The sequence below is a fragment of the Endozoicomonas sp. ALC013 genome, from assembly GCF_049310205.1.
GTDB lineage: Bacteria > Pseudomonadota > Gammaproteobacteria > Pseudomonadales > Endozoicomonadaceae > Endozoicomonas.
The window spans coordinates 1-47,130 of the sequence record NZ_JBLYNS010000021.1; the positions used below are offsets into that span (position 1 = coordinate 1).

Below are 47,130 nucleotides of genomic sequence, written 5' to 3' on the forward strand. Positions count from 1 at the left end.
ACTTTACTCAGACTATCTGTTGTCGTCTTCTGGCAAGAGCACAGCTACCAGCCAAACAGCTTCAGGTCTTTGGCAGGACGAAAATTGGTTGAAAGAACGGCATGTTGATTCGGGTTGTATCTGGTCTCGGCATGCAGTTTCTGGTCAAGAAGCAGGGCCGGAATATTTCTCACAGGTTGGAATGAACGGTATTTTTTGCCGCGTTAGCGGCTTGGTTCAACAACGTACATAACAACGTGGTGAGGAACTAATCTGACCGCACAGTGTCAAAAACAGTACGGACGAACTGTTCGGGTCTTTGACCTGACAGGTCTACATACGATCAGTGCTGTTCACTCAGCCTGCTTGATATAAATTCAGGATATCACTGGCTTTTCTAGCTTGCGTGTAGCTTATGGAAACTGGTTGTCCCTATTAACTAACAGGTGTTTCTATGATTCTTCCAGCTACCCACACAACCCGGGCCATTTTGGCTCATCCTGTCCATCAGCTTCTGACAACGCAGTCAACAAACCAGTACACGACTGAAAGTTTTGGTAATCAGCCGGGGGCGGAGGTCCTGGCCAACCGGCTTAATCAATTGGGTGAAAACCTGAAACAGGTTCCTGCACATGTACTCGCGCACATCTGCCATAACTTCACCACTGCCTTTAATCTGCATTCAATCCTGATTGCAGAATCCAGCCAGTTGAACGCCATAAAAATCCTGCTGGCCGCTAACAACTGCATGGATCAGGAATCAATTGAGTTATTTGCCAAGAAATTCCATGACATTCCAGACTCCGATCCCAGCGCGACTTTAAGAAACAAAGCGGCGGAAGACAATCAGCTGGTAATTACCCAGCCCGAGGTACATCAGGGTCAACCAACGACATTCAACTATCGACAACCATTATTGGAGCACTTTATTGTCTGCGCATTCCCGGAGCCAGAATTTACTTTGCAACAGCAGACGCAGCTGAAAGATGCATTAACCCTGGCAGGCAGGCAGATTACCGGCAATTGGGGCTTCGGATGTCTGGATGAGCCAGTACCCTATGGCAACTTTAACCGGGAAACCGTCGCCCGCCTCTCTGCCTGTCTGAGCTACCCCAGGCAGCCTGAATGTGCCGAAAAGCTGGCTCAGATATACATGGGACTTCAGGAGGCGTTGTTCAATCCGGAGTCAGATTTGATCCAGCTGCTGAAGGACAACCAGAAGGGGGAACTGGTAACACTGCTGGCGAAGGAAAGCGACAATCCGGCCACCCTGAGCAATGAAGCAGCCTTGATGTTATCACTGGCAGTCAGTGAGAATCATTCGGATGCTGAGAGATTGGCAGAAGAAGGAGAAATTGAGAGATTGACGGAAGAAATTGGTATTTTTTCAATAGATCTGGGCCGTTTTGCCGACGCAAATCTCGTGTTGAATTTCGCCGGGGCTGCCAGCAAAACCCAACTTGCTAATGACGACATCAGGGCAGCAGAGGTAGCAGTTATCCGCTTCGCTTATGAACTTCTGGGTGTGAAAATTCCCTTGGAGTCACTGCATACATAATAGTTGCCACTTCTCCCGAGTCTGGAAACCTGAACGAGGTCGGTCAGTGAGTAATTCATAGCCCACTCATTTTTCAAAAGAACCAGCAACGTTTTTTGGGGGAGTAGAACGAGCCTCAAAATTAAGATCGATCTCTCGATATTCTTCGCGATCCCTGGTCAACATAATCACGGCTCCATCAATAAGACTGGTGCAGGCATCATGTACATGAGCACTGTCATTCATCAAAGAACTGGCCATAAATGAGTCAACCTGATTGGAGCGAATGAGTTCATTCAGTTTTCTGTGCATCTGCTCATCCTGCTCGCTCAGCTCCTGCTTTAACTGTTCCGCATGCTGACGAATATGATCATAATTGCGTCGGACTCCCAATACATCAATAAGCTTCAGGACAGAGGCAAGGCACAGTCTGAGCTGGTTGTATTGGTGGCGTATCTGCTCATTATCCGAATGCAGGTAATGCCCCATATTTTTATAGATATGCTTGACATGTTTGATGGCCTGGACAAAATCACGACAGGCAACTTTAAGTGCAAATAACTCCTGCACCTGCGCTCTGGGAAGATTCCCTTCTATGGCTCCTGAATAGTGAATAATGTCCGCATAGATACCTTTGATATGTCGGATATACAGCTCTTTTATGGTCCATGGCTGATCATCGCGCATCCAGCTGTTCACCAGATCCGTCAGACTGTCCGACTCCCTCAGCTTGTCGCCGGTAAGATATATTCCATAACAGATCAGTTCGAGTGTATTTCTGTATAAATGGTCGCACTCCCGGGTCAGGGCTCTTAGCGCCGTATCCGGATAATTCAGTGTTGCCGGGGTTAAGTAGCGCGCCCGGTGAATGGCAGGATTATCCTCAGTGGCAAGATTCAGATGAGACTGCCTGTCAGGATCGACAAAGAGCGTCTCCAGCCAACGGATAAGCAGCTGGAAAAAAGGAAGTTGAACCACTATTCCCATGACATTAAAGAGACTGTGGAACAGCGCAAGCTTCAGAGTGTAGTCGTCTGCCCCGATTGGAAAGAGTCCGGCAGTAAAATCCACAAGCACTTTTAACTGGGGCAACAAAAGGATAGCCAGAGCAGCGGTGGCCACATTAAACGTAATATGTGCCACAGCCAATCGCTTCCCTGCTGCATTTGCCCCCATCGCTCCCAGCACTGCCGTTATGGTTGTACCGATATTTGAACCGATAGCCAGTGCTAACGCATTATCGTAAGTCAACTGCCCCGCTGCCAGGGCTGAAAAGGTGAGCACCAATACCGCATTGGTGGACTGCATGATGATGGTGGCCAGAACACCAAAGAGTGTGAAGACCAGAATGCCCTGCATTCCTTCCATTGAGAAGCTGCTGAAATCAATCACAGTCTGGAATGCTTCAAAACCCTCTTTCATGTAATGAATACCAAGAAAGAGAAAGCCTATACCCAGCAAAATACAGCCGAAGCCGCTGAATGTTTTCTCCCGCTGGCTCCTCAAAATCAAACCGAAAACGAGTAATGGCATGGCATAGGAAATCAGCTTTAACTTCATACCATACAAGGCAACTAACCATGCACCGACAGTACTGCCCAAATTTGCCCCAAAAATGATGCCAACGCCGGCAGCCAGGCCAATCAGGCCGGCACTGAGAAATGAAATAACAATGACGGAAACCAGCGAACTGGACTGCAGGACTGCGGTCGTGGTGATACCAAAGGCCAGACTTTTCCAGAGACTGTCAGTGGTTTTCTGCAGGAACGCCTCAAGCAGCCCCCCCGTAAAGACCTTAAACCCTTTTTCCAGATAAACCATGCCCAGCAGAAAAATAACCACACCTGCCGTGATCACCTGAAGCTCTGAGCTAACCCAAAAGCCGTAAGTCAATAGCAGCAGTGCTGTTGGAAGAACTACGCGTCCGAGCATATTTAGTCACTTATCCAGGCCAACCGGTAACCCCCAATCGCCATGAGCAGAAAATACGGGGCTATAGCGTCTGTTATCGACGGGTAAACAGGATCCCTCCAATGTATCTGTTCTTCAATTAATCACCATCGGGAAGACGGTTCAGCCCTGGCTGAAAAACGACGGGGCGCAAGCAAGGGTCTGGTCAAATATTGCAACATGGATGACAACAAAAAGCCGCATTGAGCAAGGGCTACGGCCCTGACTTACGCAATACAATCCAGCAAAGTATCTGAATAAAACATGTGCCTTATAACTTGATAAATAGAGGGCAGTAACCGACTGTTAACAGGGGTAACCAGTAAAATGAAGAGCAGCATTTTATAAGGGTCAAACTCACCATTTTCTTGCCAATCAAACAAAATACATTACTTTTATTCATATCGAACGAGTAATAAGCAGAACCATTCTGTGAATTACCCCATACCTGCGTAACTGACAGGTAACCGTTCCAGTCTTGCGTTACAGATATTTGTCGACTTTCTTAATGTCCGTGTTGATGCATTATTTATTGCCTCATACGGTCAAAGGCTCCAGTAGATTGAGGGTATACAATGAAATTACTGGATGAGTTACATCATCGGCTAGGTAGTAAATCCCGGATTCGCTCGCTATTCAAAGATGTCAGTGTTCAGGAGCTGGAAAAAATTCTGGACCGCCTGAAAGGGGTACATAAGGAAAAATTGCAATCCAGGGTTAAAGAGGATGCAAAACGACAGAAAAAGATGAAAGACATTGTCGCTATACACAAAGAAATGGCGGAACTTGGTATTACGCTCTCAGATCTGGACAACATTAACGACCCGGGCAAAACGGGCAAACGCCGACGAACTGTCGCAAAGCATACCTTTCAATATGAAAATCCAGCCGGACAAACTGTGTACTGGGAAGGCTCAACCACTGGAAGACTACCAAAAGACTTTCAGGAGTACCTGGAAAAAACTCAGAAAAAGCGGGCAGAGTGCATTATCAAGTAAAGTCAGGATTCTGTAAAAATCCCGCTTCTCATCTCACCGACATTGATCAGTTACAGCTGTTGCATGTGGATGACCATTGAGCGAATCCAGAGCGTCAGGTCATCCATATCTTCAAGGGACAGTAGTAAAAGGGCCATATCAAGTGGGTCCAACTCGCCTTCATGTTGGAAGACTTCACCTTTGCAGGCTGAAATCATATTCCGCAGTTCATCCACAGCCATCTTTACTTCCTGATTAACCTCCAGCAAAGCCCGGGATTGTTGTTTTCTAAATCCTGCGATGCCCAGGCGGTCCTGTTTTGCAACGTCCGACTTCAAGCTATAAACAACGCTGGCAAAGTGTTGATTCAACTGTTCAACAGAACGCTGCAAGTCTTCGGTAAGCCTGGGAGGTCGGTACGTTAATCGCTCAGCCAGTCGGCAGATCAGGTGTGCCAGGTTATTCTGAGTCTGTAAGAGGGAGAGCACCAGCCCCTTGGGCTGCGCGGTCAATGTTGGCTGGTTGAGCCTGGCCAGAATTTCCTGCTCCAGTTTTTCCACGGCGGGCAGAAAATCAACAAGCCATTTCGCCCGTTCATGCCACTGGTCATCGGCAGTTAACCGGCTCTGCAACTGCCTGTTCAATAGCACCAGGGCATCCAGGATCACCTGTCGATGCTGGCTTAACGGCTTATAGGCAGAGCTGGAAAAAATACTGGTAAAGGTCGTAAGATCCATAACGATCTTATCGACTCAGAGTATCACCGGATTAGGGCAGATTACGCACCAGCAGTGAGTGGGCATTTGGCAACACACCGTCAGGCTTTGGTATTTTTACCAGGTGGCCCGATCCGGGAGCTACATCAATACGTTCACCACGGCGATTTTCCAAATGCTCCAGATTAAACACATAGTTGCCTTTGGGGGTCATCAGCTCCAGGGTATCCCCCAACTCAAAGCGGTTTTTCACATCCACCGTCAGCTGCTGATCGTCAAACTCAACAATTTCACCGACAAACTGCTGCTTGCTTTCCCGTGAGTTACCGGTTTCATAATTCTGATACTCATCGTGCACATGGCGACGATAAAAGCCTTCGGTATAACCTCTGTTGGCCAGATTTTCCAGAGTGTCCATCATGCCCATATCAAATGGATTCCCCGCTACGGCATCATCAATGGCTTGACGGTATACCTGGGCGGTTCTGGCAACATAATAAAAAGACTTGGTGCGCCCTTCGATCTTGAGGGAGTGAATGCCCATCTCCGTCAAGCGACGAACATGCTGGACAGCCCTGAGATCCCGGGAGTTCATAATATAAGTGCCATGCTCATCTTCAAAAGCAGGCATATACTGGTCCGGACGCCCCCTTTCCTGCAACAGGAAAATAGAGTCAGATGTTTCGCCAGTCCCCAGGGTTGGAGTAACCATTTCCGGGCTGCTACTGACCGGAATCACATCACCGCTCTCAGTCTCTTTCGCCTCATGGGCCTGATACTGCCAGCGACAGGCATTGGTGCAGGTTCCCTGGTTTGGGTCTCTTTTGTTGATATAACCGGAGAGCAGACAGCGGCCCGAGTAAGCGATACAGAGCGAACCATGAACAAAGACCTCAATCTCGGTATCAGGGCACTCTTCCCGGATCTCCTGAATCTCCTCCAGGGATAACTCACGGGACAGAATAATCCGCTCAACCCCCTGCCTGGCCCAGAATTTTACCGTGGCAAAGTTCACTGCGTTCGCCTGAACCGAGAGGTGGACTGGCATATCCGGCCAGGTTTCACGCACCATCATAATCAAACCCGGATCGGACATGATCAGTGCATCAGGCCCCATGGCAATAACCGGCTCCATATCCCGGAGATAGGTTTTCACCTTACTGTTATGGGCCGCAATATTACTGGCCAGATACAGTTTTTTGCCCAGGGCGTGAGCCTCATCGATGCCTTTTTTCAGATTATCCAGTTTAAAGTCGTTATTGCGGACTCTCAGACTATAGCGGGGCTGGCCAGCATAAACAGCATCTGCACCATAAGCAAAAGCAAAGTGCATATTCTTCAGTGTTCCGGCTGGCGAAAGGAGTTCCGGTTTCATCATGACCTACAGCTGATGTTCTTGAATGGCGCGCATTATAACAGTGCAACCACAATGCAACAGTAGTGAGAGCACACAGTTACTAAGTGCAAAGCAGGGGATGGCAGGTTTTGATCCTGAGCAGGAATATTAACAGAGGGGGGAAAGCGCAACAGAAGTGAGTGGCGGTCCGTATCAGTTTGCCTGATACGGACCAGAGCAAAGCAAACAAGATTTACTTGATCTTGTATTCCTTGTACTCAACGTGCTTGCGAACAACCGGGTCATACTTCTTGAACACCAGCTTGTCAGGCGTATTACGCTTGTTCTTGGTGGTGGTGTAGTAATGACCAGTGCCTGCGCTGGAAACCAGCTTGATTTTCTCACGAATACCTTTAGCCATGATTTATGCTCCTGCTAAGTTAGCTATCTCGACTTAAAAAGATTGACCGCTGGCGCGCAGATCAGCCAGAACGGCATCAATGCCTTTCTTGTCGATAATACGCATGCCTTTTGCAGAAACACGCAGGCGCACAAAGCGCTTTTCACTTTCAACCCAGAAGCGCTTGTGGTGCAGGTTAGGCACGAAGCGACGACGGGTTTTATTCTGAGCGTGGGAAACATTGTTCCCGGTAACCGGGCGCTTGCCGGTAACCTGACAAACCTTGGACATGTGGATGGCCTCTCAAACCGTCTCTTAAACCAAAATCACCAGCCATGAGGCCGGAAAACTTAACTGAATTCCAGTGTCTGCTTCGGGCAGATCTGCCCATGGTTACAGAGTCAAGAGACCTTCAAGACTCATCAGCAGCTACCCTCATACAAAGATCGGGCTTTATACCAGAATTGGACGCCGCTTGCAAATTCCATCAGGACTACGGATTATGCTTAGCCCCCGCAAAATCAGCAATCCCAAGGCATTTTAGCTATTTCTCGACTATCTTGACGAGAGGCTTGACGAGCAGCTTGACAGAAAAGCTCAACAAGAAGGCTGTCAGCAAAGCCAGGCTGACATTGTTAACGCAACCAGACACTGTTTAATCGGCTCATTGCCAATAGAGCAAACGCAACTTTATACAGCGGTATTGATCGATGTCACCCAAAAGTTGTCACTGCGGAAAACCAATGATAGTAGGTCGTGGTGATCAATTTATTCTGGCCCATAAGCATTGACAGTTATGGTAAGTAGTTGGCCAAATTGAATCGTATATTTCTGGCTAAGTGGGCAGTTGCTATGCAAGGCGCAACGTAGGGAGCATAGCCGTAGCTATGTGACCGGAGTTGCAACGGCGCAGAGTGACTGACAACTTAGTCAGAAATATATGATTTCATTTGGTTAACTACTTATAACCCGGCAAATCAGGTGGGACAGTTTGCCGTACTCAATTCCAGTGACAGAGGAATATCATGGACCGCTTTACCGATTTTCGAGCCATCATCGTTAATCAGGTTCAATCGCTTCTGGCAAAGCGCATGTCAACCAAAGAATATGAGCAAATACAGGCGCTTGCTGATGCCTATTACCGGGGAGTTGCCAGCAAAGACCTGACCCGGATCAATACCGATGACTGCTATGGCGCACTCCTCTGCCTGTGGCAGTTTCTACAGGCCCGGCAGCCGGAACAAATCAAGATCCGCGTCTACAACCCGGAACCGGAAACCCACCACTGGCACTCCACACACAGCATTGTTGAAATTATCACGGATGATATGCCCTTTCTGGTGTCTTCTGTGTTGATGGAGCTTGATCGTCAGAAAATAAAAGTTTACAGCCTGAATCACCCCACCCTTCGATTAGAAAGAGACAGCACAGGTCAGCTGCAAGGCATCAGCACGCTACAGGCAGAAATAACCGAGGCCGTTATTCGGGTTGAAATAGACCGCCAACCGGAACAACTGGATTTAGAAAAAGTCGCTGCCGGTATCCGGGATATCGTTGCGGATGTTCATAAAGTGGTTTCTGACTGGGAGGCAATGCAAACCAGGCTGGATGACGCCATTCAATGGTGTCAAAGCCACCCTGTTCCATTACCGGATGTTGAACAGAAAGAAGCGCTTGCTTTTATGAAGTGGCTGAAAAAAGACAATTTTCTGTTCATCGGCTTTCGCTATTACGAGATCATCCATGGGTCAAACACACTAAGACTACGCGCCAACAGCAAAACCGGTCTGGGGACATTTCGGGAGGGCCCCCATCAGCATCCGGTAGAGCAAGAGCTGTCCCCCTATATTGCCTCACAAATTCAGGCACCTGAGTTACTGGTTATCACCAAATCCATCAGCCGCTCAACGGTTCATCGACCCGCACACCTGGACTATATCGGGATAAAACAATTTAACGATGCCGGTGTAGTCACCGGGGAATGGCGTTTTTTCGGACTGTTTTCGTCAACCGCCTACAACGTCCCGCTGGATGACATCCCGCTGATACGAAAGAAAGTGGCCAGGCTTTTAAAAAGCAACAGTTGCCCGATAAACAGCCATCGGGGTAATGCCCTTCGCCACATTATTCATAACTATCCAAGGGACGAGCTCCTGCAGGCAAGTTTTAAACAACTTAAGACCGTCATTAACGGGATTCTTGACTGCCATGAATTGCGGCAGTTGAAAGTATTCCTTCGTCCCGACCCCTATGACCGCTTTATTACGGTGCTTATTTACGTATCCAGAGATAATTTCAACACAGAACTTCGCTTACAGATGCAACAGATCCTGCTCAGTGAGTTGAGTGGCAACAGTATTGATTTCAATGTTCAGCTATCGGAAAACCCAATGGCGCAATTGCAATTTACCGTGCATTGTCGTCATGCCAGCCAGCAGGATATCGATGTTGAACGGCTGGAAGCCATGATTCACGAAGCGATGCTGAACTGGACAGATTACCTGCAACAGGCGTTAAAAGAGGCATTTGGCGAGGCTTCGGGTAACCGGCTGGCACAATGTTATCTGCAGGCATTTCCCGCCGCGTACCGGGAGGATGTTACCCCCCGACAGGCAGTAGCAGACATTCAACGTCTGGAATCGATAAAAGACAGTCATCAGATAAAAACCAGTCTCTACCGTCCGGTTACCGACCATTATCGGTGGCACTTCCGGGTGCTGGGTAAAGGGCCTCTCCTGGCACTCTCAGATGTACTTCCCATTCTTGAGCAAATGGGCGTCCGGGTTCGCAGCGCAAGGCCTTACGCCATCAGCCCCTACCGTCAGGAAAATGCCTGGGTGCTTGATTTCAGTATCGAGCCTGATGGCCATGATAACGCTCTGACAGCCAAAATAAACCCGCCGGACGTTGACAACTCAAACCAGACCAACCTTGAAGATACCCATCTGCGGGAGCAGTTCCGGGAGGTGTTTAATCGCACCTGGAAGGGGGATATGGAGAATGACGGTTTCAACGGCCTGGTGGTTTCAGCCGGTTTGAACTGTGAGCAGGTTGTGCTCATCAGGGCTCTGTCCAAATACCTGATGCAACTGCCAGTGCCCTTCAGCCAGAGCTATATGCAGAAAGTGCTGAACAGTAACCCATCGGTGGTGCGTGAAATCGTAGACCTGTTCAGCATCCGTTTTTATCCGGATTTCCGTGGTGATCGCCTTAACATGGCCAATGCCTGCTCTAACAGGATTTACCAATTGCTGGACAGTGTCGCCAACCTTGATGAAGACCGGATCCTGCGTCACTTTCTCAGTGTTATCGAGGCCATGTTGAGAACCAGCGCCTATCAGAAACAGGGGGAGCCAAAAGGTTATCTGTCGTTCAAACTGCAACCGGAAAAGATTCCAACCTCACCTCAGCCAAGGCCCATGTTTGAAATATTTGTCTACTCGCCTCGCTTTGAAGGCATCCATATGCGCTGTGGGAAGATTGCCAGGGGAGGATTACGATGGTCAGACCGGATGGAGGATTTCCGCACCGAGATTCTGGGGCTGGTCAAAGCCCAGATGATCAAAAATGCCATTATTGTTCCCCACGGGGCCAAAGGGGGCTTTGTCACCAAAAATCTCCCGGCCAATGGCTCCAGGGAGGAAATACAGGCGGAAGGGATTGCATGTTATCGAGCATTTATCTCCGGACTTCTGGATCTGACCGATAACCTGCAGGGCGGAAACATCATCCCTCCTGAAAAGGTTATACGCTACGATGATGACGACCCTTACCTTGTGGTGGCAGCGGACAAAGGCACCGCCAGCTTTTCCGATATCGCCAACGATGTATCCCAATCCTATGGGTTCTGGCTGCGGGATGCGTTTGCCTCTGGTGGCAGCCAGGGCTATGACCATAAAAAAATGGGGATCACTGCCCGGGGTGCCTGGGAGTCGGTAAAAAGGATCTTCAAAGAGCGTGAAATCGATACTCAGACCCGGGATTTTACGGTCATCGGTATTGGTGATATGTCCGGTGATGTATTTGGCAATGGCATGCTACTTTCCAACCATATTCGTCTGATCGCCGCCTTTAACCACCAGCATATCTTTATTGATCCTGATCCGGATATTTCAGTCAGTTTCAATGAGCGTCAGCGCCTGTTTAATTTACCCCGGTCCTCCTGGGACGATTACGACCGCAGCAAACTATCAGAAGGTGGTGGCGTATTCAGTCGCCAGCTGAAAAGCATTCTTTTGAGCAAGCAGGCCAGAACCGCACTGGCAACGGATAAAACCATTCTGTCGCCTGCGGAACTTATCCAGACAATTCTGAAAGCACCAGCGGATCTGTTGTGGAATGGCGGGATTGGCACTTACATAAGAGCCTGCAGTGAAAGCAATGCCGATGTCGGGGACCGGTCCAATGATAATGTCAGGATCAGTGCCAGTGAACTGAATACCAGTGCGGTAGGGGAGGGCGGAAACCTGGGCCTGACTCAGTTGGCAAGAATTGAATTCTCCAGCAGGGGCGGCCTGATCAACACCGACGCCATAGACAACTCAGGGGGGGTCAACAGCTCAGACCATGAAGTCAACATCAAGATTCTGCTCAATCAGATGGTGGATGATGGTGACATAACCATAAAGCAGCGTAATAGTCTGCTGGCCAGTATGACCGATGAGATCGCCAGGCTGGTTCTCAGGCATAATTTTTTACAGAGCCAGAGGCTAAGCCTGAGCCTGCAACAGAATGTTCTGCTGTTTAATGACCATCGCTTTCTGATCAGAAATCTCGAACAAAAAGGGCGTCTTAACCGGGCTCAGGATGGCCTGCCATCGGATACAGAAATTAAAGCCAGGGTGAAAGCCGGTGAAGGCCTTACCCGGCCAGAAATAGCCATTCTTTTGTCCCATACCAAGCTGGAGCTGTTTGAATCCCTGGTCTCGGCCAATGTGGCTGATGACCCGATACTGGCGGCAAAACTGCTGGACTATTTTCCATCACAGCTGCGCAACCAGTTCCCTGATCAGATCAAACATCATCCATTAAAAACTGAAATACTGGCGACCCATCTCAGCAACGAGGTTGGCAACCGGATGGGAGCAACGTTTATTGAGTATATCCATCAGGAAACCCGACAGTCGGAGCTTAATTGTGTCCGGGCATTTATGGCGATAAAAGAGATCTTTTCCATTCCATCCATCTGGGATCAATTTGAAAGCCTGGGTTTTGATGTCAAAGATGATATCCAGAGAGTTGAACTGTTTCGAATACAGCAGCATATCGAAAAAGCCTGCATCTGGTTGCTGAAGAATCATGGCTGCCCTATGGATATAGAGTCGCTCATCAGTAACTATAAACCGGGCGTCTGTGCCGTCAGCGGACAACTGGCGGAGCTGCTGGGAGAGGAAGATTGTGCCTGGCTGGGTGGCAGGGTTACCCGGCTTCAGGAAGCACAGCTGCCGCAAACGCTGGCGGAAACCTGTGCGAGCCTTCGATATCTTTATTACGTACTGTTTATGGTCAGTGTGGCGAATGAATATCAATTTACCGTTATTGATGTGGCCTCTGTCTTTTTTGCCCTTGAAGATTATCTGTGCCTGCCCTGGTTAAGAGAACGTATTCGTCAACTGCCGGTTAACGACCTCTGGCAACGCAAGGCACAATCTTCCCTGAAAGATCAGCTGGATCAAACCCTCAATGATAATTGTATTCATGTTCTGACCCATTCACAGGGAAAGCCGGAAGAGCGCCTTAAGCGGTGGCTGGAAAAAAATGCTGAGCTGATTGATCGCTGGAAAGCGACAATCCGGGAAATACAATCCGCCAGAGAGCAAAACCTTGCCATGCTGTCAGTAGCGGTACAGGAACTGTCGCTTATTGCTTCAAGCTAAGGGGCTTGTCCAATTTGCTGAATGCCTCGTGGAGTAACTGGTCAATAGAGAGATTATCATGCAAGCAACAACAAAGGTGCTGGACGGTGGTTGCGCAAGCCAGGTGACAGTCAGTTCCTCCAATACAACCCAAAGTGACAGTAACGGACAAAAATCACCCCTTCCCGGACCACAAAATTATGGTGTATGGAAAGTTGAGCGCCGCTGCCCACTGGATAAAAAAATCAAGTGTTTGTTGTGGGGGAAGGGCCCCTCGTTATCGGGAAAGTGTTATCAAGTGTCTTACAGAGTATAAATTGCTGCCTGAAACACCGGCAAAATCAGGTTGTGGTTTAAGCGTCCAAACAGCGGGGCAGACACCTGAGACAGAGATAAAGAAATGAAAAATACAGGCGCAAAAAAAAACGGTCATCAGGGGAAGATGACCGTTTCATGACGTCTCTATTGTTACAGCAACATCGACAAAGTACACAGCTAAGGGTTTATCGCGATCCGGGTGACTCAGCATCCCATGGAAGTAATCAACCAAGCCCACCTCACAGGTTATTTAACGGTCAACAAAGGCCATTCTTTAGACTCGGTTGGATAAAAAATTTGGCAGAAAAAAAGCCAGCATCCGGGGGAAGGATACTGGCTATATAGCTTCGGCTACAGGGGAGCAGCCTACCACTCAAGTTAATGTCAACACAAAACACACAGTGAGCAACGAGAAATCAGAATCGAACTACTGCCTTTTTCTCATCCTCATATACTCAGACAAGCAAAATTCCAAAAAGTTCCCTGAAAAATAAAAAAAATTTAAAAAAAACCAGCATCCTGAAAAAGGACACTGGCTTTACACGATAGATGCGGGGAAACATATACCGCTTCAACATCAACAACACTTAACACACAAGGAGCAACTCATTTGAGACTCACTATATGAGACAAGCAATATGGTAATAAAGTTCCACCGTTTACAAAAAACTTACAAATAGAAGGAACCCATCAAATACATTGAAACCGTGTACTAATGGGCTTCATCCCAGTTATCCCCAATACCGGCTTCAACCAAGAGTGGAACACTGAGCTCGGCAGCACTGGACATCTGCACTTTTATCCCTTCAACAACGGCCTCAACACTCTCATTGGCAACTTCAAGCACCAGTTCGTCGTGGACCTGCATAATGACACGGGCATCAAGCCCCGACGCTTGCAGCCACTCATCAACCCTGATCATTGCCTTCTTGATAATATCTGCGGCAGTGCCCTGCATAGGTGCATTGATCGCTGTTCGCTCAGCACCCTGACGGCGCATACCGTTTCTGGCATTGATTTCCGGCAGATACAGACGACGACCCAATATTGTCTCCACATACCCCTTTTCCCGTGCGAAGTTTTTGGTTGTTTCCATGTACCTTAAAACACCCGGATAACGTGCAAAGTAAAGGTCGATATATTCCTGTGCCGATTTCCTGGATACCCCCAGCTGTTTCGCGAGTCCGAAGGAAGACATGCCGTAGATCAAACCAAAGTTAATGGCTTTGGCACTTCGTCGCTGATCACCCGTTACCTCATCAAGCGCCACGCCAAAGACTTCAGCCGCCGTCGCCTTATGGATATCCAGCCCATGGGCAAAAGCATCCAGCAGGCCTTTATCCCCAGAGAGATGTGCCATGATTCGCAGCTCAATCTGGGAGTAATCTGCCGCCACCAGCTGGTAACCTTCCGGTGCAATAAATGCCTGTCGCACCCGACGACCTTCCGGGGTTCGAATGGGAATATTCTGCAGGTTAGGATCCGAGGAGGATAGTCGTCCAGTGGCGGTGACTGCCTGATGATAAGAGGTATGGATACGACCCGTCGCCCCATTAATCATCTGCGGAAGTTTCTCGGTATAGGTGGACTTGAGCTTGCTTAAGCTACGATGCTCAAGAATCAGCTTGGGTAATTCATAGTCCAGGGCAAGCTCCTGCAAGACCTCTTCAGCAGTTGATGGCTGACCCTTGGGCGTTTTCTTGATAACCGGCAGTTGCAGCTTATCAAACAGAAGCTCCTGCAACTGTTTGGGTGATGATAAGTTAAATGCCTGTCCTGCCACATCGTGGGCTGCTTGCTCCAGTTCCTTGAGACGCTGGCCAATCTCCAGACTCTGTTGTTTAAGCAGGACACCATCCACCAGGGCACCATGGCGCTCAATACGTGAAAGAATATCCACCAGCGGCATTTCTACTTCCCGGAACACCGCCGTCAACGAAGGCTCAGCCTGCAACTGCTCCCAGATGGCAAGATGGAGACGTAACGTAATATCCGCATCTTCTGCCGCATAGGGGCCTGCTTTCTCAAGCTCAATCTGGTTAAACGTCAGTTGTTTAGCACCTTTGCCGGCAATATCCTCATATTTGATGGTTTTATGATTCAGGTAATGCTCAGCCAGGGCATCCATATTGTGCCGGGTGGCGATGGAGTTCAAACAGTAGGACTCAAGCATGGTATCAAAAGCGGCCCCCTTGATTTGAATGTCATATCGGGCCAGCACGCTCTGGTCGTACTTAAAGTTCTGACCTACTTTCTGTTTTGCCGGGTCTTCCAGCAAAGGCTTGAGTTTTTCCAGTACCCAGTTTCTCTCCAGCTGGGCTGGTGCTCCCAGATAATCATGGGCAACCGGCACATAAGCCGCCTTGCCGGGTTCAATGGCAAATGAAACACCCACCAGTTCAGCCACCATGTAATCCAGGCTGGTGGTTTCGGTATCAAACGCAAACAGTTCTGCCGATTCCAGCTGTGCTATCCAGTTAAGAAACTCGGTCTCCTCAGTCACCACTGAATACTCACCGGTAGCACCTGATGTTTGTTCGTCAGATTCATTGCCATTGGAAACAGAGCCTTCTTTCTCCAGCTCGGCAATCAACGTCCTGAATTCGTACTCTTTAAACAGCGCTAACAGTTGCTCTTTATCAAGGGGCTGCATTTCCAGACTTTCAATGGAAACCGGCAGCTCTACATCGGTTTTGATGGTGGCTAGCTGCCGGGATAACAACACAATATCCTTGTGCTCGGTGAACTTCTCAGCAAAGTTTTTGCTCCCCCGAAAACCAAGCGCAGCCACTTCATCCAGCCGCCCGGCAATCTCATCGATACTGCCGATGCCATTAAGCAGAGCCAATGCTGTTTTCTGACCAACACCCGGCATACCCGGGATGTTATCGCTGCTATCGCCCATCAATGCCAGATAGTCAATAATCAGGCTGGCAGGAATACCAAACTTACTCTCAACCCCCCGTTGATCGGTATACGCATCATTCATGGTATCAATCAGCGACACATGCTCAGTCACCAGCTGGGCAATATCCTTATCGCCCGTGGAAATGATGGTGTTGATCTTTTTCTCGGTTGCCTGTCTGGCCAGCGTTCCAATCACATCATCCGCCTCAACACCTTCAATCATTAACAGAGGCAGGCCAAGCGCACGAACAATGTGATGTATGGGTTCTATTTGTGAGCGCAAGTCGTCCGGCATTGGTTTCCGGGTGGCTTTGTACTCGCTGTACAGGTCATGGCGGAAGTTTTTTCCCCTGGCGTCAAAAATGACTGCAACATGGCTATCCTGATACTGACGCATCAGACTGCGCAACATGTTTGTCATGACCCGGATAGCGCCCGTTGGTCGACCATCAGCCGTGCGCAGATTGGCCCGCTCAGAAGCATGAAAGGCACGATAAAGGTAAGATGAGCCGTCGACGAGTATGAGTGGCGGCGTACTGGCTTGTTCTGACATGGATTACGGACTCACTTACGATTCTGGGTAACTGGGTATAGAATGCTCCCCAGCAGTTTAATGGTTTCCACCGCAATTATCATGAGGCTCCTGATGAAACCCTTGATAAAAAGAGCGCAGTTGGGTCTGGTTTTCTTACCTTTGTTTCTTTTTGGCTGTGCGGCTCACAGTCCGCAAGGTTCAAAGCCGGAGCAGCCAACAGTCCATACAGATTCATCCAGGGCCCAGAGAGCGGTTGTGTTTGCTGATGAAGCCATTAAAAAGATTCCCAGACACCTGCGCCCTGAAGCGCTGGAGAACAGGGATGACACATCGGTAGTGATTCGTGCCGGTGATTCCAGAACTTATAAAGAGTACCGGGTCGGTGGCCAGCTTTATGCCATTCAGGTAATTCCCAAGGCAGGTAAGCCCTACTACCTGATTGCCTCAGATAATGAAGGCAACCCCATTGATCCAACAAAACGTATCCTGTTAGTGCCTTCATGGACCATTTTTGAGTGGCACTGAGTACCGACAGAACCATAGATATAACCATCCAGGAACAGGGACTTCATGTCTGTTTATACCCATTTGACACAACAGGATATCGAGCAACTTCTAACTCGTTATGACCTGGGTAACTTAACGTCCTTCCAGGGCATTGAAAGTGGCGTTGAGAATACCAACTACTTTCTGGATATTGATGACAAGGGCAATCACCAGCGCTATGTATTAACCCTCTTTGAGTATCTGCCCGCCGACACGCTGCCATTTTTTATCCAGTATACGGATGAGCTTAAAGCCTTCGGCCTGCCGGTGCCCAACCCGATTCGGGATAAGAGTGGCGTTGCTCTCCAGTCGGTAAAAGACAAACCGGCGCTGATCGTGCAATGCTTTGCCGGGCAGCACCCTGACGCCGGAAACCTCTCTCTGGACCAATGCCAGCAGATTGGTACGATGCTGGCAAAAATCCATAAGGCAGGACAAGGTTCCTCCCTTTATCAGGAGAACCAGCGGGGGCTTTCCTGGCTTGATGCCCAGCAGAAAAGACTCATTCCATTACTTGGCCAGGATGATGCCCACTTTATGGCTGAGCAATGGCAAAACATCTCTGACGCTTTGCAAGCATTTGACAATCTGCCAACCGGGCTGATTCATGGCGACCTGTTTCATAATAATGTACTGTTTGATCAGGGCATAATCTCAGCCGTAATCGACTTCTATCAGGCCTGTAATGACTGGCTGATCTATGATTTGGCCGTCACAATAAACGACTGGTGTATTACCGATAGCCTTGAACTGGATGATCAGCGTACTAAAGTATTGATGGATGCCTATGCACAGGTTCGCCCTTTTACTGAGGATGAGAAAAAAGCCTGGCCATTAATATTGCAACTGGCAGCCTTCAGGTTCTGGATATCCCGACTGGTTACGTTTATTTATCCGGAAACAACGATGGATCAACAACACCAAGGTAGCCTGATTCGACAATTTCTTGATCCAAATGAATTTAAGGAAATGCTTCGATTAAGGATCAAACACGCAGATGACCTGTTAAATCTGCCTGGATGAATTAGAATAACACCACCCTGAAAACAGAGTGGTGCCGTTTTTAATTAAAAAATGTAGGTGCTATTAGCCAAAATCACTTCTACAGATATACCCAGTGAGTCTTATATGGTTTATCTTCTAAGCACGAGTGATTGAATGCTCTAACGTGCAGATTTACATGCGAGATGCTTGGCTGAGTGCACTTGAAATCCATTGATTAATGCTTTGACCACTCACCTGGGCTGCTGTGGCAATCGAGGCATGGAGTTCCGGGGGAATACGAAGCGTTAATTTTCCAGAGTATGGCTGTTGAGGTTCTTTGCCAACAGCGTTACAAGTTTCAAGATAATCTTCGACCGCTTCCTGAAAAGCATTTTTAAGCTCTGTTACTGACTCACCATGAAACCCAACCCGGTCTTTTATGCCCGCAATATGACCAACAAAACATTCGTCATCATCACTATATTCCAGGATGGCTGAATATCCTTTGTGTGTCATTGTATTCATGGCTTAACTCCAATTCTGCTTAGAAAGTCCCGTGCATCTTTCACTTGATAAGGCTTTGCCTCTTTTTTAGGGTGAGGCCTATGGAAGGTTCCAATATTCCCCATCTTTATGAAATCTTACGCGAGAACCACGACCTTCAATAACTTCAGCCCCAACAGCTATGAAGAGAGATTCAATGGCTCTCCACTCTAACTGCCTGGGGTTTGATTCCTGGTAAATCGCAATAAGCGTTTTTCGGTGTTTGGCATTCATAGAGGACACTAAAAGTATGGTATCATAAAATGATACCATTCATTGAGTTTTCTGAGACATAACGCGCATAACATGATGTTTGAAGCTTGCCACGGCCCGATGCTCTATCATTAGCTCCCTAGGAGGCTGTCCGAGCCAAATATCAATATTCACGCAAAACTGTTATATTGTAACAAATATTAATGGCATCTGTTATGCGCAAAACGAATACACCTTATATTCAACACAACCATAAAGCCTGTATTCAGCAGGCTTTAACGGAAGCTCGTGTCATTTGCCATAATCGTGGTGTCCGTCTGACCCCCCTCAGAGAAAGGGTGCTGGAACTGGTTTGGCAGAGCCATTGCCCGGTCGGAGCCTATGAAATACTGGCAGAGCTAACTCAGGGGGAATCAAAACCGGCTCAGCCCCCTACCGTATACAGAGCCCTGGACTTCCTTCAGGAACAGGGACTGGTACATCGCCTGACATCCATTAATGCTTACCTTGGTTGCAGCCGACCCAATACGCCACATAACAGCTGCTTTCTGATCTGTACCCAATGCCGGACCACCATTGAAATTGAACACCCGACCATTGAACATTCCCTGGAAGACTGTGCCAGTGAACACGGCTTTATCATTGCGGATGCCTCAATAGAGCTGGCTGGTTTATGCACCAACTGCAAAACGAATTGAATAATCACATATTATGAATCAACCATTAATAGAGTTGAGCAATATCTGGATGAAGTTCCAGAACAGAGAGGTACTGACCGGGATCAACCTGCAGGTGAATCCCGGTGAAATCGTTACCCTGATAGGCCCGAACGGTGCAGGAAAAACCACCCTTGTACGGGTAGCCCTTGGATTACAGGAACCCACATCCGGCCAGCGCTCCGTCAGAAAAGGGCTGCGCATTGGCTACATGCCGCAAAAGCTTCATATTGATGACTCCATGCCACTGACGGTCAACCGGTTCCTTAGGCTGACCGGTTGTCGTTTAACCGCCGTTCACGACGCCCTTGGGCGAACCGGCGTCAGCCATGTGCTCCAGTCTCCCCTGCAATCCCTGTCGGGTGGTGAGCTGCAAAGGGTTCTGCTGGCCCGGGCACTGCTGCATAAACCACATCTTCTGGTGCTGGATGAACCGGTGCAGGGGGTTGATGTCACCGGACAAAAGGAGCTTTACCAGCTGATCACGGAGATTCGCAACGCGTCCAGAGACCGGGAGCACTGTGCCGTGCTGATGGTGTCCCACGACCTCCATCTGGTTATGGCATCCACCGATAAAGTCATTTGCATCAATCAACACGTCTGCTGCTCCGGCCATCCTCACCAGGTTAAGCAACACCCGGCGTACCTTCGCCTGTTTGGTGGAGCGTCAGACGAACTGGCGGTATATACTCACCATCACGACCACCATCATGGCGTTGACGGGCATATTCTTGAGCCACAAAGCCCTGTATCTGAAGGAAAGCAATGATGCCGGATATTCTCTTATCTGCCTTACTGGCAGGCTATGGCGTGGCTCTGCTGGCAGCACCACTGGGCTGCTTTGTGGTCTGGCGGCGCATGGCCTATTTCGGCGATACCCTCTCTCACTCTGCTCTGCTGGGGGTTTCACTGGGGCTGATGCTGGATATCAATATCAACCTGGCCGTTATCGCCAGTTCACTGATGATCGCCGCTATCCTGGTCAGCTTCCAGGAAAAACAACAAGTGGCTTCCGACACCCTGCTGGGAATCCTTGCCCACAGTTCGCTATCCATTGGTCTGGTCACCGTCAGCTTTGCGGATAATGTTCGGGTAGATATGATGTCCTATCTGTTCGGTGACCTGCTGGCAACCGGCCCCTCGGACCTTTACTGGATTTACGGAGGAGGTGCCCTGGTTCTGGCGACGCTGGCATGGCTCTGGAAACCGTTGTTGTCCATGTCTGTTCATGCCGAGCTGGCCCAGGTGGAGGGCATTCCGGTCAGGAAACTCAGAATGACACTAACCCTGCTAATGGCCCTGGTGATCGCCGTAGCCATGAAGATAGTCGGTGTTCTGCTGATTACCTCCCTGATGATTATTCCGGCAGCGACCGCCCAGCGACTGGCGCGCACACCAGAGCAGATGGTGATTGTTTCAGCGCTGCTTGGCATCCTTGGTGTGTCCGGAGGCCTGGCGGCTTCATGGTTTCTGGACACGCCTGCTGCCCCTTCAGTGGTTGTGGCCAGCTTTTTACTTTTTTTAATCACCCGGTTGATAAAAAGAAAGTAATAATAAAACCTGAGTCCGCAAGTTCACAATACAGAAATCTGTTCGAAAAGCCTGCTGCTCAAGGCTTTTCGTGTAAATTCACGGCAAAGTCAGGCAAACCTGATGAATATATCCTCTACAGCTAACACTATGTCTCTCCCTGCACGAACAGCGAACAACAGTATGGAGAAAAACAGCAGCGGCTCATTTGCAGGCAGGGAAACAAATCATGCAAAGACGATCAAGCTTTATATAAAGGAACCGTTTACTCTGACACGTCAGTCATTAATAAATCCGGCTATTTCCAACAAAATAACACTCCAAATCTTTCAAATTGGGGATAAAACTGATGTCTCAATTTGTGGTGACGGTGCTGATGAATACTTAATGTCACTTTTTCAAGACAAAGACGACAAGATTTCTTTTGTTGTCAAAGATCAGGATGAAACAGAGTGTGAATATCAGCCTCCAGTCACCTGGGGAAAAAGATTTGTAAAGTGGATTTCACAAGGGGCTCGTTACTGTACGACTTCCGAAGATAGCGAGTATTTGATTCCAACATGCCATCAGTTTGAACGTTTTTTACACTGTGGATCAGAAAAATACAATATCAAAATCCCTATGAACTATTATCCCTCAACAGTAGTCACTGATATAAAAATAGTTGAGCCATTTAGCTATCTGAATTTGTCGGATACATTCACACAAGAATGGATCCATTCCATGACCTACATAGGCTCCGGTTTCTGCATTGGTAAATTTGGCACAGGTTCCATTGCCATCCAGACTGTTGAAAACTCTATGTTGTATTGGAGCAATAAAGACCGTGAAAGCCCCAGGCCAATTACATTACGCACTGGTAAACTGAGTTAAAGCTTTATGAGAATTTCACCCTGACCAAAATTTAGGCAGGAAGTAACGAGAGAAGTTATGAAAATAAATTTTCCAAATATTTCTGAACACAGCGAATATGCTCAATCGTTTGCCCGGTTACAGATTTCACCCAAAAATTTTGTCTCAACTGAACAGGATCCAGTTGAATCCGTTGATATTGATGAAGGAAAACATTATCTGGTCTGCGTTGAGCACGGCTTTAGAAAAATTGGCATACTGCCTGCGGATATCCAAATATTACTAAAAAGAGATCTTGATATTAGTACTTCAGGGGTAGCTTCTCAAAAAGCACTGAAAAAAGCCGAACCAGCTTCGCAGCAGCCCAGTGTTTCCGTGGAACAACGTCCTGCAAAAACACCTTCGCCAGAAGAAAATGAGGAGTTAACTTCATGGTTTATTAAAGAAATGGCAGGGAAACTTTTAACCAGAAAAATTCTGGTCATCGAAGAACCATTTCAAGTGAAACCTAAAGTAGGGGAATTGGCAGTATATTTAGGAATGATCAATGATGAAAAAAAAATACCAAGATTTGCCAGAAATACAAAAGTGCTTACAGAAACAACGGATGGATCACTTGCGATGGCTGCCAAAGTGATTACTAATCAACTTTATACTCGGTATTCTGAGGTAACCATTTTAAAGGGCAGTACGACAACAGATAAAATAACTACTTTGAATGCTCCTCTCAAGCGTACATTAGCGGACATTGCTATCGATGTCATCATCACAAAATATCATGACGCTGTTGCGTACAGAAAGGAACTGGCCCGATGGCTGCCAAATCACCCATTAGTAGTCTACATGAAACAGTTGGAAGCTTTAACCACTAAAATTCCTGATTATAAACCGTTGGATGATGAAACAAACAGTAAAACCAATCAACAAAAAAAAGCAATTATTAATTACATCAAAAAAATCAAACAACCATTAATCAATTTGCTAAAGGAACATTATCATCTGCGTTTTATTGAAGCGCACACACCAGAAGAAGATCTCCAGGAAGCGATTGATTATTATCAAAGAAGAACCACCATTCCTGTTCTCGACCTGGCCCAGCTTGATGAGGAATTGTTAAAGCCACACGGTATTGAAACCTTTCTTGATATTCACGCCTTCTTCAAGACACCTTTAATGAATATGAATAAAAAAAATAATTTCAAACATAAAATACGAACGCCTGAGGAAGGTGAAAACTTCACACAATTGGCGAATTTAGCCATTGATCTGGTTTATGAAATCAGTAAATTTATCGAGCTTGAAATGATTCCGACCGATTCTTGACCCATCGTACTTTCGATCAGACCGCTGCCACGTAAAAACTTTTGGTTGGAACTCTCTATTAATTTGCAAAGCCAGCATCCGCTGGCTTTAACATCAAAAAGATTGTAAAAAAGTCAAGACTCAATGACTCTTGTCAATACTTAACAACACAGTCCTGAGCTTACCGGGTTCCAACGGTGGCCGTATAAACCCGTGATAGTGTCCTTGCGGATTAACCAGGGCCAGATTGGCACCGTGATCCACCAGATAAAACTCATCCTCAGGATCAACCACCGGGGTGAACGGGACATTCATCTGAACCGCCAGGTTATAAACACCCGCTATTTCTCCGGTAATGCCGGTGAAGTCCTTATTAAAGTAGGGCACATAGCCTTTCAGTTTGTCAGGGGTGTCTCTTCGTGGGTCCACCGTCACCATCAGGTACTGCATCTCTTTCGCCAGGCTCGGTGACTTCTCCTTGAGCAATGCGTCCAGCTTATTTAACTGACTAAGCGTGGCCGGGCAGATATCAGGGCAGAAGGTAAAACCGAAATAGACCAGGCTCCAGCGCCCCTTAAGATTTTCTGCGACAAATGGCTGGCCGTTATGGTCAACCAGCCCTTCCATGGTGAAAGCCCTGGGTGTTTCAAACACCACCGCTCCCATTTGTTGGAGCTGCTCTTTGGATAACGCTGGCTTGTTGATAAATTTATTCGCCGTCACCCCGAGCACAACAGCGACGGCTGCCAGTAAAATAGTGACCGTCTTTTTCACCCCTTTACTCCTTTCTGTGTCCACAGGGACTCCTTACACCCAGAGATAAAATGAATAGTGGTCCACCAGTAACACCACAAATAACAGCATCAAATAGGTAATTGAAAACCTGAAGGTCTTGATGGCGGCATGAGGTCTGCTGTCACGGAGCAGAACAATGGACCAGTATAAAAAGCGTGCTCCCAGAATGGTTGCACCCACCAGATAGATCACCCCACTCATACCCGTCAGGAATGGCAACAGGGTAACCATAAACATGATGATGGTATAGAGCAGAATATGAAGTTTGGTGTAAGCCTCACCATGGGTAACTGGCAACATGGGAACATCCGCTTTGGCGTACTCCTCCTTGCGATGGATTGCCAGGGCCCAGAAGTGAGGGGGCGTCCAGGCAAAAATAATCAGTACCAGCAAAAGGCCATGGCCTTCAAACTGTCCGGCCACGGCAGTCCAGCCGAGCAGGGGAGGAGCCGCCCCGGCCAAACCACCAATAACAATATTCTGTGGTGTTGCCCGTTTCAGAATCAGCGTATACACCACTGCATAGCCCATCAGGGACGCGAATGTTAACCAGGCGGTCAGAGGATTAACCAGCACAAACAGCATGGCCATTCCCAGCGAACCAATAATAAAGGCAAAAATGACCGCCTGGAGCGGTTCAACCCGACCAGTGGCCACCGGACGATTATGGGTTCTCGCCATCACCGTATCGATCTGTCGGTCAACGACATGATTGATCACTGCTGCGGCACCGGCACACAGAGCAATGCCCAGGTTACCAAAGAACAGAATATCCAGCGGTACCCAACCGGGTGTTGCCAGGTACATACCAATAACCGACGTTAAGATCATCAGCGCGACCACCTTAGGCTTGGTCAGCTCAAGATAATCCTTCCAGTGGGCACTCCCTGCCGGTAATACATTACTTTGACTCATGCTCAGCCCTCTCTTTCCTGCAAATCCTGCAAACTGTTGTTCAAACCACTTTTCTTAAGAGCACCGCCGAATAAGAAGTAGTTATAGGCCACCAGTGATAACAACAACAAGGCACCTCCCAGGTTATGGGCTACGGCAATGCTCAGCGGCAGGCTCCAGATGATATTGCTCAGGCCAAGAGCCACCTGGACCGTCAACATAACCATAACCAGCAGCATCAGTTTTCGAACCGTTGATCCTACAGAACCGCCAACCCTGAAAGACACCCTGAGCGCAATAAGCATTTGCAACGTCAGCAATATTACTATCAGTATTGCTCCTACTCTGTGGGCAAAATGTATGGCGGTTCTGGCCTCAGCATGCAGCTGCCCACCCAGATAATTCGGACCAATGTCCTGCCCGACATCAAATCCCTCTGCAAAATTCATGGGCGGGAGCCACTGCCCCTGACACATTGGCAGATCAGGACAGGCAAGGGCTGCATAGTTAGAGCTGGTCCAACCACCCAGACTGACCTGACCAACCACCAATACCAGACTGAATACTGCCAGCCACTTCAGAAACAGGAACGGCTTATCCGGCACCTTTTCTCGATGCACACCAGACAACCTCAACGTTAAGAGAAACAACAGACTGAAGGTGGCAAAACCACCCAGTAAATGAGCAGTTACAACCTGAGGCCATAGTTTTAGTGTGACGGTCCACATACCAAAAGCGGCCTGCAGGGTAATCAGTGCAAGGATCAGAATGGGCAGCTTGAACGGCTGGCCCGGCTCACGCCGGTATCTGAATGCCTGAATAACAATCATCAACACCAGGAGCATCAGCGAGCCGGCCACATAACGGTGGATCATCTCTGCCCACCCCTTATCAACTTCAACCGGGGCCTCCGGAAAGAGTGACTCGGCATGGGCAATCTCCTGCTGAGTATCCGGCACAGTCAGAAAACCATAACAGCCGGGCCAGTCAGGACAGCCCAGCCCGGCATGCACCAGCCTGGTATAGGCACCCACACCAACCACAATGCTTGCCAGCAGCGTTGCGATCAGCGCCAGATAAAATCCTTTTTTCTTCATTGCCACTCCAGTGAGTTGACTACCCATTACCAACCCTTTTTTTAACCAAAAAATACCACATTAAACAAAAACCAATGACTCAATAATCATTTAGTACCCATTAACCGATATTGGACGCTTTCAGCAGCTTTTGCAGATCTTTCAGCACATCACCACCGGGCTGATCAACCCGGTATCCCATGATCAGATTACCCAGCGGATCAATGATAAAAATACGGTTCTCTGGCCAGTGCTTAAGGCCGAGCGCTGTTTGCACATGGTTTTTGTCCGCGTTCAGCCAGTAAATGCCCGGATGTTCCGTTTCAAGTTCTGAGGAGGGCACCGGTTTTTCCGGAGCAATGTAAAACCGGGTCACCCGTTCAGACTCTTTTCCCAGGGCAATATGCACCTGACGGGTTTTATACAGGCTGGCGACACAATCAGACTCTTCACAACGGGCACTGCCAAACACCACCACTCGCCAGAGGCCCTCTGTTTCTGCGGCATCTACACGCTTTTCACCGTCCTGAAGATGCAGTGCGGCAAACTGGGCGGGTGGTAGTAAAAGCTCGCCTTTATTGCTTCTTCCTTCTGGTATCCATGCCCCGGTAAAGTACATAATCCAGGCCAACCCCATGGCCATGGATGGGATCAAAATGACAAGGGCAAGCTGCAGCCGATTCTTATTCGTGGTTGTCTTGGTCATGATCACCTCACACGTCATGCTTGTTCTTAAGTAGTTGGCCGAATGGAATCTTATTTTCTGGCTAAGTGGGCAGTTACTATGCAAGGCACAACGTAGGGAGCATAGCCGTAGCTATGTGACCGTAGTTGTAACGCCGCAGAGTGACTGTCCACTTAGTCAGAAAATATGATTTCATTTGGTTAACTACTTATGGTTCTTACCTGAGCGGATCATCTGGAACCCATACAGCAAGAGCAGGACCAGTGCCATGGCAAACCATTGAAAGGCGTACCCCAGGTGCTTCTCTGATTTCAGATTAATCACCATTGGGCGCATCTGTTCAGCACCCGGCTGACCCGCTCTGAGCACCATGTAAAAATCCGGCGTCGTGCTCTCTATGGCTTCCGATATTTTCAGTGAGTCAAACGCCTGGATGCGTTTCGGCCAGCCTTCTTCCCAGATGTCTTCCGCCAGCATAAAGGGTTTGCCCAAGGGCTTATACGCAAAGCCGGTCAGTATCAGATGCTCCGGATCTGTCATCACCTCCGGCAGTCGTTCCCGATCACCAGCGACAATCCAACCCCGGTCAATCAGCAACCATGCTCCGTCATCGGTCAGAAACGGAATGAACAGCTCATACCCGGCCTCGCCCTGGAAAACCTGATTATCCAAAAGGAAGTAGCGATCCGGGTCAAACCGGCCGCTCACCGTAAAAGGGAGATACAACGGATCTTCGTGACGTTGAGCCTGGGAAAGTGACAACGGCTCAAGAGCATGGCGAGACTCATAAGCCTGCTCCAGCATCAACTTTTGCTCGTAACGTGATAGCTGCCAGAAGCCCAGACTCACCAGTACCGGCAGGGTGGCAATCACTAACAGGGTCAACTTCAATCTGAATCCAAACATCAAGTGAACGGTCTTCTATGCTATTGTGTCCCAGAAAGTGCGGAAAATACTGAGTTCATCTCAGGAGTTTGCCTTGTGGATAACTTTCTTGAGCCAGGAATATGTGGATAAAATTCGTCGTTATTGTTCTTTTTATTGCCGTGGTTATCAGTCTGGGTACCGGCTTTTATTTTTTGCTGACTGAGAAGAAGAGTTCGCCCAAACTGCTGAACTCCCTGAAAGTTCGTATCGGTCTCACTGTTTTGATTATGGTGATTATTGTCGCCGCCTGGCTTCATGGAGATATCCACAGCCAGGCACCCTGGTTGTATCGATAACCGTTAAATCAGATAAACGAAAATAAACAGTCCAACCCATACCACATCTACAAAGTGCCAGTACCAGCTGGCGGCTTCAAAGGCAAAATGGTTATCTGCCTCAAAATGTCCCTGAAAAACCCGGACAAGCATCACCGCCAGCATAATGGCTCCCAGTGTTACATGTGCACCGTGAAAACCGGTCAACAAGAAGAAGGTTGAGCCATAAATACCAGCACTGAGGGTCAACCCCAGTTCGTTATAGGCCTCGATGTACTCTTCAACCTGGAAAAACAGGAATGCGGTGCCGAGCACCAGCGTCAGGATCAACCACAGTTTTATCTTGTAGCGGTAATTAGCGCGCAGTGCGTGGTGGGCCAGTGTCAGTGTGATACTGGAAGCAACCAACAGAAGCGTGTTCAACAGCGGCAGGTGAAAGGGATCCACAACATCAGCAGCGCCAACAAAAAGATCATTGTCCGGATTTACCATCAGTGGCCAGCTCGCAGTAAAATCTGGCCAGAGCATCTCGTGGGTCATCGCCCCTTCACCCTCACCGGCAAGCCAGGGGACGGCCAGAACCCGAACATAGAACAGGGTGCCAAACAGTGCGGCAAAAAACATTACTTCGGAAAAAATAAACCAGAACATTCCCCAGCGGAATGTCCGGTCCATCTGTGGACTGTAAAGCCCGGCCCGGGACTCCTGGATGACATTGCCGAACCAGCCAAACAGCATCCAGGCCATAATCAGGCCACCGGCGTAAAACACATAGTGTGCACTAGAGTCCTTAACACCGGCGCTCATGTCATTCATCATCATGCCGGCCCCGAGAAGGGTCAGAAAAAGTCCAATAGACGCAATGATTGGCCATTTACTCTGGGCCGGAACGTAGTAGGTACCTTCGGTAGCCATAGTACTTTCTTTCACCTCTCCTGATCTGACAGGGAGTACGCCTTTTCTCCCGAACAATCTTCTTTAGAAAATAAAGCTCAAAACACTCAGTTCAAATGGGTTACATCAAACAGCGTATAAGACAAGGTTAGCTTTTTTATATGCTTCGGCAGGTCCTGATCGACGATAATCCGCAGTGGCATCACCTTTTCTTCCCATGGCTGCAACGTCTGTGTGGTAAAACAAAAACACTCGACCTTATGCAGAAAGTTGGTGGCTTCAAACGGCGTCACACTGGGAATGGCCTGGCCCACTATTGTTTTACCCGTGGGGTTTTTCGCAACAAAGTTTAGCAGGCCCGGTTCGCCGGGATGCACCGTGACCTGGGGAGTGCTGGGGTAAAAGTCCCAGCTCATGCCCGCATTCTTCGTGGCCACAAACTGCACCTTGATATCGCGGCTGGTATCCACTTTGGCTTCTGCCGCCTTGTACATGTATGGGTCAGGATCCGTCTTGCCGTTCAGGCCAGTCACCTGACAGAACACGTTGTACAGTGGCACCATGGCAAAACCAAAACCGAACATGCCACAAGCTACGAGTATGGAGCGAATGACAGTACGGCGAGTTGAATGCTCGATGGCTTCAGGCTGCTCTCTATCCTGTTCACTCATACAGACTCCTGTCGTTTACTTTACATCCGGTGGTGTGGTGAAGGTGTGATAGGGGGCTGGTGATGGCACACTCCACTCTAACCCTTCAGAACCTTCCCAGGGCTTGGCCTCGGCTTTTGCTCCCCCCCTGATGCATTTAATCACGATAAACAGGAACAGGAGCTGCGTGGTTCCAAACATAAAACCACCAATACTGGCCATTTCATTGAAGTTGGCAAACTGCAGTGCGTAGTCCGGTATCCTGCGTGGCATGCCCGCCAGCCCGACAAAGTGCATTGGGAAGAACGTCAGGTTCATCCCGATAAAGGACATCCAGAAGTGCACTTTGGCCAGCGTCTCGTCATACATATAGCCAGTCCATTTTGGCAGCCAGTAGTAGCAGGCAGCATAGATGGCAAAAATTGCCCCCGGCACCAGTACATAGTGGAAATGAGCCACCACGAAATAGGTGTCGTGATATTGGAAGTCAGCAGGGGCAATTGACAGCATCAGTCCTGAGAAACCACCAATGGTAAAGAGCACCACAAAGGCGGTGGAGAAGAGCATCGGGGTTTCAAAGGTCATGGAACCACGGAACATGGTGGTCACCCAGTTGAATATCTTCACCCCGGTGGGTACCGCAATCAGCATGGTGGCGTACATAAAAAACAGCTCGCCAATCAGCGGGATGCCCACTGTGAACATGTGATGCGCCCAGACAATAAACGACAGAAAGGCGATACTGGCGGTTGCGTACACCATGGAGGTATAGCCAAACAGGGGCTTACGGGCAAATGCTGGAATAATGGCAGAGACAATCCCGAAGGAGGGGAGAATCATGATGTACACTTCCGGATGCCCGAAAAACCAGAAAATATGCTGGAACAGTACCGGATCACCACCACCACCGGCATTGAAGAAACTGGTACCGAAATGAATATCCATCAACATCATGGTCACTGCACCCGCCAGCACCGGCATTACCGCAATCAGCAGATAAGCCGTGATCAGCCAGGTCCAGACAAACATGGGCATTTTCATCATGGTCATCCCCGGAGCCCTGAGGTTCAGGATGGTCGCGATGATATTAATCGCCCCCATGATGGAAGAGATCCCGAGCATGTGGATGGCAAAGATGAAAAATGTTGTTGAAGGCGGTGAATAGTCTGTTGATAGTGGCGCATAAAAGGTCCAGCCGAAGTTGGGGCCACCACCTTCCATAAACAAGGTGCTCACCAGCATCACGGCAGCAAAGGGCAGAATCCAGAAGCTCCAGTTGTTCATCCGCGGCATGGCCATATCCGGAGCCCCGATCATCATGGGAATCATCCAGTTAGCCAACCCGACAAATGCCGGCATAACGGCACCGAATACCATGATCAAACCGTGCATGGTGGTCATCTGGTTGAAAAAAGCCGGTTCGACAATCTGCAGTCCGGGCTGGAACAGTTCAGCCCGGATGATCATGGCCATGGCCCCACCGGTCAGAAACATAATGAAGCTGAACCACAGGTACATGGAGCCAATGTCTTTGTGGTTGGTGGTCAGAACCCAACGCATCAATCCTTTGGCAGGCCCGTGATGATGCTCCTGATCCAGGGAAGAAGCAGTATCTGTTACCGAAGTCATATCTACTCTCCTTACAGGCTCGCCTGCTGGTTATCTGGCATGGTCTGCTTGGCCGGATCTTCTACATATTCGCCAGTTTTCTTGTACTCCACGATCTCTTTAGGGGTCACCAGTTCACCGGTGTCATTGCCCCAGGCATTCCGCTCATAGGTGATCACGGCAGCAAGGTCCACCTCACTCAGCTGGCCGGCAAAGGCCTGCATTGCTGAGCCCTTCTTACCGTTCATAACAATATCGACATGCGCCCCGATCTGATCCGCTTCAGTGGCCATCGGGCTGCCTTTCAGCGCCGGGAAGATCGGCGGCATGCCGGCACCATTGGGCTGGTGGCATACAGCGCAAGCCTTGGTGTAGGCCTGCTCACCTCTGTCCATCAATTCCGCCATGGTCCATGTTTTGTCGGTCAGCTCACGCTCTTTGCCCGCTGCGGTTTTTTTCGCCTGCAGCCAGGCGTCATAGTCTTCCTGTGACTTGGCCTCAACCACAATGGGCATATAGCCATGATCCTTACCACACAGTTCGGCACACTGCCCACGGTAAGTACCTGGCACTTCAATATTGGTCCATGCTTCGTTGATAAAGCCAGGAATGGCGTCACGCTTGACTGCCAGGGCAGGCACCCACCAGGAGTGAATCACGTCAGCAGCGGTCACCAGAAAGCGAACCTTTTTATCCACAGGAATCACCAGCGGCTCATCCACTTCCAGAAGATAGTTGGGGTTCTTGTCCCGAACATTCCGGATCTGTTCCCGGGGTGTACTGAGGTTACTGAAAAAAGAGACATCTTCTCCGACGTATTCATACTGCCACTTCCATTGATAGCCGGTAATTTTGATATCAATATCGGCCTCGTCAGTATTGTAGATTTCCACCAGCGTTTTGGTCGCCGGAATGGCCATCAGCACCAGGATCAGAAAAGGAATGGATGTCCATACGATCTCAACCAGTGTGCTTTCATGGAACTGGTGAGCTACTGCGCCCTTGGATTTACGGTGCTTGAAAATGGAATAAAACATGACACCAAAGACAATCAGGCCGATCACGACACAGATCATCAATATGGTCATATGGAGTCCGTAGATATTCCGGCTGACCGCCGTCACACCTTCGGTCATATTGACTTCCCATGCAGCACGGCTACTACCCGTTACAGCCAGCCCCGCAAGAAGAAGAAAGAGAGATTTCGCCTGCTGCATCATTATTCCCTTACATCCCCTGACTATCCGCTGATCGCAGCGGAAACTTCTTATTATTATTGTGCAGATTTGTTGCGCTGCTTTACTTCTCAGAGGTGCGACTGCCAACGGAGCAGTTTTTCGTCCGGTTGCCTGTGTCACGATACTGACCTTTCCAATGGTCTTGTGTTGTTACCAACGTTCATCGTCTCCACCCCATGATAAAGCCCGTTTGTGTCATTTACGCAGGTAAACCACAGATGGTTTATTGAGAGGAAGCGAGATTATTTATAATTATCTGATCTGAAAAACCCCACTACATCTATTCAAGAGCAGATATGCAATCAGTATTGAGACCAAAACAAACTGCTTAGCAAACACATAACTGCAAATCCAACACCTCATGCCATAAAAATACTATGGCAAATCATTCAAAGCAGAACACTCTAAGTCTGACAATAATCGTTATAGAGTATAGTTCTAAAAAACCATTAAACAACATGCTGAAAGAAAATGAAATCGCCAATTTTAAAATACTGTAAATGTCGTTTAATAGATTCCTGATATTTCCTATATCACGCCTGTAAAGGGCTGTAATTAAACAATATTTTATTCAGGTTCTATGGTACGAAAATTTATAACCAAGACATTCTGTTGTAACTAAAGACAATCCCCTCTGCAAAAATCAGAGAAGCAGTAAGTCTAACCAGGCTCTATCACCCTTTATAAACAGGGTTCGCCATTGCCTCTTTGGGATCTTATGGAATCAAACGTTAAGCCACCTGCAAAATGGCTGTGTTACGACAATTTCTGCTTCTGTCTCATAAACATTTTGAAGCGCTCATACATTTCCCGGTTTTCAATAACACTGTATTGACAGTTGTCACAGACCGTTACACAACCGGCTTTTAATATGCCATAGTGGCACGTTTTAACGGGTTTACTCAGCTCCCTTTTCAGCCAATACCTTATAATCTTTATTTCATCCAGGCTCCAGTCATTACGCAGGGGCATGCACTCCTTGTTAAAAAATTCGTGAAATTCTTCATCGTCTTTGCTCCAGAGAATGCTCAGGGGAATATTATTTTTAACAATAAAGTCGTTAACGTCTTCACACTCTTCGTCATTCACGAATGCCCACAAATAATTAATACGCTCATGTTTAGCCAGGATCATTGCACTGTGGAACCGGGCCAGTGCCTGATACTCTTCGGGAGCGAACAACTCTTTACCAGACCAGTCTTTGTTCAGGAACTCAGTCAGCTCTGCAGGCAACTTTGCTAATATTGAATCAGCCAGTGACTTTGTTTCATCCTCAGTAGGGCTATCTTCTCTCTTTCCGTCTATCCATCGTTTCCTCAAAAATTCAGATATGTTAAATTCAAGACTGTTTTTAAGTTTTTCCGGGTTGATCTCCAAATCGAGACCGGGAGCGCGTCCGAGGTGAGAATTACAGGGATAAACAAGTAATAAATCATTTTCCTGAAACTTTACCTTAGGTTGTTCTGGCTTTATTTTTACGGTACAAGACGTTAGAGCAGTGATCAGATGTTCATCCACCGACTGCTCTGGACTCCCTGCGCAGACCTGTTGATTGGGAATATAGCGTGCACAGGCAGGAGCCTCATAAACTGACCCATTGGATCCTCCAGTGGCAATAAGTGGACAATTGTCTGATTCGGGCATAAGTACAGGGGTCTGAATAGTGGAACTTGCTAACGGATGCATAGCTAATTCATATCCTTTAATTTGATAATCGGATTCTATCGATTTATCCGAACGGGTGAATTAATTTATTTCTGTCGATCCAACAGTAAGCAGAGACTTGCCATCTTTAATCATCAGTTCCAGCAATCGCCGACCATTGCCAGAGGCAAGGACCGATGGCCTTTTTGCCCTCGGACAATTCCTTACTTGATAAGACAAGGAGTCTTATGAAAATTCAATCGATAAACCACCTGAGATATTTACTGTGTTACGGCGATCCCTTACCCTGACTCATCAGCATTTTAATGTGTCCGTATGGTTTCCAGTTTTCAGTAATACGGTAAATGCATTCATCACAAACCGTCACACAGTCGGCTTTGAATATACCATAATGGCACGTTTTAATGTATTCGTTCATCCGTTCAGCTTCAGGATAATCCTGACACCGCTGCAGTTCCTCATTCAACCAATACTGAATGAGTTCTAGTTCTATTTCGTCTTCTTCGTCTTCGCTCCAGCCAGCACGCAAGGGTAAACACTCCTTTCTAAAAAATTCGTTAAATTCATCTTCCTCTTTTTCACTCCGGTAGTCCAAATCTTCATCTTCAAGCAAAATAATTGCGCTGTGGAACCTCGCCAGGGCTTGATACTCATCGGGAGCAAACCACTCTTTATCGGACCAGTCTTTGTTCAGGAACTCAGTTAGTTCTGCAGGCAACCTTGCTAATATTGAATCAGCCAGTGATTTTTTTTCCTCCTGAGTAGCAGGACCTTTTCTATGTCCACTTATCCAACGTTCTCTCAAAAATCCAGTTATGTGATAATCAAGCCTGTTTTTAAGTTCTTCTGGATTGATCTTCAAATCAAGAGTGGGTGTTGTGACTCTTCTCACAGAATTACAAGGATAAACGAGTAATAGATCATTTTCCTGAAACTTTGTCGGTGATTGTTCAGGCCCTGCTTTAACGACACAAGACGTTTGAGTAGTTATTTGACGTTTATCCAGTGGGTGCCCTGGGCTCTCAGTGGAATCAGGAAGATGGCGTAAAGAGGCAGGAATCTCCTGAACTTTACCATTCGACTCAGCAGATGCAATAGCTTGAGGGCTGTCTGATTTGGACAGAGGTAGAGGTGGCTGAACAGGGGAATTTACTGATGAATACATAAGTATTTATTTCCTTTATTTGCTCAAAGACATCATTTTCGGCAAACCAGTGGCATTCTTATGACAATTTTTCCACCTGGCTCTCAAGCTCTTTAATGCGATTATATGCAGCCCGTTTTTCATGCATACAGTGACTATTGTCACAGATTGACACAAAACCAGCTTTTAATTGGCCATAATGGCAATAGTAGCGCTTCTCGCGATCTCGGTCAGGATACTTCTGAAAACTTCCCAATTCGTATTTCAGCCACTCCTCAATATACTGCACTTCGTCTTCGCTCCAGCCTTTGCGCAGAGGCAAGCACTCCTTTATCAAAAATTTTTTAAATTCACTGCACTTTTCGTACCCGTAACTTGGGTATTCCCAACCTTGTTCTTCACATACCTCGTAATTCAAAAGATCGTCTTCATCGAAAAAAATAAATGCAAAGTGGAACTTCGCCAGAGCTTGATACTCCTCGGGGACAAACCAGTCTCTACCAGACCAGTCTTTGTTCAGGAACTCATATAACGCTGCAGGCAACCTTGTTATTATTGAATCCGCTAATGACTGTTCTCCTTCCCGGGTGGGTTCATCTTCGATCTGATCACATACCCAACGATAATCCAATATGTCATGGATATGCCGTCTAAGAGCATCTTTCAGTTTTCCGGGATTTACGTGAAAACTCAAGCTTGGGTTGTTATAAAAAGCTTTCGGGTAAATCAGCAATATATCATTTTCCTGAAACTTCGTCGGTGATATGCCAAGCTCTGTTTTTACGCCACCAGGCTCAACAGCAGTAATTTGTTGTTCATCCAGCGAGAGCTCTGGACGCTCCCCGGAATCAGGTAGCTGGCGTGAACAGGAGGGTGTTATCTGAACGTTGCTATTGAATGCAGTTGCGATAGCAGCTTCGCTGACTTCTGGTTCAGACGGTGGTAAAGGTATTGGCTGAGCATCAGAATTTGCTAACGGAGGCATAGCTCTACAGACCCTTTAGTTAATTTGAGGCCATAGATTTCAGTCAGACAAAATTGACGACTTCCATCGCTTTTCATTTCGCGGTCATTGGATCCAATTGAACAACAGATAGTTCCGGTCTGTTGAAAAAAATTTCTATCATTCCAGGCACCCCTGAGATGCCTCTGGAAAAAGCTGGCATAGCATATATTGTGTGCCATTTTTTTGACTGCACAACAGATTCCAAAATTTAGAAAAACCCTTATTTTGCAGTGTTTTTTATATTATTTTTTATTTATAAAAATATTGAAATATATGAAAAATGAATATTTACCGTCTCTTGTTTTATAGTTGGTACTATGGTTTTTTAAACATCTACCAGACAGCCATTGCCAGTCATTCCTGCTGGCACGAATGGATGAACACAGGGGGTCAATATGGATGTACAGGCAATCCGACAGTTAATCCTTCAGGTCAAAGAGTTGGAATCGCAAAGCAGACATCTGCAAACGCTTATCAGTGATCGGATTGAACAATTACATCGCACAATTGAGCTGCCTGATGATAATGCCTGTGAGACATTGCTGATCTTTACGATGGATTATATTGACCATGTGCCGGATTTTCTGGAAGCGCTTAATGAAGCCTCCCGGCAAGTGGGTATTCATCGGTTTATCTCACCATTTCTGGATATTGCTGAAGAAAACTTTATGGCGGCCATAACCCGGGATCAACCCGTTTCCGGGCTCGATTTATTGCTTGATAAAGCCTATTTTGCCCATCGGCTTATTGAAGAAGTAAACGACCAATATCTTGTAAAAACCGGATCAACGCTCATCCCCATGAATATGACCTGGGCGAACCTGATTGTTCATTCAATATTGGGGGAAAAGTTTGCCAATGCCCTGGATGTGATTGTGGATAAAACGGTGGATCAGATGATGCGCTCGCAAGCGATTTATCATGAAGAGAAATTCCGGGAGTTTATCCATGATCGCAGTGCTGAGGAGTGGATCAGGATCTGGTCACGCTGGAACTGCCTTTCCAACAACCTGGGTATTGAGCTTAAATTTACAGCCTCGGCCTGAACCAGCCAGCCTGATGAACTTTAATTTTATTTCAGTGTCTTAATGATAACCAGTCTACGGTTCCGGTACCCTGACAACATTTGATAAAAGATAATAGAGGTGATCCGTAATCGCAGTACTAACAAGCGGTAAGAATAGGGGATGGTGAAACTGTTCATCAACAAACTGAGCAACCACTTCTGCGATGTGATCTGTATTTTTCGTTATACCTTTTTTCCAGTGATTTCCTCGTTCTCCATAACAATCATTGTCGATCGGACTGATTCACCGTGAATGGGGGTTTTAACTCCGTAAGGCGCCTGTATTTGATCAAGCTCTTCAGTGCTGGATAGCCGAACTACAGGGTCTGATCTCTCTACGACTCTATTCCTGATAAAAAAATTGTTTTTTACAATTATGATGCCTGTAGTTAAGCCTAAGGTTGAACCAACCAGACCTCCGACTATGGCACCATCTATCGCACCTTTTGCAGCTAGCTCTGTTCCCAGGTCATTTTCCAGGAAAAAACCCACGCCACCTCCGATGCCACCTCCCAGAACACCGTTAATGGCACGCATTAATGCAGTATTTCCATTACCCGGATGAACAACCACTGCACTTGTTGCACCACCAGCCATACCGCCTACTACAGCTCCTGCCATACCACCTGCTATAGCCCCGGCAATACCACCAGTAACACAGCCTATAGCTCCTCCTACAGTCGCACCCACTGAGGCATCTTCTAATACCAGCATCAAGCTTCTGAACACATCTAACCTTGTGACCTGAAGTCCTCTAAACGTGCAACATTGCTTCTCAAGATTGAAACACTGCCGGGAGGCCTGTAAACACAGCGCTTCTTCAGGAGTCACGGATACCGGTGCTGGTGGTAACATACAAACTGAACTTGCCCCCGGTTGTTGCCGGGCAGCTCTGGTTGGTTGTCAAAATCCAATTATTTCACGCAGTAAGGTAGACCATCATCAATGCACCCTCACGGCTTTTTTACAGGTGGATCATCAACAAATCGAATAATGTCGGTATGATCATCCAGAATACTCTCTTCCCGGGCAATACGGGCCTCTGGCAAATTCCCCTCCAGCCTCGGATTGACTTCCATCTCATCGCTGAAGCCGCATTCCACGCATTCCCGGTAATCCCGCTCAGTCTCACTGCGGAACATTCGAACTGAATCCATTGTGCCGCAGGAAGGGCATACCGCTCCTGCAATAAAGCGCTTGGTTTTCATGGCTCTTAATCCCTGACTGATGTGACAGTTATACGCAACAGAAAGCACCTCAAGCGCTCTGCTGCGTATTTATTTCAAATAGCCGTCATTTAACGGCAAAACTTATCATGGTTGGGGCAAAAAACTGCAAAGCCCAAGCCATTAAGCCGTTTGAATACCGCTGTGTCGCAGCAACGCATCAATCTCTGGCGCTCGGCCGCGGAAGTTGACAAACAGCTCCATAGGTTCAGCAGAACCGCCTTTTTCAAGCACCTCATGGAGGAAGGACTCACCGGTTTCCCGGTTAAAAATCCCTTCTTCCTCAAAGCGTGAAAACGCGTCAGCGGATAACACCTCAGCCCATTTATAGCTGTAATAGCCCGCAGCATAACCACCGGCAAAGATATGGCTGAAACTGTTCTGAAAACGGTTGAAAGATGGCGGCATCACCACTGCCACTTGCTGGCGCACCTGATCCAGCACGGACTGAACATCAATGTTATCGCGATATTCCTTGTGCAGTTTGAAGTCAAAAAGTGAAAACTCCAACTGCCGGACCATCATCATGGCAGACTGGAAGTTTTTTGCCGCCAGCAATTTATTCAGCATCGCTTCCGGCAGCGGCTCGCCGGTTTCAAAATGACCGGAGATAATGGCCAGCCCTTCCTTCTCCCAGCACCAGTTCTCCATAAACTGACTGGGAAGTTCGACAGCATCCCAGGCAACGCCACTGATGCCAGAAATCGCCGCATAATCCACTTTGGTCAGCATGTGGTGCAGACCGTGACCAAACTCATGGAACAGGGTTACCACTTCGTCGTGGGTTAACAGCGCCGGTTTATCGCCCACCGGCGGTGTGAAGTTACAGGTCAGGTAGGCCACCGGCAGTTGTAACTTGCCATCCTGTTGCCAGCGGGAACGGCAGACATCCATCCAGGCACCACCACGCTTATGTTCCCTGGCATAAAGGTCCAGGTAAAAGCGACCGATCACCTCTCCTTCTCTGGTGATGTTGAAAAAGCGCACATCTTTATGCCAGGTATCCACGTTATCCACGGTGGCAAACTCAACGCCATAGAGTCGATTGACCACGTCAAACATTCCGGCAATGGCTTTTTCCGCCGGGAACCATGGGCGCAGTTCTTCCTGGGAAATGGCGTACCGCTGCTGCCGGAGTTTCTCGCCATAATAGCCAACATCCCAGGCTGCAAGATCTTCAACGCCGTACTCTGCTTTGGCAAACGCTTTCAGTTCCGCCAGCTCCTGCTCCGCCTGAGGCTTGCTTTTGGCGGCCAGGTCTTGCAGAAATTCAATGACTTTATCCGGGGACTCCGCCATCTTGGTGGCCAGGGAGTATTCAGCGTAGTTCTCAAAACCCAGTAACCGGGCCAGTTCATGGCGAAGCTGCAGGATCTGCCTCATGTTGTCCGTGTTATCAAACTCCCCGGCATTTGGCCCCTGGTCAGACGCGCGGGTAGAGAAGGCGGTGTAAACCTCTTTCCTGAGCTCCCGGTTATCGCAATAGGTCATCACCGGAAAGTAGCTTGGAAAATCCAGATTCAACAACCAGCCCGCCTTCTCTTTTGACTCGGCCAGCTGCCTTGCCCCGGCCAGGGCAGACTCGGGTAATCCGGCCAGCTCCGATTCATCGGTAATCAGCTTGCTCCAGGCCATGGTGGCGTCCAGAACATTGTCAGAGAATTTGCTGGTCAGTTCCGACAGCTGTTTTTTGATCTCGCCGTAACGGGCTTTCTGCTCATCTTCCAGGGCAACACCGGCTAAACGGAAATCCCTGAGGTTATCGTTAATCACTTTCTGCTGAGCGCTGTCCAGCTGCTTAAACGCTTCAGAATCTGCCAGAGACTGGTAAGCCTCAAACAACTGACGGTTCTGGCCAATACGGGTAGAGTATTCAGATAGCAGCGGCAAACAGCCATTGTACGCTTCCCGCAGTGCTTCACTGTTGACGACCGCGTTCATATGACCAACCGGTGACCATGCTTGCCCCAACCGGTCATCCAGCTGATCCAGGGGCTCCTGCAAAGAGTGCCATCCGAAAGCGGCACCTCCAAGAGCGGCACCGGAAGCCAGTAACGCGGCAAGCGCCTTTTCATTATCAGCAATAATGGATTCAATGGCGGGTTTTACATGTTCCGGCAGAATTTTGGAAAATGGGGGAAGTTCACTGGATTCCAGTAGCGGGTTAATCATAAGACAGCTCTCTATACTTTTTAAATTTCATGGTAATTATTGGTAATAGATGGGTGCGTCATCCGGTGAATTCAAGCAGAATCCGGTCAATGCACCAGGAGGCTGTCCGAGAATAGCGCCCGTAGCGAGGATGGCAGAAAATTGAGGATAAAAAGTCGGAATTTTTTAGTCAATAGTGGTTCTATTTACTAAAAAATTCCGACTTTTTAGACCAATTTGCTGCCACCGCAGTAGGGCAGTCTATTCTCGGACAGCCTCCTAGCCATTATTTGCATCCACTGAGGCAGAAACACCACAGGAGCCCCGCTCAATGAGTCAAGCCATCCGAAGCTTCAATCATAAAATGCCAGTTCTTGGCGAAAGGGTCTATATCGACGACAGTGCGGTTGTGCTTGGCGATGTCACGATCGGGAACGATAGCTCGGTATGGCCAACGGCGGTTATTCGTGGCGATATGCATTCCATCCGTATTGGCGACAGAACCAGCATACAGGATGGTTCAGTTCTGCACATTACCCATGCAAGTGATTACAACCCCGCTGGCCATCCGTTGACCATTGGTGATGATGTAACGGTAGGGCATAAAGCGGTTTTGCATGGTTGTACTATCCATAACCGGTGTCTGATTGGTATTGGTGCCATTATTCTGGATGGTGCCGTGGTGGAAGAAGAGGTGATTGTCGCAGCCGGTTGTCTGGTTCCCCCGGGCAAGCATCTTGAGAGTGGTTTTGTCTACAAGGGAAACCCGGCCAAAAAAACACGGGAACTATCGGAAACAGAGCGTAGTTTCTTCCAATACACCGCTGGAAACTATGTCAAACTGAAAGATAACTATCTTGAAAATCAGGCTCTTGATAGTCAGGCTCTTGATAAATAGTAGAAGGGCTGCATCCAGCCCTTGATCAAGTCCTTAGTACCACTTAAAAATCATAACGTTAATTACTCCCCCTGCATTTTTTAATCATCCTTGTGACTTAAGTAGTAATGACTCACAGACTGGTCATAACTAATCTGAATTTATCAATACAAGCTATGACTGTTTTCAAGCACTGAGACAAGGAATTTAATATGAGTCAACTTTACAATGTGAACCAGGAAAACAACCCTATCTATAGACAAGCCGAGTTAGCCGATGCGGCCAAAGACAGAGCTGATATAGAAAAATCCAGGGAAGCAGCCCTGGAGTACCACACCAGGCTCCAGTTGGAAGATACCATTGATCTTGACGGCAATGGTGACGGCAGGAGCAACGATTCCCGCTTGCTGTCTATCCTTGCCCGCCAAAGAGTCTTAGGCTGATTTAATGCACTGAATATCCCACCGGAGGCCTTTCTATGCCTCTGGTGAATATGTTATAAGCGCTCCCTGATAAACACAGCTGGCTTTTTCAAACATGGACATTTACTCAACCGTTATACTGCTTTTCCTGATCATGGATCCTTTGGGCAATATGCCTGTCTTTATCTCAGTTCTGAAAGGAGTTCCTGAACAGAGGCGTAGCAAGGTGCTTATCAGAGAGCTGCTGATTGCCCTGGTTATTCTTCTGATCTTCCTTTTTGCCGGAAAATACCTGCTGCTATCACTGCATTTGAAGCAGGAATCGGTGAGTATTGCCGGTGCAATTATCCTGTTTATTATCGCCATTCGCATGATTTTCCCATCCAGCCGGGGTGGTGGCATCATGGGCAGTACCCCAGACGGTGAACCATTTATTGTTCCCCTGGCGATTCCCCTGATTGCCGGCCCATCCATTCTGGCAACGCTGATGCTGGTCTCCAGCCAGCATCCGGGAAATCAGTGGCCACTGGCCATGGCCGTTTTTATCTCCTGGGCATTGAGCGCTGCCATTCTGATGATGTCGGGTAAAATTATGAAATTACTGGGTAGTCGGGGCATATTTGCCATTGAGCGGCTGATGGGGATGATCCTGGTGATGCTCTCGGTGCAGATGTTTATGGATGGTATTGCTCACTATTCGGCATAGTAAATACTTACTGACTGCTTCCTGAAAACAATCAACAAACCGGAAGCAGTCCCTGTACAAGCCCACCATATTTCCACTATCATCGAACTATTTGCCGCCTAAGTTTTCTACCATGGATCTAGATACCTGCGCCAAGGCTCTGAAAGAGTTGGGTCACCCTTCACGACTTGGAATCTACAAACGCCTGGTCAGGTCTGGCCATCAGGGGGGTTTGTGCCCATTCCCTCGAAAAGTTCACTGTACAAAAACTAGACCACTTTTTTTAACCTGAAATAAGTTGCCCTGGATACACCAGACCTCTCCATTACGTCTTTCATGGGTACTCCTTCACTAATCATGGCTTTGGCTTGATCGGTGCTTTTGTGGGGCTTCCTGCCAAACTTAACGCCAGACTCTTTGGCAGCTAAACGACCTTCGTTGGTACGTTCAAGAATGCGCTCTCGCTCTGCTTCAGCAACAGCCGCCAATATCTGGATAATCATTTTTCCCATCGCCCCTTCAGTGCTGAGGCTGTTGTCCAGGAAACGAATGGAAATTCCTTTTTTGTAGCAGCTATCAACGATCTTGATCATGTCTGCCGTGTTACGGCCTAAACGATCCATCTTGGTACAAATGATGGTGTCATCTCTTTCGGCTCTGGTCAGCAGTCGTTGCAGTCCATTTCTGTCGTCTGTTTTGCCGGTCATTTTGTCGGTGAATATCCGGTCTTCACGAACTCCGGCTTTTTTCAGGGCTGAAATCTGAATATCCAGTTTTTGTTGAATCGTTGAAACTCTTGCGTAGCCCAGAAGTGCCATTTTGATCGATCTCAGTATCAAATATCGAAATTGATACTATCAGGTCTCAGAACTAGAAAAACAAGATTTTTGATACCTTTTTTCTCACGCTTCTGTACAGTATCAGATTTTCTAAATTTTGATACCTGAAAAAGTATAAGCGACATATGTCTCAGAAGAACGAGAAGCGGATTCACATTCTAAGCCCAAATGAAGTCAGGGAACTCTACGAACGGCCAGTATTTAATCAGGCTGATCGGGAGGACTATTTTTCCCTTGATCCTCATATGCAGAAAATCATTGATGGTTTGGAAAAACTGGAAACCAGAATCTATTTCATCCTTTTGGTTGGCTACTTTCGAGCCAAGCCAGTAATTCCAAAATTCACCCTGGACGATGTGGCCAGAGATGCAGAGTATATTCGAAAAACCTATTTCCCTAATGAAAACATTGCTCTGGATCAGCTGCCCAAGAGTACCCGCTCTAAACTGGTTGGCAAGATGCTTGAAACATTGGGTTTTGCTCGTTTGTCGAAAGCTCACCAGACACACCTGATAACACGGATGAAGGATGTTGCCACCATCTGTACCGATCCGAGATATATTTTTGATGAAGGACTCGCCTTTCTTGGTCAGCAGCGGATAGCACTGCCAGGTTACACCAGTTTACAAAATCTGGTGACAGAGGCTCTTGTGGGGGAGCAGCAGCGCATCGAGGCTGTCCTCTCAGAGCAGATGTCAGAAACCACACAACACAAGCTGAACAAGATACTCACGAACAAAGGCGCACTGAACAGCCTGTCAGTATACAAAGGATCAGCCCGTGACTTCTCACCCTCTGAACTTGACCGGGAGCTGGAAACCCATAAGACCATCAAGGAAATCTATCCTGAATTAAAGTCACTGATTTCCTCTTTGGGTTTGTCGCAAGGCAATATGGCTTACTATGCCTCCATCGTCCGGCACACTTCTGTTTATAAGGTTCGTCGGTATCCTCACTGGCAGGGACTCTTATATCTGGCCTGTTATCTGTATTTCCGCTACCGGGAAACTAATGACAAGCTGGTCACTTCATTCTGTTATCTGGTTCGGAAATACCGAGACGCGTCTAAAGCCTATGCCCAGCAGAAAGTCGGAGAGGAACTGGAGGCCGTCCGCGAAAAACTGAAGTTTGCCGGGAATATTCTGCATTATTTTGTGGATGAAAACGTCAGTGACAGCCTGACTTTCGGTGAAGTCCGCAAGCAGGCTTTTTCTCTGGTCTCCAAAGAAGAACTGGGAGCGATAAGTAAACACCTGAACAAAAGTGACTTCGACCTGGCCGGATACCGTTGGGAATATATTGATAAGCAGTCCAGGAAGGTGGCCAACACTCTGCGTAAATTGTTCCTCGCTATTGATGTGGAGTGTGATAGCAACCAGATCACTCTATCTGAACAGCTCGAACACTCCAGAACGGAGCTGGCTGAGAAGCGCAAGCTCACCACTTTTAATCAGAGTTTCATCAAGAAAAGCGAGCGACCATACCTGATCGATGATGGAACGCTTCATGCAAAACGCTTTGAGTTTTACCTGTATTACCGAATCAGCAAACATCTGGACAGTGGCAAGGCATATATTACTGAAAGCGAGAAAAATAAACGGCTGGAGGATGACCTGATTCCTGTCAGGGATTGGGAAAAACACAAAGAATTCATCATTGCCAAGACCGGCCTGCAACGCCTATTGACACCGGTTACTCAAACTCTGGATGAACTTGAGGGGCTACTCAATGAACGCATGACTCAGGTAGGCGAAACCATCGCCAGCGTGATGACATTGATAACCCCATTTACAGCCAGATAAAGCATATGGGGATTATCGAAATCATGAATTACGTTAACCGAAAAACCGGCTTTCTGGATGCATTTGAAGGAATCTCTACAAGGAAACGTAATACCAAGGCTGAGGAGGATGATCTGATTGCCTGCATTTTTGGTAATGGCACCAATTACGGGCTTCAACGGATCGCGGCGATTTCAGACCGCAGTGTCGGAGTTTTGCGTGGTGTTAATGATGCGTTTGTCCGACCTGAAACGATCAGTGCAGCGAATGACTTGATCTCCAACGGAATCGCCAGACTGCCGATATTCAAGCACTATACCATCAACGAGTCAGCTCCTTTCGGTAGCATTGACGGGCAAAAATATGCTTGCCGTATCAATACCTTCAAGGCCCGCTATTCCGCCAAATATTTCCGGAAAGGGAAAGGCGTGTCTGCAATGACGCTGGTCTCTAACCATGTGCCGGTTAATACCGCTGTCATTTCCCCAAATGAGTACGAAGGTCACTTTGCTTTTGACCTGCTCTACAACAACAGCAGTGACATCCAGCCCAAGTCTCTGGCAACAGACACCCACGGCATCAACAATGTCAATTTCGCCATACTGGATATGTTTGGCTATCAGTTTTCTCCCCGTTATGCGCGGTTCAAGCGAGCTTTCAATGATCAGTTTGAGGTAGTTGTTGAGAAAGGTGATGTGAAAATCAGGCTGAAAAAGCCTATAAACCGCAGGCTGATTGAGCAGGAGTGGGATCAGATTCAGCATATTGTCTGCTCGCTGAGCCGCAAGTCTACTCAGCAGGGCACTGTGATCAGAAAGCTTTCCAACAATAAACGAAACAGCAGAATCCTGTCAGCCCTGCATGAATATGACCGGCTGATCAAATGCCTTTACCTGCTTGATTACGTCGATAACAAAACTCTGAGGCAGTTCGTGCAGCAGGCACTAAACCGGGGTGAGGCTTATCACCAGCTCCGAAAAGCCATCGCTTCTGTTAATGGCAACCTGTTCCGGGGAGGTAATGATTACCAGATCGACCAATGGAATGACTGTGCCAGGCTGATCGCCAACAGCATCATTTACTACAACTCGGCTCTACTGTCGGCTCTGATTGAAAAATTCCAGAAAGACGGCAACCAAAGAGTCGTCGATATGATTGCAAGATTCTCACCTGTTGCCTGGAGCCACATACAGCTTGCAGGAAACTATGTCTTTGGCAACCGTGATGGTTTGTTGAACCTCTACAGTATGCTGGAGAGTGTTGACCCTCTGGCAAACTATGAGCCTGACGATCAGGATCTTGCGGCTTAGACACTGAAAATGGTATTGATAACATTCTCGCCTTGGCAGAACGCATAGATAGATAGCTTGCTGGTGAAAAGAGAAGAAAGACCTGTCAAGCTGACCAATAATCATTGAAGTGGCAAGTTTCTGCTTTGCCGCTTCCCTAAAGCCAGCACTTAGGGTAGACATTAAGCAAAACCTCATTGTTATCAAGGGCTGTAGAGGCTACGTAGAGGCATTACTGACCTCTTGCATAGGGCCTCGGCCTGCAAAATTGCTAAATATAAAGCACCATGTTTTGTGTACTTTGACTGCATGGAAGCCGTTAGTTTTGCGACGGTTCTCGATGAGTACCTTGATTAACATAGGCTTCGGTTGATCAACCAAAAGTACACCTTTCAAATCCTCTGTGTAATTTGTTATGTACTTCCGGAAGTCTTCATAACCGTGACATGCAGGCAGATTTCAGCATAAGTATACGGTTTTTGCTTTATATTCATTGCTTTTGCAGGCCGGACACCAAGTGCTCATCCAGCTCGGCGTTCAGCGCTGTTTCGATGGCGACTTTGGAAAGCATTTGGGTGAAGTCGCTTAAATCACTTTCTGTCTTAATGGATTTTGCGGCTTCACGGGCGAAGGCTTCAAGCTGTTGCTTGTTCATGGTGCCTATCCTCAATCAAAACTGATTATAAGATAGGCAGAGACACAGTTTTATTCACAGTCTCGACCCCTTGGTACGCCCGGCAT

General features: G+C 47.8%; 41 protein-coding genes and 1 pseudogene. 18 read left to right on the plus strand and 24 right to left on the minus strand.

What is annotated here, in order from left to right; translation table 11 throughout:
* Both ACO6V1_RS06330 and ACO6V1_RS06335 read left to right on the plus strand, forming a co-directional pair.
* Positions 1–232, plus strand: a 232-nt coding sequence (locus ACO6V1_RS06330) for a hypothetical protein (protein WP_422466214.1), incomplete at its 5' end; no start/stop codon positions are given.
* Between the two features lie 201 nt (positions 233–433).
* Positions 434–1,537 (plus strand): hypothetical protein, encoded by a 1,104-nt coding sequence (locus tag ACO6V1_RS06335; protein ID WP_422462047.1) that lies wholly within the window; start codon positions 434–436, stop codon positions 1,535–1,537.
* 66 nt (positions 1,538–1,603) lie between these two features.
* Here ACO6V1_RS06335 and ACO6V1_RS06340 read toward each other — a convergent pair whose 3' ends face one another.
* On the minus strand, positions 1,604–3,448 hold the full coding sequence (locus ACO6V1_RS06340; RefSeq protein ID WP_422444332.1) for a Na/Pi cotransporter family protein: 1,845 nt from the start codon (positions 3,446–3,448) through the stop codon (positions 1,604–1,606).
* A gap of 593 nt (positions 3,449–4,041) precedes the next feature.
* Between ACO6V1_RS06340 and ACO6V1_RS06345 the strand changes: the two genes are divergently transcribed.
* Positions 4,042–4,464, plus strand: a complete 423-nt coding sequence (locus tag ACO6V1_RS06345; protein ID WP_101745333.1) for an H-NS family nucleoid-associated regulatory protein — start codon at positions 4,042–4,044, stop codon at positions 4,462–4,464.
* Between the two features lie 50 nt (positions 4,465–4,514).
* On the opposite strand, the gene ACO6V1_RS06350 is transcribed toward ACO6V1_RS06345, so the two are convergent.
* The 4 genes from ACO6V1_RS06350 to rpmB all read right to left on the minus strand — a co-directional run bounded on the left by ACO6V1_RS06350 (position 4,515) and on the right by rpmB (position 7,186).
* Complete coding sequence (locus ACO6V1_RS06350; RefSeq protein WP_422466216.1) at positions 4,515–5,180, minus strand: hypothetical protein; 666 nt, start codon at positions 5,178–5,180, stop codon at positions 4,515–4,517.
* A gap of 31 nt (positions 5,181–5,211) precedes the next feature.
* Complete coding sequence (yegQ, locus tag ACO6V1_RS06355) at positions 5,212–6,537, minus strand: tRNA 5-hydroxyuridine modification protein YegQ (protein ID WP_422444337.1); 1,326 nt, start codon at positions 6,535–6,537, stop codon at positions 5,212–5,214.
* Positions 6,538–6,748: 211 nt separating this feature from the next.
* Positions 6,749–6,916 (minus strand): 50S ribosomal protein L33, encoded by a 168-nt coding sequence (gene rpmG / locus ACO6V1_RS06360; protein ID WP_034834535.1) that lies wholly within the window; start codon positions 6,914–6,916, stop codon positions 6,749–6,751.
* Between the two features lie 33 nt (positions 6,917–6,949).
* A complete protein-coding gene (gene rpmB / locus ACO6V1_RS06365; protein WP_101745336.1) occupies positions 6,950–7,186 on the minus strand; it encodes a 50S ribosomal protein L28 in 237 nt (78 codons plus the stop codon).
* A 734-nt stretch (positions 7,187–7,920) separates the two neighbouring features.
* On the opposite strand from rpmB, the gene ACO6V1_RS06370 reads away from it, so the two are divergent.
* Entirely contained in the window at positions 7,921–12,771 is a 4,851-nt protein-coding gene (locus ACO6V1_RS06370; protein WP_422466218.1) for an NAD-glutamate dehydrogenase, read from the plus strand.
* Between the two features lie 1,009 nt (positions 12,772–13,780).
* On the opposite strand, the gene polA is transcribed toward ACO6V1_RS06370, so the two are convergent.
* Entirely contained in the window at positions 13,781–16,528 is a 2,748-nt protein-coding gene (polA, locus tag ACO6V1_RS06375; RefSeq protein WP_422466220.1) for a DNA polymerase I, read from the minus strand.
* Positions 16,529–16,621: 93 nt separating this feature from the next.
* Between polA and ACO6V1_RS06380 the strand changes: the two genes are divergently transcribed.
* Together ACO6V1_RS06380 and ACO6V1_RS06385 are read left to right on the plus strand one after the other, a co-directional pair.
* Complete coding sequence (locus ACO6V1_RS06380) at positions 16,622–17,035, plus strand: DUF2782 domain-containing protein (RefSeq protein WP_422466222.1); 414 nt, start codon at positions 16,622–16,624, stop codon at positions 17,033–17,035.
* 45 nt (positions 17,036–17,080) lie between these two features.
* Positions 17,081–18,079 (plus strand): homoserine kinase, encoded by a 999-nt coding sequence (locus ACO6V1_RS06385; protein ID WP_422466224.1) that lies wholly within the window; start codon positions 17,081–17,083, stop codon positions 18,077–18,079.
* 153 nt (positions 18,080–18,232) lie between these two features.
* Here ACO6V1_RS06385 and ACO6V1_RS06390 read toward each other — a convergent pair whose 3' ends face one another.
* Positions 18,233–18,565 carry a type II toxin-antitoxin system HicB family antitoxin gene (locus tag ACO6V1_RS06390; RefSeq protein ID WP_422444349.1) on the minus strand — a complete coding sequence of 111 codons (333 nt, stop codon included), beginning with the start codon at positions 18,563–18,565 and terminating at the stop codon, positions 18,233–18,235.
* 446 nt (positions 18,566–19,011) lie between these two features.
* On the opposite strand from ACO6V1_RS06390, the gene ACO6V1_RS06395 reads away from it, so the two are divergent.
* From ACO6V1_RS06395 to ACO6V1_RS06415, 5 genes are all read left to right on the plus strand, one after another.
* Positions 19,012–19,494, plus strand: coding sequence for a Fur family transcriptional regulator (locus tag ACO6V1_RS06395; RefSeq protein WP_422444353.1), 483 nt, complete (start codon positions 19,012–19,014; stop codon positions 19,492–19,494).
* Positions 19,495–19,507: 13 nt separating this feature from the next.
* Positions 19,508–20,281, plus strand: coding sequence for a zinc ABC transporter ATP-binding protein ZnuC (gene znuC, locus ACO6V1_RS06400; protein WP_422444355.1), 774 nt, complete (start codon positions 19,508–19,510; stop codon positions 20,279–20,281).
* Positions 20,281–21,063, plus strand: coding sequence for a zinc ABC transporter permease subunit ZnuB (gene znuB, locus ACO6V1_RS06405; RefSeq protein ID WP_422466250.1), 783 nt, complete (start codon positions 20,281–20,283; stop codon positions 21,061–21,063). Before znuC ends, znuB begins: the two co-directional genes overlap by 1 nt.
* Before the next feature lie 102 nt (positions 21,064–21,165).
* Positions 21,166–21,915, plus strand: coding sequence for a hypothetical protein (locus ACO6V1_RS06410; RefSeq protein ID WP_422444357.1), 750 nt, complete (start codon positions 21,166–21,168; stop codon positions 21,913–21,915).
* Positions 21,916–21,972: 57 nt separating this feature from the next.
* Entirely contained in the window at positions 21,973–23,217 is a 1,245-nt protein-coding gene (locus tag ACO6V1_RS06415; protein ID WP_422466226.1) for a hypothetical protein, read from the plus strand.
* 120 nt (positions 23,218–23,337) lie between these two features.
* Here the strand turns inward: ACO6V1_RS06415 and ACO6V1_RS06420 are convergent, their stop codons facing one another.
* The 5 genes from ACO6V1_RS06420 to ACO6V1_RS06440 form a co-directional block, all read right to left on the minus strand.
* The gene (locus tag ACO6V1_RS06420; RefSeq protein WP_422444361.1) at positions 23,338–23,994 is read right to left on the minus strand and encodes an SCO family protein; all 657 of its coding nucleotides are present in this window, start codon (positions 23,992–23,994) and stop codon (positions 23,338–23,340) included.
* A 9-nt stretch (positions 23,995–24,003) separates the two neighbouring features.
* Positions 24,004–24,906: a heme o synthase gene (gene cyoE / locus ACO6V1_RS06425; RefSeq protein WP_209275838.1), complete on the minus strand. Its 903-nt coding sequence runs from the start codon at positions 24,904–24,906 to the stop codon at positions 24,004–24,006.
* A 2-nt stretch (positions 24,907–24,908) separates the two neighbouring features.
* Positions 24,909–25,982, minus strand: coding sequence for a COX15/CtaA family protein (locus ACO6V1_RS06430; protein WP_422466228.1), 1,074 nt, complete (start codon positions 25,980–25,982; stop codon positions 24,909–24,911).
* Positions 25,983–26,082: 100 nt separating this feature from the next.
* The gene (locus ACO6V1_RS06435; RefSeq protein ID WP_422444366.1) at positions 26,083–26,667 is read right to left on the minus strand and encodes a hypothetical protein; all 585 of its coding nucleotides are present in this window, start codon (positions 26,665–26,667) and stop codon (positions 26,083–26,085) included.
* Between the two features lie 183 nt (positions 26,668–26,850).
* Positions 26,851–27,537 (minus strand): SURF1 family protein, encoded by a 687-nt coding sequence (locus tag ACO6V1_RS06440; protein ID WP_422466230.1) that lies wholly within the window; start codon positions 27,535–27,537, stop codon positions 26,851–26,853.
* A 116-nt stretch (positions 27,538–27,653) separates the two neighbouring features.
* On the opposite strand from ACO6V1_RS06440, the gene ACO6V1_RS06445 reads away from it, so the two are divergent.
* Positions 27,654–27,869, plus strand: coding sequence for a DUF2909 domain-containing protein (locus tag ACO6V1_RS06445; RefSeq protein WP_101745351.1), 216 nt, complete (start codon positions 27,654–27,656; stop codon positions 27,867–27,869).
* A 3-nt stretch (positions 27,870–27,872) separates the two neighbouring features.
* Here the strand turns inward: ACO6V1_RS06445 and ACO6V1_RS06450 are convergent, their stop codons facing one another.
* From ACO6V1_RS06450 to ACO6V1_RS06480, 7 genes are all read right to left on the minus strand, one after another.
* On the minus strand, positions 27,873–28,763 hold the full coding sequence (locus tag ACO6V1_RS06450; RefSeq protein WP_422466232.1) for a cytochrome c oxidase subunit 3: 891 nt from the start codon (positions 28,761–28,763) through the stop codon (positions 27,873–27,875).
* Between the two features lie 86 nt (positions 28,764–28,849).
* Positions 28,850–29,413, minus strand: coding sequence for a cytochrome c oxidase assembly protein (locus ACO6V1_RS06455; protein ID WP_101745352.1), 564 nt, complete (start codon positions 29,411–29,413; stop codon positions 28,850–28,852).
* Between the two features lie 15 nt (positions 29,414–29,428).
* On the minus strand, positions 29,429–31,021 hold the full coding sequence (ctaD, locus tag ACO6V1_RS06460; RefSeq protein ID WP_422444374.1) for a cytochrome c oxidase subunit I: 1,593 nt from the start codon (positions 31,019–31,021) through the stop codon (positions 29,429–29,431).
* An 11-nt stretch (positions 31,022–31,032) separates the two neighbouring features.
* Entirely contained in the window at positions 31,033–32,220 is a 1,188-nt protein-coding gene (gene coxB, locus ACO6V1_RS06465) for a cytochrome c oxidase subunit II (RefSeq protein ID WP_422466234.1), read from the minus strand.
* A 774-nt stretch (positions 32,221–32,994) separates the two neighbouring features.
* Entirely contained in the window at positions 32,995–33,924 is a 930-nt protein-coding gene (locus ACO6V1_RS06470) for a hypothetical protein (RefSeq protein WP_422466236.1), read from the minus strand.
* Between the two features lie 247 nt (positions 33,925–34,171).
* A complete protein-coding gene (locus tag ACO6V1_RS06475; RefSeq protein WP_422466238.1) occupies positions 34,172–35,068 on the minus strand; it encodes a hypothetical protein in 897 nt (298 codons plus the stop codon).
* A 58-nt stretch (positions 35,069–35,126) separates the two neighbouring features.
* A complete protein-coding gene (locus tag ACO6V1_RS06480) occupies positions 35,127–36,032 on the minus strand; it encodes a hypothetical protein (RefSeq protein WP_422466240.1) in 906 nt (301 codons plus the stop codon).
* A 416-nt stretch (positions 36,033–36,448) separates the two neighbouring features.
* Here ACO6V1_RS06480 and ACO6V1_RS06485 point away from each other — a divergent pair, with 416 nt between their 5' ends.
* Positions 36,449–37,099: a hypothetical protein gene (locus tag ACO6V1_RS06485; RefSeq protein WP_422466242.1), complete on the plus strand. Its 651-nt coding sequence runs from the start codon at positions 36,449–36,451 to the stop codon at positions 37,097–37,099.
* Between the two features lie 203 nt (positions 37,100–37,302).
* Here ACO6V1_RS06485 and ACO6V1_RS06490 read toward each other — a convergent pair whose 3' ends face one another.
* From ACO6V1_RS06490 to prlC, 3 genes are all read right to left on the minus strand, one after another.
* Entirely contained in the window at positions 37,303–37,833 is a 531-nt protein-coding gene (locus ACO6V1_RS06490; RefSeq protein WP_422466244.1) for a hypothetical protein, read from the minus strand.
* Between the two features lie 239 nt (positions 37,834–38,072).
* The gene (locus ACO6V1_RS06495; RefSeq protein ID WP_422444386.1) at positions 38,073–38,327 is read right to left on the minus strand and encodes a YheV family putative zinc ribbon protein; all 255 of its coding nucleotides are present in this window, start codon (positions 38,325–38,327) and stop codon (positions 38,073–38,075) included.
* Between the two features lie 141 nt (positions 38,328–38,468).
* Entirely contained in the window at positions 38,469–40,517 is a 2,049-nt protein-coding gene (gene prlC / locus ACO6V1_RS06500) for an oligopeptidase A (RefSeq protein WP_422466246.1), read from the minus strand.
* A gap of 310 nt (positions 40,518–40,827) precedes the next feature.
* Here prlC and ACO6V1_RS06505 point away from each other — a divergent pair, with 310 nt between their 5' ends.
* The 3 genes from ACO6V1_RS06505 (at position 40,828) to ACO6V1_RS06515 (ending at position 42,501) form a co-directional block, all read left to right on the plus strand.
* Positions 40,828–41,394 (plus strand): gamma carbonic anhydrase family protein, encoded by a 567-nt coding sequence (locus ACO6V1_RS06505; RefSeq protein WP_422444390.1) that lies wholly within the window; start codon positions 40,828–40,830, stop codon positions 41,392–41,394.
* 191 nt (positions 41,395–41,585) lie between these two features.
* Positions 41,586–41,816 (plus strand): hypothetical protein, encoded by a 231-nt coding sequence (locus tag ACO6V1_RS06510; RefSeq protein ID WP_422444392.1) that lies wholly within the window; start codon positions 41,586–41,588, stop codon positions 41,814–41,816.
* Positions 41,817–41,910: 94 nt separating this feature from the next.
* Positions 41,911–42,501: a YhgN family NAAT transporter gene (locus tag ACO6V1_RS06515; protein ID WP_101745362.1), complete on the plus strand. Its 591-nt coding sequence runs from the start codon at positions 41,911–41,913 to the stop codon at positions 42,499–42,501.
* A gap of 248 nt (positions 42,502–42,749) precedes the next feature.
* Here ACO6V1_RS06515 and ACO6V1_RS06520 read toward each other — a convergent pair whose 3' ends face one another.
* The gene (locus ACO6V1_RS06520; protein ID WP_422466248.1) at positions 42,750–43,298 is read right to left on the minus strand and encodes a recombinase family protein; all 549 of its coding nucleotides are present in this window, start codon (positions 43,296–43,298) and stop codon (positions 42,750–42,752) included.
* A gap of 146 nt (positions 43,299–43,444) precedes the next feature.
* Between ACO6V1_RS06520 and ACO6V1_RS06525 the strand changes: the two genes are divergently transcribed.
* Together ACO6V1_RS06525 and ACO6V1_RS06530 are read left to right on the plus strand one after the other, a co-directional pair.
* Positions 43,445–45,121: a DUF4158 domain-containing protein gene (locus ACO6V1_RS06525; protein ID WP_422444396.1), complete on the plus strand. Its 1,677-nt coding sequence runs from the start codon at positions 43,445–43,447 to the stop codon at positions 45,119–45,121.
* A gap of 5 nt (positions 45,122–45,126) precedes the next feature.
* Positions 45,127–46,410 carry a transposase gene (locus tag ACO6V1_RS06530; RefSeq protein WP_422444398.1) on the plus strand — a complete coding sequence of 428 codons (1,284 nt, stop codon included), beginning with the start codon at positions 45,127–45,129 and terminating at the stop codon, positions 46,408–46,410.
* A 493-nt stretch (positions 46,411–46,903) separates the two neighbouring features.
* Here the strand turns inward: ACO6V1_RS06530 and ACO6V1_RS06535 are convergent.
* A pseudogene (locus ACO6V1_RS06535) lies at positions 46,904–47,044 on the minus strand (IS256 family transposase); the annotation flags it as partial.
* Positions 47,045–47,130 lie beyond the last annotated feature (86 nt).

Coding starts and splice junctions, on each gene's coding strand:
- ACO6V1_RS06495 (WP_422444386.1), bottom strand. CDS start 38,327: ATGAAAACCAAGCGCTTTATTGCAGGAGCGGTATGCCCTTCCTGCGGC.
- ACO6V1_RS06515 (WP_101745362.1), top strand. CDS start 41,911: ATGGACATTTACTCAACCGTTATACTGCTTTTCCTGATCATGGATCCT.
- ACO6V1_RS06385 (WP_422466224.1), top strand. CDS start 17,081: ATGTCTGTTTATACCCATTTGACACAACAGGATATCGAGCAACTTCTA.
- ACO6V1_RS06370 (WP_422466218.1), top strand. CDS start 7,921: ATGGACCGCTTTACCGATTTTCGAGCCATCATCGTTAATCAGGTTCAA.
- znuB (WP_422466250.1), top strand. CDS start 20,281: ATGCCGGATATTCTCTTATCTGCCTTACTGGCAGGCTATGGCGTGGCT.
- yegQ (WP_422444337.1), bottom strand. CDS start 6,537: ATGATGAAACCGGAACTCCTTTCGCCAGCCGGAACACTGAAGAATATG.
- ACO6V1_RS06340 (WP_422444332.1), bottom strand. CDS start 3,448: ATGCTCGGACGCGTAGTTCTTCCAACAGCACTGCTGCTATTGACTTAC.
- ACO6V1_RS06445 (WP_101745351.1), top strand. CDS start 27,654: ATGTGGATAAAATTCGTCGTTATTGTTCTTTTTATTGCCGTGGTTATC.
- cyoE (WP_209275838.1), bottom strand. CDS start 24,906: ATGAGTCAAAGTAATGTATTACCGGCAGGGAGTGCCCACTGGAAGGAT.
- ACO6V1_RS06350 (WP_422466216.1), bottom strand. CDS start 5,180: ATGGATCTTACGACCTTTACCAGTATTTTTTCCAGCTCTGCCTATAAG.
- ACO6V1_RS06380 (WP_422466222.1), top strand. CDS start 16,622: ATGAAACCCTTGATAAAAAGAGCGCAGTTGGGTCTGGTTTTCTTACCT.
- ACO6V1_RS06525 (WP_422444396.1), top strand. CDS start 43,445: ATGTCTCAGAAGAACGAGAAGCGGATTCACATTCTAAGCCCAAATGAA.
- ACO6V1_RS06435 (WP_422444366.1), bottom strand. CDS start 26,667: ATGACCAAGACAACCACGAATAAGAATCGGCTGCAGCTTGCCCTTGTC.
- ACO6V1_RS06530 (WP_422444398.1), top strand. CDS start 45,127: ATGGGGATTATCGAAATCATGAATTACGTTAACCGAAAAACCGGCTTT.
- ACO6V1_RS06510 (WP_422444392.1), top strand. CDS start 41,586: ATGAGTCAACTTTACAATGTGAACCAGGAAAACAACCCTATCTATAGA.
- znuC (WP_422444355.1), top strand. CDS start 19,508: ATGAATCAACCATTAATAGAGTTGAGCAATATCTGGATGAAGTTCCAG.
- prlC (WP_422466246.1), bottom strand. CDS start 40,517: ATGATTAACCCGCTACTGGAATCCAGTGAACTTCCCCCATTTTCCAAA.
- ctaD (WP_422444374.1), bottom strand. CDS start 31,021: ATGACTTCGGTAACAGATACTGCTTCTTCCCTGGATCAGGAGCATCAT.
- ACO6V1_RS06395 (WP_422444353.1), top strand. CDS start 19,012: ATGCGCAAAACGAATACACCTTATATTCAACACAACCATAAAGCCTGT.
- rpmG (WP_034834535.1), bottom strand. CDS start 6,916: ATGGCTAAAGGTATTCGTGAGAAAATCAAGCTGGTTTCCAGCGCAGGC.
- rpmB (WP_101745336.1), bottom strand. CDS start 7,186: ATGTCCAAGGTTTGTCAGGTTACCGGCAAGCGCCCGGTTACCGGGAAC.
- polA (WP_422466220.1), bottom strand. CDS start 16,528: ATGTCAGAACAAGCCAGTACGCCGCCACTCATACTCGTCGACGGCTCA.
- ACO6V1_RS06335 (WP_422462047.1), top strand. CDS start 434: ATGATTCTTCCAGCTACCCACACAACCCGGGCCATTTTGGCTCATCCT.
- ACO6V1_RS06415 (WP_422466226.1), top strand. CDS start 21,973: ATGAAAATAAATTTTCCAAATATTTCTGAACACAGCGAATATGCTCAA.
- ACO6V1_RS06520 (WP_422466248.1), bottom strand. CDS start 43,298: ATGGCACTTCTGGGCTACGCAAGAGTTTCAACGATTCAACAAAAACTG.
- ACO6V1_RS06505 (WP_422444390.1), top strand. CDS start 40,828: ATGAGTCAAGCCATCCGAAGCTTCAATCATAAAATGCCAGTTCTTGGC.
- ACO6V1_RS06430 (WP_422466228.1), bottom strand. CDS start 25,982: ATGAAGAAAAAAGGATTTTATCTGGCGCTGATCGCAACGCTGCTGGCA.
- ACO6V1_RS06480 (WP_422466240.1), bottom strand. CDS start 36,032: ATGCCTCCGTTAGCAAATTCTGATGCTCAGCCAATACCTTTACCACCG.
- ACO6V1_RS06345 (WP_101745333.1), top strand. CDS start 4,042: ATGAAATTACTGGATGAGTTACATCATCGGCTAGGTAGTAAATCCCGG.
- ACO6V1_RS06410 (WP_422444357.1), top strand. CDS start 21,166: ATGAATATATCCTCTACAGCTAACACTATGTCTCTCCCTGCACGAACA.
- ACO6V1_RS06455 (WP_101745352.1), bottom strand. CDS start 29,413: ATGAGTGAACAGGATAGAGAGCAGCCTGAAGCCATCGAGCATTCAACT.
- ACO6V1_RS06490 (WP_422466244.1), bottom strand. CDS start 37,833: ATGCTGGTATTAGAAGATGCCTCAGTGGGTGCGACTGTAGGAGGAGCT.
- ACO6V1_RS06470 (WP_422466236.1), bottom strand. CDS start 33,924: ATGCATCCGTTAGCAAGTTCCACTATTCAGACCCCTGTACTTATGCCC.
- ACO6V1_RS06450 (WP_422466232.1), bottom strand. CDS start 28,763: ATGGCTACCGAAGGTACCTACTACGTTCCGGCCCAGAGTAAATGGCCA.
- ACO6V1_RS06485 (WP_422466242.1), top strand. CDS start 36,449: ATGGATGTACAGGCAATCCGACAGTTAATCCTTCAGGTCAAAGAGTTG.
- coxB (WP_422466234.1), bottom strand. CDS start 32,220: ATGATGCAGCAGGCGAAATCTCTCTTTCTTCTTCTTGCGGGGCTGGCT.
- ACO6V1_RS06475 (WP_422466238.1), bottom strand. CDS start 35,068: ATGTATTCATCAGTAAATTCCCCTGTTCAGCCACCTCTACCTCTGTCC.
- ACO6V1_RS06390 (WP_422444349.1), bottom strand. CDS start 18,565: ATGAATACAATGACACACAAAGGATATTCAGCCATCCTGGAATATAGT.